Annotated in this window: 43 protein-coding genes (1 of these 43 only partly in view); 15 read left to right on the forward strand and 28 right to left on the reverse strand. The window is 44.2% G+C overall.

Features of this window, described 5'->3' with window-relative positions; genetic code table 11:
* On the forward strand, positions 1-1,520 hold the 3' portion of the coding sequence (locus ASG89_RS16660) for a PQQ-binding-like beta-propeller repeat protein (RefSeq protein ID WP_057311828.1). Its footprint begins 505 nt before the window's first position; the window shows 1,520 of its 2,025 coding nt (coding positions 506-2,025); the start codon falls outside the window, past its left edge; its stop codon occupies positions 1,518-1,520.
* Between the two features lie 189 nt (positions 1,521-1,709).
* Here the strand turns inward: ASG89_RS16660 and ASG89_RS16665 are convergent, their stop codons facing one another.
* A complete protein-coding gene (locus ASG89_RS16665; RefSeq protein ID WP_200963490.1) occupies positions 1,710-2,549 on the reverse strand; it encodes a copper amine oxidase N-terminal domain-containing protein in 840 nt (279 codons plus the stop codon).
* Between the two features lie 203 nt (positions 2,550-2,752).
* Between ASG89_RS16665 and ASG89_RS16670 the strand changes: the two genes are divergently transcribed.
* Positions 2,753-3,865, forward strand: a complete 1,113-nt coding sequence (locus tag ASG89_RS16670) for a DUF5667 domain-containing protein (protein WP_057311830.1) — start codon at positions 2,753-2,755, stop codon at positions 3,863-3,865.
* Positions 3,866-3,984: 119 nt separating this feature from the next.
* On the opposite strand, the gene ASG89_RS16675 is transcribed toward ASG89_RS16670, so the two are convergent.
* The 3 genes from ASG89_RS16675 to ASG89_RS16685 all read right to left on the reverse strand — a co-directional run bounded on the left by ASG89_RS16675 (position 3,985) and on the right by ASG89_RS16685 (position 6,644).
* Positions 3,985-4,638, reverse strand: a complete 654-nt coding sequence (locus ASG89_RS16675; protein ID WP_057311831.1) for a FusB/FusC family EF-G-binding protein — start codon at positions 4,636-4,638, stop codon at positions 3,985-3,987.
* Between the two features lie 472 nt (positions 4,639-5,110).
* On the reverse strand, positions 5,111-5,704 hold the full coding sequence (locus tag ASG89_RS16680; protein WP_057311832.1) for a TetR/AcrR family transcriptional regulator: 594 nt from the start codon (positions 5,702-5,704) through the stop codon (positions 5,111-5,113).
* Positions 5,705-5,732: 28 nt separating this feature from the next.
* Positions 5,733-6,644, reverse strand: coding sequence for an SDR family NAD(P)-dependent oxidoreductase (locus tag ASG89_RS16685; protein ID WP_057311833.1), 912 nt, complete (start codon positions 6,642-6,644; stop codon positions 5,733-5,735).
* A gap of 213 nt (positions 6,645-6,857) precedes the next feature.
* Here ASG89_RS16685 and ASG89_RS16690 point away from each other — a divergent pair, with 213 nt between their 5' ends.
* Complete coding sequence (locus ASG89_RS16690; protein WP_057311834.1) at positions 6,858-7,715, forward strand: hypothetical protein; 858 nt, start codon at positions 6,858-6,860, stop codon at positions 7,713-7,715.
* Positions 7,716-7,807: 92 nt separating this feature from the next.
* Here the strand turns inward: ASG89_RS16690 and ASG89_RS16695 are convergent, their stop codons facing one another.
* From ASG89_RS16695 to fdhA, 3 genes are all read right to left on the reverse strand, one after another.
* The gene (locus tag ASG89_RS16695) at positions 7,808-8,203 is read right to left on the reverse strand and encodes a VOC family protein (RefSeq protein ID WP_057311835.1); all 396 of its coding nucleotides are present in this window, start codon (positions 8,201-8,203) and stop codon (positions 7,808-7,810) included.
* Between the two features lie 171 nt (positions 8,204-8,374).
* The gene (locus tag ASG89_RS16700; RefSeq protein ID WP_057311836.1) at positions 8,375-9,295 is read right to left on the reverse strand and encodes a hypothetical protein; all 921 of its coding nucleotides are present in this window, start codon (positions 9,293-9,295) and stop codon (positions 8,375-8,377) included.
* A gap of 31 nt (positions 9,296-9,326) precedes the next feature.
* On the reverse strand, positions 9,327-10,544 hold the full coding sequence (fdhA, locus tag ASG89_RS16705; RefSeq protein ID WP_057311837.1) for a formaldehyde dehydrogenase, glutathione-independent: 1,218 nt from the start codon (positions 10,542-10,544) through the stop codon (positions 9,327-9,329).
* A 161-nt stretch (positions 10,545-10,705) separates the two neighbouring features.
* On the opposite strand from fdhA, the gene ASG89_RS16710 reads away from it, so the two are divergent.
* On the forward strand, positions 10,706-11,527 hold the full coding sequence (locus tag ASG89_RS16710; RefSeq protein WP_057311838.1) for an AraC family transcriptional regulator: 822 nt from the start codon (positions 10,706-10,708) through the stop codon (positions 11,525-11,527).
* Between the two features lie 112 nt (positions 11,528-11,639).
* Here ASG89_RS16710 and ASG89_RS16715 read toward each other — a convergent pair whose 3' ends face one another.
* On the reverse strand, positions 11,640-13,193 hold the full coding sequence (locus tag ASG89_RS16715; protein ID WP_057311839.1) for a copper amine oxidase N-terminal domain-containing protein: 1,554 nt from the start codon (positions 13,191-13,193) through the stop codon (positions 11,640-11,642).
* A gap of 26 nt (positions 13,194-13,219) precedes the next feature.
* The gene (locus ASG89_RS16720; protein WP_057311840.1) at positions 13,220-13,963 is read right to left on the reverse strand and encodes a superoxide dismutase family protein; all 744 of its coding nucleotides are present in this window, start codon (positions 13,961-13,963) and stop codon (positions 13,220-13,222) included.
* 201 nt (positions 13,964-14,164) lie between these two features.
* Between ASG89_RS16720 and ASG89_RS16725 the strand changes: the two genes are divergently transcribed.
* The 4 genes from ASG89_RS16725 (at position 14,165) to ASG89_RS16740 (ending at position 19,428) form a co-directional block, all read left to right on the forward strand.
* Positions 14,165-14,896, forward strand: a complete 732-nt coding sequence (locus ASG89_RS16725) for a response regulator transcription factor (RefSeq protein ID WP_057311841.1) — start codon at positions 14,165-14,167, stop codon at positions 14,894-14,896.
* Entirely contained in the window at positions 14,893-15,906 is a 1,014-nt protein-coding gene (locus ASG89_RS16730) for a sensor histidine kinase (protein WP_057311842.1), read from the forward strand. The genes ASG89_RS16725 and ASG89_RS16730 overlap by 4 nt, the downstream gene beginning before the upstream one ends.
* Positions 15,907-16,015: 109 nt before the next feature.
* Positions 16,016-16,726 carry an ABC transporter ATP-binding protein gene (locus ASG89_RS16735; RefSeq protein ID WP_057311843.1) on the forward strand — a complete coding sequence of 237 codons (711 nt, stop codon included), beginning with the start codon at positions 16,016-16,018 and terminating at the stop codon, positions 16,724-16,726.
* On the forward strand, positions 16,723-19,428 hold the full coding sequence (locus tag ASG89_RS16740; RefSeq protein ID WP_057311844.1) for an ABC transporter permease: 2,706 nt from the start codon (positions 16,723-16,725) through the stop codon (positions 19,426-19,428). Before ASG89_RS16735 ends, ASG89_RS16740 begins: the two co-directional genes overlap by 4 nt.
* A gap of 81 nt (positions 19,429-19,509) precedes the next feature.
* On the opposite strand, the gene ASG89_RS16745 is transcribed toward ASG89_RS16740, so the two are convergent.
* Positions 19,510-20,673 (reverse strand): styrene monooxygenase/indole monooxygenase family protein, encoded by a 1,164-nt coding sequence (locus ASG89_RS16745; RefSeq protein ID WP_057311845.1) that lies wholly within the window; start codon positions 20,671-20,673, stop codon positions 19,510-19,512.
* Between the two features lie 315 nt (positions 20,674-20,988).
* Here ASG89_RS16745 and ASG89_RS35125 point away from each other — a divergent pair, with 315 nt between their 5' ends.
* The gene (locus ASG89_RS35125) at positions 20,989-22,764 is read left to right on the forward strand and encodes a copper amine oxidase N-terminal domain-containing protein (RefSeq protein ID WP_057311846.1); all 1,776 of its coding nucleotides are present in this window, start codon (positions 20,989-20,991) and stop codon (positions 22,762-22,764) included.
* A 110-nt stretch (positions 22,765-22,874) separates the two neighbouring features.
* Positions 22,875-23,753 carry an SDR family oxidoreductase gene (locus tag ASG89_RS16755; RefSeq protein ID WP_321166513.1) on the forward strand — a complete coding sequence of 293 codons (879 nt, stop codon included), beginning with the start codon at positions 22,875-22,877 and terminating at the stop codon, positions 23,751-23,753.
* Between the two features lie 102 nt (positions 23,754-23,855).
* Here ASG89_RS16755 and ASG89_RS16760 read toward each other — a convergent pair whose 3' ends face one another.
* The 3 genes from ASG89_RS16760 to ASG89_RS16770 form a co-directional block, all read right to left on the reverse strand.
* Positions 23,856-24,362 carry a hypothetical protein gene (locus tag ASG89_RS16760; protein WP_057311848.1) on the reverse strand — a complete coding sequence of 169 codons (507 nt, stop codon included), beginning with the start codon at positions 24,360-24,362 and terminating at the stop codon, positions 23,856-23,858.
* Positions 24,359-24,682: a hypothetical protein gene (locus ASG89_RS37715; RefSeq protein ID WP_157276686.1), complete on the reverse strand. Its 324-nt coding sequence runs from the start codon at positions 24,680-24,682 to the stop codon at positions 24,359-24,361. The genes ASG89_RS16760 and ASG89_RS37715 overlap by 4 nt, the downstream gene beginning before the upstream one ends.
* A gap of 270 nt (positions 24,683-24,952) precedes the next feature.
* Entirely contained in the window at positions 24,953-27,445 is a 2,493-nt protein-coding gene (locus tag ASG89_RS16770; RefSeq protein ID WP_057311850.1) for an EAL domain-containing protein, read from the reverse strand.
* 275 nt (positions 27,446-27,720) lie between these two features.
* On the opposite strand from ASG89_RS16770, the gene ASG89_RS16775 reads away from it, so the two are divergent.
* Both ASG89_RS16775 and map read left to right on the forward strand, forming a co-directional pair.
* Positions 27,721-28,305, forward strand: coding sequence for a TetR/AcrR family transcriptional regulator (locus ASG89_RS16775; protein WP_057311851.1), 585 nt, complete (start codon positions 27,721-27,723; stop codon positions 28,303-28,305).
* A gap of 7 nt (positions 28,306-28,312) precedes the next feature.
* Positions 28,313-29,059, forward strand: coding sequence for a type I methionyl aminopeptidase (gene map, locus ASG89_RS16780; RefSeq protein ID WP_057311852.1), 747 nt, complete (start codon positions 28,313-28,315; stop codon positions 29,057-29,059).
* Between the two features lie 125 nt (positions 29,060-29,184).
* On the opposite strand, the gene ASG89_RS16785 is transcribed toward map, so the two are convergent.
* From ASG89_RS16785 to ppsA, 11 genes are all read right to left on the reverse strand, one after another.
* Positions 29,185-31,488, reverse strand: coding sequence for a helix-turn-helix domain-containing protein (locus ASG89_RS16785; RefSeq protein ID WP_057311853.1), 2,304 nt, complete (start codon positions 31,486-31,488; stop codon positions 29,185-29,187).
* Positions 31,489-31,571: 83 nt separating this feature from the next.
* Entirely contained in the window at positions 31,572-34,304 is a 2,733-nt protein-coding gene (locus ASG89_RS16790; protein WP_057311854.1) for a discoidin domain-containing protein, read from the reverse strand.
* Positions 34,301-38,872: an Ig-like domain-containing protein gene (locus tag ASG89_RS16795; RefSeq protein ID WP_057311855.1), complete on the reverse strand. Its 4,572-nt coding sequence runs from the start codon at positions 38,870-38,872 to the stop codon at positions 34,301-34,303. The genes ASG89_RS16790 and ASG89_RS16795 overlap by 4 nt, the downstream gene beginning before the upstream one ends.
* A 330-nt stretch (positions 38,873-39,202) precedes the next feature.
* Positions 39,203-40,966: a hypothetical protein gene (locus tag ASG89_RS16800; protein WP_057311856.1), complete on the reverse strand. Its 1,764-nt coding sequence runs from the start codon at positions 40,964-40,966 to the stop codon at positions 39,203-39,205.
* 111 nt (positions 40,967-41,077) lie between these two features.
* Entirely contained in the window at positions 41,078-42,676 is a 1,599-nt protein-coding gene (locus ASG89_RS16805; RefSeq protein ID WP_057311884.1) for an extracellular solute-binding protein, read from the reverse strand.
* Between the two features lie 66 nt (positions 42,677-42,742).
* Positions 42,743-43,639, reverse strand: a complete 897-nt coding sequence (locus ASG89_RS16810) for a carbohydrate ABC transporter permease (protein WP_057311857.1) — start codon at positions 43,637-43,639, stop codon at positions 42,743-42,745.
* 1 nt (position 43,640) lies between these two features.
* Positions 43,641-44,618: an ABC transporter permease gene (locus ASG89_RS16815; protein ID WP_057311858.1), complete on the reverse strand. Its 978-nt coding sequence runs from the start codon at positions 44,616-44,618 to the stop codon at positions 43,641-43,643.
* A 238-nt stretch (positions 44,619-44,856) separates the two neighbouring features.
* Positions 44,857-45,351: a hypothetical protein gene (locus tag ASG89_RS16820; RefSeq protein ID WP_057311859.1), complete on the reverse strand. Its 495-nt coding sequence runs from the start codon at positions 45,349-45,351 to the stop codon at positions 44,857-44,859.
* A gap of 44 nt (positions 45,352-45,395) precedes the next feature.
* Positions 45,396-45,875 carry a hypothetical protein gene (locus ASG89_RS16825; protein WP_057311860.1) on the reverse strand — a complete coding sequence of 160 codons (480 nt, stop codon included), beginning with the start codon at positions 45,873-45,875 and terminating at the stop codon, positions 45,396-45,398.
* A 199-nt stretch (positions 45,876-46,074) separates the two neighbouring features.
* Positions 46,075-48,288: a family 78 glycoside hydrolase catalytic domain gene (locus ASG89_RS16830; RefSeq protein ID WP_057311861.1), complete on the reverse strand. Its 2,214-nt coding sequence runs from the start codon at positions 48,286-48,288 to the stop codon at positions 46,075-46,077.
* 122 nt (positions 48,289-48,410) lie between these two features.
* Positions 48,411-51,026: a phosphoenolpyruvate synthase gene (ppsA, locus tag ASG89_RS16835; protein ID WP_057311862.1), complete on the reverse strand. Its 2,616-nt coding sequence runs from the start codon at positions 51,024-51,026 to the stop codon at positions 48,411-48,413.
* Positions 51,027-51,344: 318 nt separating this feature from the next.
* On the opposite strand from ppsA, the gene ASG89_RS16840 reads away from it, so the two are divergent.
* Together ASG89_RS16840 and ASG89_RS16845 are read left to right on the forward strand one after the other, a co-directional pair.
* Positions 51,345-51,683 carry a L,D-transpeptidase gene (locus tag ASG89_RS16840; protein WP_057311863.1) on the forward strand — a complete coding sequence of 113 codons (339 nt, stop codon included), beginning with the start codon at positions 51,345-51,347 and terminating at the stop codon, positions 51,681-51,683.
* 125 nt (positions 51,684-51,808) lie between these two features.
* Entirely contained in the window at positions 51,809-52,510 is a 702-nt protein-coding gene (locus ASG89_RS16845; RefSeq protein ID WP_057311864.1) for a hypothetical protein, read from the forward strand.
* Positions 52,511-52,648: 138 nt separating this feature from the next.
* Here the strand turns inward: ASG89_RS16845 and ASG89_RS16850 are convergent, their stop codons facing one another.
* Together ASG89_RS16850 and ASG89_RS16855 are read right to left on the reverse strand one after the other, a co-directional pair.
* Positions 52,649-53,155 (reverse strand): hypothetical protein, encoded by a 507-nt coding sequence (locus ASG89_RS16850; protein WP_057311865.1) that lies wholly within the window; start codon positions 53,153-53,155, stop codon positions 52,649-52,651.
* 51 nt (positions 53,156-53,206) lie between these two features.
* Positions 53,207-54,499, reverse strand: coding sequence for a hypothetical protein (locus ASG89_RS16855; protein WP_157276687.1), 1,293 nt, complete (start codon positions 54,497-54,499; stop codon positions 53,207-53,209).
* Between ASG89_RS16855 and ASG89_RS16860 the strand changes: the two genes are divergently transcribed.
* Entirely contained in the window at positions 54,476-55,240 is a 765-nt protein-coding gene (locus ASG89_RS16860) for a hypothetical protein (protein ID WP_057311867.1), read from the forward strand. The two genes, ASG89_RS16855 and ASG89_RS16860, sit on opposite strands and share 24 nt — an antisense overlap.
* Positions 55,241-55,474: 234 nt before the next feature.
* Here the strand turns inward: ASG89_RS16860 and ASG89_RS16865 are convergent, their stop codons facing one another.
* The gene (locus ASG89_RS16865) at positions 55,475-56,869 is read right to left on the reverse strand and encodes an extracellular solute-binding protein (RefSeq protein ID WP_057311868.1); all 1,395 of its coding nucleotides are present in this window, start codon (positions 56,867-56,869) and stop codon (positions 55,475-55,477) included.
* Positions 56,870-56,951: 82 nt separating this feature from the next.
* Positions 56,952-57,575 carry a DUF1361 domain-containing protein gene (locus tag ASG89_RS38670; RefSeq protein WP_414813274.1) on the reverse strand — a complete coding sequence of 208 codons (624 nt, stop codon included), beginning with the start codon at positions 57,573-57,575 and terminating at the stop codon, positions 56,952-56,954.
* Positions 57,576-57,671: the final 96 nt, after the last annotated feature.

Raw genomic sequence — 57,671 nt, forward strand, 5'->3', positions numbered from 1 at the left:
CCATTTATGTCGCTTCTAAGGATGGCATTCTACATGCTTTAAATCCTGTGGATGGTACAGAAATCTGGTGGCTCGATATGGAGGTTAAAGCCCAGGCGAAGCTGGTTCTTGGCCCAGATGACACCATTTATGCAACCATGGGCACGAATTCCCTATATGCGATCAAGCCAAATGGGACGAAGAAATGGATATTTCCAACGGGTGGCCTAGCAACATCGACACCTACGATCGGGCTAGATGGCACTATTTATGTCGGCGCTGATGATCATAAGTTATATGCCGTTTCACCAGTTGGAACTAAACAATGGGAATTTGATCAAGGCAGCATCCCCAATGCGCCATCTGTCGGTCAAGACGGAAGCGTTTATTTCGGATCACAAGATGGAAAGCTCAACGCACTTTTACCTAGTGGGACGTTAAAATGGCAATTCGATGCAGGCGGCACGATTACCCCGCCACTTGTCGGGGCTAATGGACTTATTTATACCAATTCTTCTGCAAATAAAGCGATTTACGCCTTAAGCCCGGCCGGCAGCATCCAATGGCAATACAAAATTGCCACAAACGAGATTTTACCATTATTCCTTGGACACGATGGTACCCTCTACGAAGTATCCACTATATTTGCTGATCAGGACGAAATTAAGTCCGAGGGCTTATTAGACATGTTTGTATTGTACATGTACGCGGTCAAAGTTCCTGTAACAGCAGTAACGATGAATAACCCCTCACTCAACCTTCAAACTGGAGAACGTGTCTCACTCAGCGCCGCGATTACACCCAGTTATGCATCCAATTACAAAATAACTTGGAAAAGCAGTAATCCAAACATTGCAACAGTGGACAGCAAAGGGCAAGTCAGTGCACTCATCCCTGGAGCAGTTACAATTACTGCAACGTCTGGAGATGGCTTAACTTCGCAGAGCAAAGTCACTGTCACAGAAGGAACAGTTCCTGCAACGCCTACTACCACAGTAGATACCGATCCTTTTACAGACACGAAAGGACATTGGGCAAGTCCTGAAATTAGCATAGCGTATGAACGTAAAATCGCGAGCGGTTATCCGGACTTCTCATTCAAGCCGAATGCAAGCATTACGCGTTCTGAGTTCACGGTGATGTTAATGAATGGTTTGAAGCCAAATGAAGCAGGTATACCGCTCACTTTTACCGATACGAACTTGGTTGAAGACTGGGCGGTAAATTCTGTCAAACAAGCCGTTCAGCTTGGACTCGTCAGCGGCTATCCCAATGGCTCATTCCGACCGACGGCCAACATTACCCATGCAGAAATGATTTCCATGGTCGTTAAAGCCTTGGGTCTACCCATAATGACAGGTATTCCAACAGGATATGCCGATGATGCCGATATTCCAGATTGGGCTAAGCCAGCGGCAGTCATATCTAGCAAAAACAATCTACTAGGCGGCACCATAGGTAATAACTTCGCCTCATCTATGCTAGCTTCCAGAGGGGAAGCCATTGCAGCCATTGTTCGAATGCTCAAAATAAAGCCATAACGAATAAAACTTCTGCTTCCCTAGCATAGACATTAGAAAATCCTTCGGTTTAATCGAGGCCACTGAAGAACTAGCCTTTCCTTCTAAGTCAGTTACCCAAAAAATCGCAAAGAAGACATCCAACCCCAATTCCTGCGGCGGATGTCTTCTTTTTTGCTTCAAAACGTTAGGTTATTTTCTTATTTTGGATTATTCTTCGTAAATGACGACGGATTGGGTTTCCGCTTCCCATTTAACAGCTGCCTTCAAGGCTTCGCTCACAAAACGAACTGGCACAACGGTACTGCCATCTTCAATCGCCGCTGCAACCTCAAGTGTCTCTTCATTCCCATTGACTGTTGCTGTCTTGCTATCAATAAACAGTTTTACAGTAATACCATCGCGTGTAACGGTAACAGAACGCTCTTCTGCGTTCCAAGTAACCGTTGCTTTTAGAGCCTCGGAAATCGCTCGGAATGGAACTAATGTGTTGCCTTCACGAATAAACGGAGCTACTTCGAAAACAGGCTCTTCACCGTTAACGTATAGTTTCACTCCTTTTTTTCCTAACTTATCGTAAAATTTGCCTAGTTTTTTGTAAGAATCAATATTCTTAATGTTTGCTAAAATAGCTTCCTTTTGTACGTAAACAGCGTCAGTTACGCTGCCATTTTGATCCAATAGATCGGCAACCACCGACAAAGCTGCGTCCTTTTCTTTTATAGCCTCAAGTTCCGCTTTCTTCTCAGCCGAAAGCTGGGTCTCATATTTGGTTAATAGCAAATCTGCAATAACAGCCCCTGCTGGCTTGTCAGCTACGTTGTTGATCGCGTTGAGCAGTCCTTTATATCCATTATGGCCTTGATTGTCATATGTATTGGATGTTACAGTCGCATCCCCATCCGCTTTTACCTTGAGATCCACATTCACTTTACCTACATCAGACTTGCCCTCATTCGAGTGGCTTGTTTCCGATTTGGCCAATGCTGAACCTGCCATTAGACTTGTTGCCAGTACACATGATGCGAGAACCATCCATCTTTTTTTCATCTCTATTATTCCTCCTCTTTAGTAACACTAAGTAATTCGGCATCAATATTGAATTTTGAGAGGGTATATTCTTAAATTAATAAAATAAAATCCATAAACTGAGCAATCCCAAGTTCTTAAATCTACCTGCCCCCTGAAAATAATTATGACTCTCGTATACCTTAGTATCGGCCGACAGATTACATACAAAAGGTGGTACACACATGAAAGTAATGTTCACAAAGGAACCCAAAAAATACAAACTTCTTACAAAGAGCGTCATGCTTAGCATGCTCGTGTTTAGTGTAGGCTCAAGCTATGTATTGGCTTCAGAGATTCCAACACCTACTCCTTCTTCTACTCCCGTTTCTGTGAATGTCACTCAAAGCAAAGTTGACTCTACACAAACTGGAACAGAGACTTTGGGGCTATTGCCTGGCGACTTCTTTTACTTTGTAAAAACCATATACGAAAATATTCAATTAGCCCTTACCGTCAATGACGTAAAGGAGGCAAGACTGCTAACTGCATTTGCCCAAGAGCGATTGGCAGAAGCGAATACCTTATTGGCAAAAGGAAAAACGAACGAGGCTAATCTGTCTCTTCAGAAGTCGCTAGAAACACAACAATCCGCGATTCAAAAAACCGAACAGGCTTCTGGATTGACGACAACCAAACCGTCTGAACCCGCTGCAACTCCGACACCATCGGCGGAGGCTGATGTAGAGGTTGCAATAACAATTACAGCAGACCAGGGTACTGAGCAGTCGTCAGAGTCTGATCAAACGGATACCGAGGATGTGAACGTTCCTACAAAGGAAGTGAAACATCCTGAGCAGGTACTGAAGGTAAAAACAGATCTGCAGCATAACATTCTAGCTTTGGCATCAGCATTGGAAAAAGTGGGTAATCCGAAAGCCCAATCGGCGCTTATGAAAAATATAGAAAAATCATTTGCCCATTTAGATAAAAAGCTATCCAAAATCGAAAAGAAAACGCAACAGGAGCAGACGAATGAGAACGTAACTGCTAAAGTTGAGCAAGAACCAGTTGCTTCGATTGTTCCAACAGCAGTTCCATCTGCAGTACCACCAGTAGTACAATCAGCAGCTCCGTCAACAGTCACAACACAAGTTAGAAACGAGTCTGTATCTATTAAGGAAAAAGAAAAAGAAGATCATACGAAAAAGAATCAAGACAATCAGGAAAAAAATAGATCTAATCAAGAAAAAGAAAATGAAAAAGTAAAAGAAAAAAAGAACAATAACGGAAATGACGGCAAGAAAAAAGAGAACGGTAAAGGTCATGATAAAAATAAGGATAATAATCAAGAATAGTACCGCTACTCGCATTGAACAAGCAAATATAAAAAAACAGCGTATAAACTTATCCAAAGTTTTACGCTGTTTTTTTATTGATTATCAACCTATTTTGGAGCCGGAGCAGCCACTCATTGTTATTTCAAAACTTCATGAATAAATTTCTCAAGCGCGGTGACATCGGTGATGTTCTTGTTGCATTCCTGACTATTCATACACAAGTAATTACCAACTGCCTTGTAATAATCCGGGGAAGAATGAGTCAGTCTCGATTTGGATACCGCGGTAAATAACGCGATCTCTTCTTGCTTATTGCATATAAAGCAAAAGCCTTTTTTGTTCGCTGGGGTAATCTTCCCTTCCATCCCAACGATTTGTCCGTTCAAATCGTACACTATGAAAAATTTACCCGTGGCAATGCTGTTCCATCCGAGGTAGGACAAATACCGATAATCTATAGCCAAATCAGGAATTGGCAGCTTTTTATTTTTGTGAAACAACTTTCGGATCTGTTTTTCCGTAACTTGTGGGAAATTGGTCATATAAGATTCCAATGACTGGAGAAATTGTTCGAAATCCTCTGCGGTCTGCAGTGCAGGAATATTTCTGAACAACTCTTTTGGGATCCCCTCTTCTGAATCCGGAAATAATTCCATTATCTTAAATTCCGTGCTATCTCGTACGGCTTCCACGACCTTGCGGTCGGAAACCGTTTGGTATGTTCGTTGCAAATAGCCGATTTGCTTCTTAATAAAATTATAGTGATGGTTTCTAATGAATAGTTCGTTCATGACGTACTCAGCCCCTTATTATGAATTGAAATTGAAAATAAGGTGCAAAGCCCATTTACTAGAAACGATACATGCTCGGCATGGGCGATGTGATCTCTAATGTTCCCCCACGCAAAGAATCGCCCCAATAATAGGCTTTGCATGAGTTAAGCTAGTCCCGGCAACATGATTTGCCATGGTCTACCACCTCCCGAATACATAACTATTATGATAATACCCTCTATCGATTTTATCAAGGCGGGACACCCTCGATATTAATGGCAATCGAAAAAGCTTTTTCCATTCTGGTACTATAACCCCACTATATCCAACTTCACATCATAATTTCAACGCATCACTTTAATAAACTATCAGACAGTTTGCATGAACAGACAGCCAAAGTCCTGTCCACATGCGAGACAAAGTCGAACGTCACTATTCGCAGATTTGGAATGGCAGATATGTTAGGGGAAGCGAGGAATATGTGGATATACTACTTTGTTAAAATTTTCATTAGCGTTTCGATTTCGTGAACCCAATGAATTCCATCAGATGTTCCATCCTGTAACATAAGTCCTGTAATTATTGAAAAATATAACATTAATAATTTGCGGGGATCGCCCTTGCAAAAGTCCCCAATTCGTTGCCCTTCTATAAATATAGGGATGAGCGAATCCATGAGTGCGTTTGAAGGATACTGTGAAATCATCTGCTTTGCTGCTTCGGGCACTTCATCTGATGCTTGAACCTGCTGGATTATTTTGAATGAGTACGAATTATTTTCATCGAGCATGGCTATTGTCAACTCTCTTATTAAATCAACCGGCGCCGCTTTTGCACTCTCCAAGCTTTTAACAGCAGCATGTGCTTCCTCCATTGCTTCTCGGACAAGTTCAACAAAAAGCTCTTCCTTGGAACTAAAATATCGGTAAGCAAGACCTTGGCTTATACCAGCTTCAGCTGCAATCATGCTCATTTTTGTTCCTATGATTCCTCGACGTGCAAATATTTTAAGCGCCGCTCTTTTAATCTGTTCCCTTCGTTCATCGCGGATTTGATCCAGTTGTGTTTCGTTATAAGGTGCCAAGGATTTTCAATCTCCATTCTTCATGTCATTAAATTATTGCCGTATGTTTAACCTGTTCTATACTAACGTCCCAAAGTCGCTTTGCTGCAGTCATGTCTTGAGCAGCTTCAGACGGGATCTTCAGTTGTTCTTCCAAGTAGTAGCTTCCATTTGGTCCTATAATGGTAGGATAATCGGCAAGCCACACTAGTGTTTCTGCTCCTTTTTCTGGGCTTCGTGAGAATAACTTCATTACAGCCATAGTCATTCGCGCCACAATCCCATTGTTCTGATTAAAATTTGTAGCAACCAGACCTGGATCAAAGCAGAAAGCTGTAACACCAGTACCTGCTAGCTGCCGCCCCAGTTCCGAAGTAAACAAGATGTTGGCAAGCTTGGTTTGAGCATAGCGCAAAGTAGGGCCACCAATCAACTTATTAAATGTACGATACAATTTCTCAGCTCCTAAATCATTGAAATCAAGACCCTTCTTTGCCATCTTATGCCCATGAGAAGCCGTAGTAATGATTCGAGCAGACTGACTTTCCTTTAGTCGATCGAGAAGTAAAGATGTAAGAAGAAAGGGGCCAAGATGATTTACAGCCCAGGTCATCTCCATGCCATCATCGGTCAGTTGTCGGGATTCAAAAAGAGCGCCTGCATTATTGATAAGGACATCTATTCGGGGACATTTGGTCAAAATCTCTGCTGCCGCTTTACGAATGGACTGTTGGGAAGCCATGTCAGCTAAAAACACATCCACTTTGATATCTCTGCTGGTAGAAGCTTGTATCTCAGAAACCACCTCACTCGCTTTAGCCGCGTTACGAGCTATAATACCCAGATGCGCGCCACGAACTGCAAGCTCCTTCGCAGCAGCAAGACCAATACCACTTGTAGCACCAGTGATAATCACATATTTATCTTTTACCGACCATTTGCTGTTCGATGTTTTATCCATAAATTAATTCCACCTTTATAATTTTTTGAATGAATGAATCATTCATTAATAATTTAACCTTTTTCATTCGCCTCGTCAATAGTTATTCATCCACATAATGGAATTAATAATCAACACTCCAGTACCTGAATGAATTATGGTGTGTCGTTAGTGTCTATTTTTAGATAAGTTTGGTTAAAATCTTTAATAAAACCTTGTTTACAAAGGATTACAATGCTGAACTTCGTCCCTTATTTAATCTTAGTCGCGATTAGTATGAGTAGCTTTGTTATTTTGCTCTTTCAAAAGCGGTCCACTTGGCCGTTATTCCTATTACTAGCCTACTCAGGCATGATCTATTTATTTGAGTTTTTTATTTTCGTTTGCTTCAATAGCTATCGCTATATACCACAAGTTGTCAGTATCCCTTATTATGATAATGCGGTTGGAGCTATCATCTCTAATCTCCTCTCGGTGCCTGTAGCCGCCACATATATCACCGTATATAGATTAAGTTGGATATGGATAATTTGCCTTGCGTTTTTATTCGGTGGTATTGAATTATTGTTTCTTCGACTAGGGGTCTACGAACAGTCTTGGTGGAGAACTATATATACGATAGTTGCATTACTCTTCTTCTTTTTGTTGGCTCGAAAATGGCCATCGTGGCTATCAAGAGGTAAACGAGTATTTAAGCTTGTTACTCTTGCAATGTTTGCATGGAGCATAGTCGCCACATTAGTCTTCTTATTCGCTTTGTCAGGCATTCGTATTTTCCATATTGGGTTATTTCAAGATCCCTACCATGATGATATTTTTGTTTCAGCCATTTACTGCTTTATTATTGCAATTATTCTTACCATCGGCGTGAGTGTGCCTCGTCACCCATGGAGTAGCTCAGCATCGCTGTTTATCATCTTTGCTATGCAAATCGTTCTGATACGTATTGGGTTATTGAAAATACTTATTCTGCTTTGGCAATATTGGCTTATAAATGTGTCATGCTACTGCATTATTTTAGGGATTGTTTTGGCTGGAAATCATAAGTTGGAGAAAAAAACCTCACGTCGAATAAGTAGCAATAACAGGTGATCGCAAATGATTTTCTGATCACCAACAAAGCAAAGACCCTGTCTGTTATTTTAGACAAGGTCTTTGCTTTTCCATATGGAAGCCCAATTCCATTACAGCACCTGCGCAATCTCCCACAAATGCCCGTCCGGATCGGCAAAACAGGCCGTCCGTCGCCCCCAGGCGCGCGTTATCGGTCCATTTAATAACTTAACACCACGTACCTCCAGCTCTTCGCATACCCGATCAACATCTGGCACTTGGATCGTGAACTGACACCGTGCTCCATCTCCGCTGCGACCTACCTGTGCTGGCTCAATCAGCTCACTGGCATTCGATTGATTTAACAGATTGATACTCGTATTGCCATAATCGAACACAGCGCAGTTATCATCTTCATATTTGGCCGCAAGCTTGAACGTCTCCTGGTAGAATGCTTTCGACCGATGTAAATTGTCAACAAATAATGTGATTTCAGTAATTTGGTTCACCCAGTTAGTTGTCGCCATTAGCGCTCGACCCCATTTACATTTTTTTTACAATCCTATTTGGATCATACGAATAACCGTTTGCATTGTCAATGCTAATATGGATGTTGTCTGATATCATGGAAATCATCAAAAAATACGAGTCAAGCAGCTAATTAGCGCTCAACTCGTATTCGGAAAGCATTTCTTATGCTAGATCCTACGCAGCTTCGTTACCCGACCATCGGAAATCCATTCTGAAACATATACGTCTCCATGAGAGTCTACGCATACACCATGCGGTGAGCTGAATCGGTTATCACGATAATACGTCTTAGGCAGATTCGGCCAGCCCTGCTGCTTGTACGCCTGCTGATCCTCTCCGAGATGCGCGACCAACGTGTCGTCCGCAGCATTAAACACCGTGATTCGACTGTGAAGATCAGGGAAAAACATATAGTCGTCAGCAAAATAGAAGCTGCAAGGCATGTCCATATCATTTTGAATAAACCGTTTGTGTTTTCCATCCATTGTGAAGACTTGAATCCGGAAATTCCCACGATCTGCGACATACAGCTCGGGGCTATCCCCCGTTAACTTCACCGAAATGCCGTGAGGGCATTTTAAACGACCGGGCTCACTCCCCGTTCCTCCGAAAGAACCGAGATAATCTCCCTTTGCAGAATATTGGTGAATCCAATGCTGGCCATAGCCATCTGTCACATAAATATCGCCATTCGGAGCAACTGCTATATCGGTAGGTTTATATTTCTTCTCTTCATTGTATACCTCTGGTAATACTGGAGGCTCCAACCGTAGGACGATTTCTCCGTCAATGGTTGTCTTCAGCACAGTTGCATGGTTCGTATCCGTGATATATAGATATTCTCCATCAGACTCTGCATGCAAATAAAACCCATGCGCTCCATCACCAATGCCCTCCACGGACCAAGAACGTATAAATTCACCAGATCGATTAAAGATTGCAACGTTATCTTGACCCGTATGTAGTACGTATACGTTATCCTGCTTATCTATAACAATGCCGTGTGTATATCCATACGAAGCGCCTTCTGGGAGCTTGCCCCATCCTGCTACTACTTCAGTCATATATTGATGATTGCCTGTTTTCATACAAACCTCCATAATTTCCACTTTATATAGCTTATTTCTTTACTAAACCGTGTGGATCAATAACAAACTTCTTGGAAGCTCCCCTGTCAAATTCCGTATAAGCAGCTGGCGCTTCATCCAGCGAAATCACAGTTGCATTAACAGCTTTAGCGATTTGAGCTTTGCCGTTTAGGATCGACATCATGAGTTCCCGATGATATTGCATGACAGGCGTCTGCCCTGTCACGAATGTATGAGACTTGGCCCAACCGAGTCCGAAGCGGATTTTTAGTGTACCGATTTTGGCTTCGCTATCAACAGCTCCTGGATCTCCAGTTACATATAATCCTGGAATCCCGAGTCTTCCCCCTGCCCGAGTGACTTGCATAATGGAGTTGAGCACCGTTGCTGGAGCTTCGCCATGAGCATGACCATGTCCGTGAGCTTCGAATCCGACACAATCCACCGCACAGTCGACTTCGGGAACCCCTAGAATTTGATCGATTTGCTCGCCCAAGTCCGGATGTTCTCTCAAGTTAACTGTTTCACATCCGAAGCTTCGCGCCTGTGCCAATCTCTCTGAATTTAAGTCACCTACGATGACCACTGCGGCTCCAAGCAGTTGTGCCGAGTGAGCAGCCGCTAGCCCAACAGGCCCTGCACCCGCAACGTATACCGTCGATCCAGGTCGTACCCCTGCACTGACGGCACCGTGGTATCCTGTTGGGAATATATCCGAAAGCATGGTTAAATCGCGAATTTTCTCAATTGCCTGTTCTTTGTCTGGAAACTTAAGCAACTGGAAATCGGCGTAAGGCACCATGACATATTCAGATTGCCCGCCAACCCATCCTCCCATATCGACGTAACCGTAAGCCGAACCAGGGCGATCCGGATTCACATTCTCGCAGACATTCGTATTCCGCTCCTTGCAGCTTCGGCATCGTCCGCATGCAATATTGAACGGAACGGACACCAAATCTCCCTTTTTAATAAATTCCACATCACGGCCAACTTCGATAACTTCACCTGTAATTTCGTGACCTAGCACCAATCCACTTGGAGCCGTTGTCCTGCCTCTGACCATGTGTTGATCACTGCCACAAATATTCGTAGTTAGTACTTTGAGTATAACGCCATGTTCACATTTGCGTCCGACATTGAGCGGATTAACTCCAGGACCGTCTCTTAAGATTAGATCTGGATAATGAATATCCCGAACCTCCACCTTACCAGGCTCAACATACACGACGGCGCGGTTACCTGCCATTGTTTACACACCTCTCCTAATGGATATTTGTCTTTCTCAATGAACTTGGTCACGCTTACAAACTGCCCTTACATCTTACCTTTTCTATTTACATCAAACATCAAATTTGTTAACCTTTTTGTAGTAAATATTAACTTCATTTTTTGACAAAAGGAGACCTTATGCATCAGAAGGAAGCCATTGATTCTCTGCGCAGCCTGCTTTTAAATCTACAGGTCGACGTAGTCGTTGCCAAAGTTCAGAACGCATGTGATGATTGGAAGCCGAACCAACCGATCCAAAGCTTTAACCGCATGTATTATATTATAGATGGCACTGGATCCATCGAAGTGGACAGAGCAGCTTACCAAGTAAAGCCTGACCAACTCATTCTACTGCCCTGCCACACTGTGCAATCTTTTCCTGATGATAGCGACGCTACTTTTCATAAATATTGGTGCCATTTCACCGCCCGTGTCGGAAGTAGAGATCTCTTTGAATTGTACCGATTCCCGATCTGTATCGAGGCTCCCGACAAGCCAGAGGTCAAGCGTTGGTTCCAGCAAATCGTGGACAGCAACACCGACATGTCGCCAGCTGCCATACTTCATTCCCGGTCTGCTTTACTTAACTTATTGGGTCTCTACTTGCAGCATCCCTGTGAAATGATTGCGAATCCGGCGGCAGCTGCCCAAAAGATGAGCCGTGTTCTCCAATATATTGAACAACATCTGGATCAAAAAATTACAATTGAACAGCTGGCCGGTTTAGCACACTACCATCCGAACTACTTCATCCGTGCCTTCAACACCTTGCTTGGCTGCTCCCCCGTACAGTATATGAACCGTCTAAGAGTGGAAAAGGCTCGTCAACTGCTGGCTTCAGATCAGTCCATCGGCAGCATCGCCCAAGCAGTGGGAATGGAACAGCATAACTTTTCAACGATGTTCAAGAACTACACTGGGTTCGCTCCGCGAGATTTCAGGCGAATGCTTAAGTTTTAGCTGTATATGACATACAGCTTATTAACGCTGACTAACAGAAAAAAAGCAGAAGGAGACGTGAAATACACTCTCGCTCTGCTTTTTTATTTATTTTACGGAAATTAGCCAACGCTTATAGCGTGTAGATGTCTTGCGCATTGTTGCGGAACGCATTCCCTACTAGATAATTGGTTGATACATTCGAACTCTTGATGTAGATGCCGTATTCTTTACTGTTTTCAATAGTTGAGTTCGTTAGGACTGGCCCTAAATCTTCCGGTAACGTGATACCATTGAGCGCATCCTTAATCTCGACAAAATCTAGTCGGAAATCTTTGCCGACATAGGGACCTGCTCCAATGCCATCCCAGCTTCCGGGGCGTTCCAATTCAGAAGTAAAAATAATCGGTTGATCCTTGGTGCCTTTCGCAATTAATCCGCCTCGATCGTAGCTGCCTACCGTCAATCCACTGAGTTTTTCCCAAATGGTAACCGTTCCAGGCACAATCGTTAAAACTGGGCTGGATGGACCATCGACATAGACGGTAATCTTGGCTTGATACGGAATACTTAGTTTGTTCCAAGTCGTATTCGTGTTAATCGTCGTCGACGACATAGAGGCTGCAATCAAAATGACGTCGAGGTCATTCCCCTTGTAATTGCCGTCAGGCAGCTTATTCGTCCCGTATGCGGCTGTAATAATGGGTGCACCGCCGCCGCTCGGGGATGTCTTGGTGCCGGTTATCGTAAGTTTTTTACTCTGTGAGGACAAACGGGTATTTTCTGTTAACTGAATGCCTGCGTAGGCATTATGCATGAATTGCGTATCACTAACGGTAAGCTCAACAGGTGACGTACCTGCCGTAGCGGTAACAGCTCCATTCTCTCCCCCAGCGTACTCGATTCGGGCAAACTCGATGGAGGCACGGCCTTTTACTGTCTGTTCATAGAAATGAATGCCTTTCCAGAAGCCAGGCTGTGCACCTGCCGTATCTGCTGTTAAGATGGCTGGATCTTTCTCCGTTCCTTCTACAACAAGCCCTCCGGGAGCATTGAGACCAACAAAGATACTCGTTCCTTTTTCAAATCTCACGACCGCCCCCGCTTCAATGACAAGATTAGGACTATCGTTACCTTCAACATAGAAATCATCCTTTACAAAATGAGGACTTCCGCAAACTCCCCAGGTCTCACCGCCAGGCTTAATTGTGCCGCTGTGTACTTGGCCTCCAGGAAGATTACAACTGTCATCTGTTGAAACGATTGCCGTATTGGTTATTGAATCGAAATCAACGTCAGCGCCAAGAGCCTCCGAGACAAATCTTAATGGGACATAGGTGCTTCCATTGACTAATAATGGAGGTACATCCAAGGTCGAAGTGCGGTCATCAATCCTTGCTTCAACATGATCGATTTGTAAATGTACAACGGTAGATCCTTTTGTTGCCGTAATGGTTCGCGTAGTAGCCTCCCATTCTAATGTAGCGCTTAATCGCTCAAAGATAGCACGAAGAGGTACCATTGTTCTTCCATCGATTAAATGAGCCTCAACATCTAAATTGCTGCCATTGACTTTCACGGCTACCGATTTTTGTATTTCACCTGATGCGGAAGCCACGCCAGCCCGCATAACACAAACAGCGATCAATAGCACTGCCAACATGCAACGAATTACACTCAATTTCATTGTTAGTCCTCTCTTTCTACTGCTTCTCATTTCGCCAACTCGACAATACTTGCGCCCGCTATCCGATCCCCCGAGTTTCCGGAAGGATCCGTCACTCCATCATCTTCCTTCGCATGGATGATCAGAGATTTTCCCCACACTGCGTTGTCTTTCCCCTTCTCTAATGTAATGCCTTCAAGATGTAAATGAGCGTTGACTATGCCATCCACTGTGACTTCTAGATTTTGCAGATCCCCCATATGATGACCATCGGGGTTATGAAGTCCGTGCTTTTTACTTGATGGATTGTAGTGTCCACCCGCTGTTGTGAAATCGTTGCCTGTGATCGGGTTCTGGTGCAGATGGAGGCCATGCTTGCCTGGCGCTAGCCCTGATGCTTTGACATCAATGTTCACGCCATTCTCACTTTGTGATAATGCCGCATGGCCGATCACGGTTCCTTTTGCGTCTTTGATATCGACGGTTACAGCCCCAATCCATACCGTTTTCGTCGTTTCGTCCCACTGTACAGGCAGATTCAGCATTTCGCTCACTTTACGAACTGGCACGTATGTCGTCCCTTCGTACAAGATCGATTCTGGCACCATCGTACCGTTATTGTTGTACTTACCGTCCTGCGAAGTGCGATCTTCTCCCGCGACGATAAATCGCAGCTTTTCGAATTGGGCAGAGATTTTCTCTGACTGCGCCATGGCAACGCCTGAAAAACATATGGACCCGACTAAAAATGCCCCCATCAAATGGTTCAAACCTAAACGTTTATTTCTCATATACTAGTTTCCTCCATCCATTTAAGTTGCTCAACAGGAATAAATGTTACAGTTTGGATCTGAATTTAATATCAAGACAATGTCAACAAAATACGAAGATCCTGTGTGCACCGAGATAACGATAGAAACTACTCCCTAACCGCAACATTTGCGGATATAATGGGAAATAATACAAAGCTTTAGTGAGAAAGAAGGTATACCATGCAGCAGTTGGAAAGTTCAAACCGCATATTGGTCGTGGATGACGAAGAGCAAATGACAGCCTTCATCGCGACTTACTTAAGAAATGAAGGATATTCCGTTACGGTAGCCCACAGCGGTGTAGAGGTGCTCTCTGCGTTTGAGAAAACCACCTTGAACGGATACGACCTGGTGTTGCTAGATTGGATGATGCCTGGGATGAATGGGTTGGATGTGTGCAAACAGTTGCGTAAATTCTCTGATGTTCCCGTCATATTCCTCACTGCAAAAACAGACGAGATTGACAAGGTACTTGGGCTGGAATTCGGTGCGGATGATTACATTACAAAGCCTTTCTCGGTAAGAGAGTTGGAAGTAAGGATTAGAGTCGTGCTACGCAGAAGGCTCCCGCAGGCGCAGACATCGATAGATGTCGGGGAGGAGCCGCGAATGTTGAAACGAGGCCATTTGTCCATCGACTTTTCAAAACATGCGGTCTATCTCAACAATCAGTCAATTACTTTGACGCCTACAGAATTCAAGCTGCTGTGTACATTGGCAAAGCATCCAGGTCGGGTGTATAGCCGGATGGATCTGCTTGAAATTGCATTAGGCGATGAATATGCCGGCTACGAACGATCTATCGACACGCATATCCGGAATCTGCGCAAAAAAATTGAGAATGATTTTTCAAATCCGAAACTAATTGTCACTGTACATGGGGTTGGCTATAAGTTCGGTGACCCTACATGAAAGTACGCTTGAAGCTTTTCTTTACCTTCTGCGCGTTTGGCATCCTTATTTTTCTATTATCGAATCAAAGCATAACCAGGCTTACACTAGACGAGGTCGGCAGCGAGACAACAATCACGGTCCTTCTGCTTGCTCTCAGCGCGATTGTGGGGTTTTCTTATTTGTTGGCCATTACCTTTTGTAAAAGACTCGAGATTCTGGCGGAACATGCTAAGAACGCAGTCCAGCAACACACCAAGTCGTCGTATAGACCCGAAAGTTGGCAGGATGAAATCGTGACGATAACCCATACCTTCAATGTGCTTAAGGAGCAATTGAGCGAAGGTGAAAGCATTCGCAATCAACTCGTTGCCGATATTGCACATGAGCTACGCACTCCTCTCGCTATTTTACGTGGGCATCTGGAGACGATTGTAGAAGGAGCCGTGGAATTTGACCGAGCACACCTGATTCCCCTGTTAGACGAAACGAAACGGATGTCCCGCATGATTCAGGACATGCAGGATTTGAATCTGGCCGAGGCTGGCAAGCTGTCTCTGGACCGCACATGGTCTCTTTTTGGCTCTACGCTCGAAGAGATTGTATCGATTTTAGAAATTGCCGCGGAGGCGAAATCGATCGCACTGCACCTCGTGTGTGAAGGTGACGGTGAACTATACATGGATGTTTCGCGGATCAAACAAGTCTTCATCAACCTGATCGGCAATGCCGTCCGTTATACGCCTGAAGGAGGACGGATCGATGTTCAATATACGTTTCATGATGGACAAATCATTGTGACTGTGTCGGACAACGGACCGGGAATCCCGCCCGAAAGCTTGCCGTACATCTTCAAGCGCTTCTATCGCGTCGAGCACTCACGAAACCGGATGTCCGGCGGAACAGGCATTGGACTAGCGATCGCCAAAGAATTCATCGAAGTCCATGGCGGTACGATACACGTCGAGAGCGAAATGGGCATTGGGACGTCCTTCACCGTCACACTGCCTGTTTTCCCTCCCAATACGTAATTCCAATTAGAAGAACTACGCATTTTCTACACATTTTTTCGCTAAAAATTCGATATTTCTCGAGTACACTAGATCGAAAAGCTGCATGGCTTAGATTGGAGTGAATGCGATGAACGCTTTGCAGCCCCATCTGCAAGTTAAAGAGTTATGGAAGATCTACCCATACAGCGACAATAAGGTGGAAGCATTGAAAGGAATCTCCTTCGATGTATCGAAAGGTGAAATGATTGCCATTATGGGACCTTCCGGTTGCGGAAAAACGACTCTGCTTAATTGTGTTTCGGGACTGGATACCATCAATCAGGGCAACATTCTGATCGATGGGGTCGCTCAGAATGAAATGAATAGCAAAAGCCGTGACGCTTACCGGGCGAAGCATATGGGCTTTATTTTCCAAGCTTACAATTTAATCCCCGTCCTGACGGCTGTAGAGAATGTCGAACTGCCATTACTTGGCATGGGTATGAAGCCTAAACTGGCACGTGAAAAAGCGCTTGAAGCCTTAGCTAGGGTAGGACTTCGCGACCGTTCAAGCCACAGTCCTTCGGAAATGTCAGGCGGGCAGCAGCAGAGGGTTGCCATTGCTCGAGCCATCGTCAATCAACCGTTAATAGTCTGGGCGGATGAACCGACTGGGGCTCTCGATTCAAAAACAACCGTCATGGTCATGGATCTCATTGCTCACTTGAATCGAACAGAAGGGATTACGTTCATCATTGTCACTCACAATCCAGATGTGGCCAATTACGCCAATAGAACCATTTACATGGACAGTGGTCATATTATACAGAACCGGGTAAATCGCGGGAGGAGCTTATGACAATTGTTGTTCCTGTCTTACTTGCGATTGGAGCCGGATTGACCTCTTATATGATATGGCTCCTCTTGCGTTATCCACATATACGCCGAATGGCCTGGCGAAACATGCTAAAGCAGCGACGCTCGACACTGTTGACGGTCTTTGGATTAGCCATAAGTACATCCTTCATCTCGATGACACTTATCACGAACACAGCCTTAACCAACGGGATGCAAATAGAATTGGAGCAATTCTATGGCAACATCGCTTACGATATCCCTTCCCGAAATCAAGCAGCTACCGACTATGCCTATTCTTACTTCGACGCCCAGACCATACAAGATATCCGTCAACATAGCGCAGAAGTATCTCTCCCCATCTTGTCCCTTCCTGCTACCTACTTGACGAAGAACGATAAGGGAACGATCGAGAAACTATCCCCATATATAAATACAATTGGTGTTGACGCTGCAGAAGCTGTGCGTTTCGACCCATCCTTAGCTACTTCACTTGGCGGCGGGCTTCAGCAGAATGACGTACTTTTATCATCGCATGCCGCTGAAAGCTTGGGGGCTAAGACGGGTGACACCGTATACGCTATTGACAACACGAACCGTGAAATCAAGCTATCGGTAACCGCCGTGGTTCCAGAACACGGATTAACGGGTTATCGCGGTATGTTCCGCGGAAAAGCTACAGCCATTGTAAATTTAGATACTGCCCGACTCTTAGAAGGTATCGATGGTACTTACTACACCAATCTTCTGCTCAAAGAACAGCCTGTTGTATGGGGAGCTGTGCCTGTTCGCGAAAAGTTTGAGACAGAACGTAAATATGCCATCGAGTTCATCACCATTATCATTGGCATCGTTAGCTTAAATGCCATTCTCATCGGAATCGTCCTTATTACGAATATATTCCGGTTAATTGCTGAGGAACGCAGAAGTGAAATGGGCATCCTACGGACCGTCGGCTTTAGCAAGGCTGATGTGGGTCGATTGATGATGCTCGAAGGGCTTTTATGCGGATTTGGTTCCAGCCTATTAGGTGTCTCTTTGGGCTTGGCGCTGGCTAATCTCTTGTTGCTTCGAATCACAATTTCTTTCGAAGACTTGTTACTAATGAGTTTAAAGGCCCATCAGCATATAGATCCAAGCGTAGCCTTAACTGGATTGTGCATTAGCATGCTTTTTGTCTATATTTGTGTCAAACTCATTGCTAGGCAAACCATTAATCTGTCAGTAGTCGAAGCCATAAGGCCTGTTCAGCCTAACCTGAAATCGGATAATAAACAGGGTATCTTGAATAAATGGATGTTCATTACATCCACTCTTTTCCTGGTATTCTGCATAGCTTTGATTGCAGTGCCAGATATCCGAATGCAATGGATAACCGATAACAAGCTGTTCCTAGTCATTGCGATGCTCTTTCTTTCCCTCCCAATCCTTGTGTGGGTTTTCGTACAGTTATTGCCTTTGATCGAAAAAGGACTTAGCTATCTATGCCGCAATCAGGCTGCACCCACGCTTATGATGCGGCTTGCCTTGCGCAATATGAATACGAACCCTCTTCGAACAGGCTTGCTCCTTTTCATGTTCGCTGTTGTTTCCTGCTTTATCAGCTTTTCCATTCTCTATAGCGATTCGATGAGTAAATTCATAGGCGTTTCCAAGCCGATCGAATATACGGGCGGACATGATTTAGTCGCTCGGGACTGGCGGCGCTTGGATACCGCGTCCGTAATCCAGCATATGGAGACATCGAAGGAGTACGCTCAGATCAAGCCATTCCAACTATCCGCTGTGCAGCAACTGTTTTGGAAAGGAGTTCAAGGTCAGGAAGGTCCGGTTGAAATCAAAATCAATGGCATCGACCGCAGCTTTGCTGAATCGAATGACATTCCTTTACGGGCCAGGGACGGCCGGTACGCAACGGATCGGGAAGCTTGGCGTTCTCTGGCCGACCGTGATGATGCTGTCATTGTTGCGGAGAACACCTTGAAATACACGAGTGGAAATACGAACCGTATAGGTGAACCATTTCCTATTGTTGTAGGGGAGCACACCGTCACCAAAACAATTGTAGCCATTGCTGGCGAGAGCGGTTACCAAGCCGAGTCTTACGGAATCTGGGTTAATAAAAACGTGCTTTCTCAGTTAGCTAAAAGCGAACGGGACATTCACAGTACCGTCTTTATCAAGCTAGGGTTACCTACAGACCACGATGCAACCCAGAAGATCAGTCGGCTGCTCGCCCTGCAAAATATTTCCCCCGTTAAAGACATTGTAAAATCTGAGAATAGCTATTACGTAACCATGATCTTTATTGGAAATCTGTTGCGAAGCTTTAATATTGCGGCACTCGGTATCGGATTGCTCGGTCTTATCGTTGTCATGTACCGCCTTGTTCACCAGAGAAGCCGATATATTGGCATGCTGCGGACAATTGGCATCAGCCCGAAAACTGTAGTACTCAGTCTGTTACTAGAAGGTTTCTTCATTGGAAGCTTTGGACTTTCCCTTGGATTTACAGTAGGAACTGCCGTTAGTTATTTCACTTTCTACACATTGTTCGATCTTGAGTCACTCCCCTATTCACTTCCCCTTATGAGGATTCTGGCTTACTTTGGTGTTGCTCTTGCAATTACAGTTACTCTCTCCTATTTACCTGCTCGCAAGGCGCTGCAGATCTCTCCAACGGAGGCGACGCGCACGCTTAGTTGAAATGAAAAACGCTGACCCTTATGGAGTCAGCGTTTTTCATACTAGAGAACGATAAATTTTCTAAGCCCAGCCAACATCATGTTAAGACACCCCAAAAAAAGCGTTGTATGCCTTAAGCGGATTAGTAAACAAATTGACGAATTTATCGGCCATTTCTTGATTATGCGAAGCCTTGCCGATCAACCCTGCAAAGTTCTCCGATGGAGGACCCATCATCGCATTGGTCCAATCCGAAACTTTGGTCACGTATTCCTTGGTCAAATCCCAATAGTGTTCACCGATTTCTAGATCCCATTTCCTATTAGCATTGTCCGAAAGAACATGATAAAGTACGTTTGCACAAAACGAAGCCGTATTGGCCCCTTGGCCTGTGACCGGGTCATTTAGCACCACACTGTCCCCACAGCCTAACACGAGGGTTCCATCCATCATCGTATAAGGAATGAAAACTTCTGGTTGAATCGCCATTCGTGTATACGCTAACGGATCGACAGGGCGAAAGTCATGGAGGCTAACCCTATCGTAGATATGTGGGAAGTTAGCCTTCAGGATACCAAGCATCTCTTTATTGAAAATGTCAGGATTCGTGCTCCCTATCACGGCATCCAGATTACTTCCCGGTACGGCTTCTAGCAATAAAGTCATCGTGGTGGTTTCAAACAACTCCCCTTGACCTGGAACAATGTTAAAACTCATTTTGTGCTCATCCTCTATGGCTATACCGAGGAACATGCCGGCCGTGATGATTCTTTGCGGGGAAGTCGGCGTGTAAAGCAATTCTTCATATTTTGGAAACGAAGCAAGCGGTCCCCTCTTTCCGGTGCAATCGATAATAAGATCATATTCATTCGCTAGTTTTGACAAATCGTTGTCATCCAAGCGAACCTTTCGAATATCTGCTCCTCTCGCTTTTAGATCGTCGATTAATACAGACAAATACAAGCGTTGATCCTGACTGACAGCCCTACATGCCAGATTTCCTTGGAAGAGCCTTTGTCCATTGATCAGCAGCTCAATCCGATTGATTTCATTGACAGCTCCATAGTCAGGAACACCGAATCGTTTCTCGTTTTCCAATAAGTTCCCGAAATGAATCTGTGTCGATAAAATGCGCCCATTTCTGATCTCCTCCGAATCCTTAGTCATCATAATTGTAAAATCAAACTGACGGCTACTTTGGAAAGCATACGCCAATGTCAAACCCGCGACTCCAGCGCCAATAATGGCAATCTTCTTTGTACTCATTCCACATTCCTCCTCGGCAACTTTCAACTCGTATTGAAATCATACCGAAAGAATTAGAAGATCTATCGGAGTTGGTTTTAAGATTTCTTATCAACTTCTTCGCATTATTGTAACGTCAATCCATCTGGAAAGGGAGATCGAAATAGTTATTTTTACTTTGTATTCCCAAACTTTTTCACATACCTTTTCCCAATCCATTCCCGAACAGCTCCCAAAACTATCCCAAACTTCTCCCAGTGATGGCTCTAGGAAAGTGAATTGCAGGGATTGTAAGATGATGTCATAAACAAGTTCAAGTGTGGGAGGAACGTTATTATGACAAAAAAAAGTAAAACAATCATTCACACCTCTGCGATAAGCTCAGTGCTGGCTGGTGTAATCGCGTTTGGAGGAATTGCTGCAGCTTTTGGTGAAACTGTGCCAACGGGAGTTGAGATTAAAGAATTCAGTTTGCTGGACACTGCTGCGGATATAGTTGGCGCTGCAGATTTTACACCAGAGGGAAATAAGGACGGTCACTTTAAGCTGCTGCTGAACCTTGCGAATAAAACTGTGATTAACTCTGTAGTACTACGATCAACCGATGAATACGGAAAAGATAATTATCAAGGCGTTTGGCGAACTAACCGCGTCACGACAGGTTGGCTATTAGGGATTGTGCAGGATAAAACCGTGGTTACACCAAGCCGTACTACACATGAAAGTGAAATCATCAACCCAGGATTTCGCAAAGATGTGAATGAGCCTGTTGGCGAGTTTGAAGGCAACCTAACGTTTGATTTGTACGCCAGTAACAACGGCACAATCAAAGAAACGCAATCTTATGTGCTTGAGATTGAGACCCCAAAAGGTACGTTCGTTACGAAACCAATTAAATATAAAAAGCCAATGACGAGTGGCGAAACACCATCCATTCCAACGCCATCACCTACCACAACACCAATTCCTAGCCCGTCCCCTTCTACTCCGCCGATACCTGCTCCAACTCAAGGTCCGACGATAAACGTTTGGCTGTTGGGTCAAGAGCTCCAATTTGATGATGCCAAACCGATTATCAAAGATGGGACTACGTTAGTTCCATTTCGTAAACTATTTGAATCTCTTGGTTTTTCAGTGAATTGGGCCGATAACGGAACTACACAAAAGGCGATTGGGACGAAAGATGGTCTAACGATCGAACTCACGATGAACAGTTCCTCTGCCAAAGTGAACGGTAAAGATATCAGCTTGAGTATTCCAGCGCAAATTATTGACAATCACACCATGGTACCTCTCCGATTTGTTGCGGAGAACAGCGGTTATCAAGTCACTTATGCAAGCGAAGGAACTACCGCAACGATTCGAATCGGAGATTCTAAAGACACTGGTTCAACACTCGAACCAACACCTGCACCAGTACCAAGTCCTGTACCAGCACAAATTCCGGATTTCCCAACAGAAACCGCTGAGCCATATATAGCTAAAGGATATGTGCGCGACATGCAGGGTGATCTCCTGCCTGACATCGTTGTGTATGCCGATAACACATTGTTGTACGACAGCAATATCATTGGTGTCACCGATGAGAATGGTTATTATGAAATTGAACTGCCACAACTTGCGACTTCCTGGTCGATGTCTGCTGACATCACTAAATCTTATAACGGCAAGGATTTTAAATTCCATTTGAAATCGGATAAAGAAGTTCCATTAACGGGAAGCAAAGGCGGGGTTCGGAATTTTACTTGGACGGATTTTAACGGACAAATTTATATTTATCCATTTTTTTCAACTTCTGATGACTCAATGCCAGAATTTGATTTGAGCGATCTGGAAATGACACTCACACCAATTGGTCCGCTCCTGGACGGCAGCACGGGAAAAACGATTATTAAACGTGGAGGGCCAGTTATTGGCGGCGGAGGAATTGATGAAATTCCGGTCGGAAAGTACACGGCAACGGCTCGATGGATGCCCGAAGGATACGCTCCGATACCTCTGCCAATTAGTAATGGCGGTGACTATGCCAATTCTGTCGAAGTCGAATTTCGTGAGCCAAACGGCGTAAACTCGTCCAAATATTTAAGCGAACTTGAAGTTAAGATTCCATAACCAAAGAATAAGAACCATTTACGTCACGCACCCATTTCGGCTTATAGAATAATTTAATAGTAATTAACGCCAGAATGGAGAGAAACCCAGTGTATACCCATGATCCTCGAGTGACAAAATGCGAAGAAGTTCCGATCGAGTTTCCGCCTCAGTACCAGCCCGGACAGCCTGGCTTGGAATATATGATGCTGCCAAGACCCGTTTCGGAGCTGCCGGGCACGGCTGGATCGGGTAAGCTGCAGAATAAGGTTGCGATCATTACCGGGGGGGACAGCGGAATCGGTCGGGCGGTCGCCTATTTATTTGCCCGAGAAGGCGCGGATATCGCTGTAGTATACCTTAATGAACATGCTGATGCTTCAGAGACTCAGGAGAGAATCCAGCAATTAGGCCGCCGTTGCTTGACGATTGCTGGGGATATCGGAGATGAACAATTCTGCAGAGAGGCAGTAGAGATTACCCTATCCAGATTCGGACGGGTTGATATCTTAATCAATAATGCGGCTGAAATGATTTATGAAGAGGACATGACTAACCTGACATCGGAGCAACTGTTACGGATATTCCAGACGAATGTATTCTCCTGTTTTTATTTTACGAAAGCTGTACTTCCTCACTTACAGCCCGGCAGTGCAATCATCAATACGAGCTCTCTCGCAGCGGACAAAGGCTATCCGGCAATGGCTAGTTACTCCGCCACTAAGGGTGCCGTTAGCGCATTAACCCGATCTTTTGCGGTTTCTCTTGCTGATCGGGGCATCCGGGTCAATGCCGTAGCCCCTGGTCGAACATGGACCCCTCTTATCCCTTCAACATTCCCGCCTGAATTTTACATGTTTTACGGGTCTATAGAAAATTCGGGACCGATCAAAAGAACAGCACAGCCATACGAAATTGCTCCTATTTATTTGTACCTGGCATCGGAAGAATCCCGTTTTGTAATCGGTCAGACGATTCATGTGAACGGCGGAGAGTATTTGGGCTTGTGATGATTGGGTTCTAGGTGCTCATCGATGAGCACTCCATACATTGCAGCAATCGGTAGTAGTAATTCGTAAACATAAAAAGTCCACGGTAGTTTCCGTGGCTATTTATGTTTTCTTTCGCAAGGTGTAATCATTTTCAATAAAATGGTAAATCCTCAGTAAAATTAAAGCAGAAATCGGATATAGCGGGATTGAATAATACAACTTCCAACCGGTGTAGACAAAGAAACCATTCAGCACATGCAGCCATTCAAAGAAAACCGCAAACACTGTACATCCAGCTAGAAAAAGGACAAGTCGCTTTCGATTCTTTTTTTCACGAAGATGCCATTTATCATATAAAAACAAAAGAACAAAAGAAAACGGAGGATACAAGAAAACGTGAGCAAATGTTGCAATAGGCTCGTATGTTACATTATCGCCGCAGTAATAAAGCTCAAATGGTGTTGCCGCTAGTTCATAATCAATAGAGGCAACAAATACAACATTAAACGTCCAAATAATGAGGATGGTGATAGCGTCAAAATGCTTTCGTACCCTATAAAACATCGTCATCGCTATAACCGAGCAAATCATAACGAACCATTCGTTCCAATCAACATGAAAATTCATGGTTTATGGTATCCTTTATAAAATTTACTGTGAAAAACTTTCATGATTATCAACATCAACATCAAATAACCTAACCAAAATACGCCAGACCCTAATAAATATGGATTCGTATGATTAAAAACACCTAACCAATCGGAAACCCATTCTAAACCAAGCAAAAATACCGAATACTTGATGATCACCCCTGTTTTTTTTATTTTGGATGCAGCGGCGGAAATTTCATTTAAATAAAACAATGTAACTAGTGGATACAGTACTAGGCGTATTAACACATGCGAAAACTCAAACATAATGGATTGCGGTATTACGACATTTTTCATGTTCATAGTAAAAATAGCTGAGCGGATTTGAATCAACAAAGAAGCTACGCACCAATAGAAAATTATCTCTAACCAATGCAGATGTTTTTGTTGATATTTCATAAAGTAAACATATACGAACAAACTAACGAAGCAATACAATAAAAAAACCATAGGAGCTCCCTTCCTGGGAATCTTATGGTTTTATTGTTTACTAATTTTCATTTCCTATAACCTTTTTATGGATAAGATTTCAAAGAGGCTGCTACACTATTCTTGCCCATTCCTGCATCATGTAATATTGTTTTCTCTCAGCAGCTCGGTAAATGCCTCAACATGCAGAGGACGACTGAAATAGTAGCCTTGAATCTCATCGCATTGCAGCTCCTTCAACAGAGCATATTGTTCAGCGGTCTCTACTCCCTCAGCCACAACATTCATTTGCAGCTCATTAGCTAAAGTCAAAATGCATTGAATAATGCTCCGATTCACTGAATCTGTAAGGATTTCTTCTACAAAAGATCTGTCTATTTTCAGTGTATCCAAGGTTAGCTGCTTCAATAAATATAAAGAAGAATATCCGGTTCCAAAGTCGTCTAAGGAGACCTTGATGTTCCTTTTTTTCAATTCGGTCAGCAGCTGAGTCACTTCGATTTCATTACTGATGAAGGAACTTTCTGTAATTTCAATTTCCAACTGCCCCGCGGCTATTCCCGTTTCTTCAATAATGTTATCTATGGATTCCAAAATGTTTGGCTTTATTAATTGTTTCACGGAAAAGTTGACCGATGTTGTAATGGGTTTAAAGCCTTGATCTAGCCAAATTTTATTTTGCTTGCAAGCTTCACGTAATACCCATTCGCCAATTGGAACAATAAGTCCGGTTTCTTCTGCAATCGGTATGAACTCCGTTGGAGATATCAGACCCCATTCGGGATGCTTCCATCTAATCAAAGCTTCTACCCCAACAATCTCCGTTGTTTGGGTATCGACGCGAGGCATGTACATAAGGAAAAACTCCTTCTTATCCAGCGCTTTTCGGAGATCGTTGCTTAAATTAAAATGCTTGAAGGATTGTACATTTAAAGAAGACGAGTAATATTGAGTCTGGTCTCTCCCTTGAGACTTGGCCACATACAAGGCCGTATCTGCATTTTTGAATAAAGTCTCCACCGTACTTCCATCCTCAGGTGACATGCTGATACCTATACTGATTGTGACATGGAGTTCGTATCCCTCTATTACAAAATCTTCCTTCGTTAATTGTGTCAGCTTGTCCACAAGCCGGCTAATTTCATTCTGATGGTTCACTTCAGACAAAACGATGCAAAACTCGTCACCACCAAGACGATAAACAGTTTGACCGACCAGTAAACATTCCTGCAGTCTCCAGGCAAAGTGCTTTAATAATACATCACCAATGGAATGTCCAAGTGTATCATTGACATATTTAAACCGATCCAAATCGATTAACATGACAGCAACCTTTTTGTTGGTAATTCGACTGCTTTTCAAGCGTTCATCTAATTGTTCCTCGAACATCCTCCGATTAGGAAGCGTCGTTAAATAATCATGATAAGCTAAGAATTGATTTAGCTCCTCTGTTTGCTTTCGTTCCGTTACATCTAGAACGGTGCCGATTGTCGCCAGCTTGCCTTGATGGAGAACTTTCTTATAATGAACTTCGATAATTACGATGGATTCATCCAGCCTAATGCCTCTGTGGCAAAAATTTTGTATAGATTCACCTTCAGCCAGGTGTGATATTTCATCTATCACTTTTTGCTGATCTTCAGGGTGTATTAGGCTCAGTACCTTCAGACCTGTTATCGTATCATATCCCATCATCTTATTTAAGTGTGGATTCGAATAGATGAAGATTCCCTCGACGGCAATAAATACACCAACAATTGACTGTTCAACCAAGCTTCGATAATTGGTCTCTGCATCTATTAATGAGCGCTCCATTACTTTTTGAGCTGTTATATTTTTGGCTATTCCGTAAACCCCTACTAATTCATCATTAATTATGATGGGGATATTGGTAACGTTAAATTCAAGAATGGATCCATCTTTATGAATGCCTGTCGTTTCATAATTTTGTGGAAGGCGAGTTCGTATGGTTTCCATAAAGAAATGATTTGTCTTTTCTCTAGAAGTCGATTCTACCAAATTATCAAAATTCTCATGCAAAATCTCCTCTTCCCTAAAACCAAATGTTTCAAGCAGAGCGGGATTACAGGATAAGAAATTTCCTTGAAGGTCAAACGAAAATACCGAATCCGGATTATTTATAAAAAGGGATTTATAGTATTGCTCTTCCTCAACTAAGCTTAGCTGAAGCTTCTTATGTACAGTAATATCTTGAACGAAACCAATGATTCGGGTTAACTCATTAAGCTCATTCAATAAAAACTCGGTAACTTGAACCACGTTACGTATTTCTCCATCAGGATGGACAATTCGAAATTCAATTTCGTACCCAGCTTTTTCATCAAGAGCCACGTTGAACCTTTCAAATGTTCGCGCACGGTCATCAGGATGTATAAGTGTAAAAAATTGATCTAAGCTCATAGAAAAGTCATCTTCTATTCCATGTATAAGAAATAATTGATTGGACCATGTAGTAGCATCCATTTGAAAGTCATATTCCCAATATCCTACATTGGATATTTTTTGAATCAACTCAAAATCTTCAAATCTTCTTTTCATTTGGTCAATTAATTGTTCGGTGTTCTTAATATTTTGAAATTGATCTTTATAAATTCTGTAATTTTTGGACATCTGTGGCCACACTCCACACTTTGTTTGACATAACCTTAAGCTGTACCGGTTATTATACCTTGATCATGTTAGAGAAGTATGAGGAAATTTGTGGCAGGCATAGAGAATGAAAAATAAATATCTACATTATCAAACAAATTCAATTAGTTTCTTAACAATTCCTGAAATCTCTCCAATTTTTGATATTCCATCAGATAATTTGCAAATCCCCGCCACATGCGTTACAATTTTTACATTGACAAATTTGCAGGTCTATAGAGGAGATTCACGCGCCTATGTGCCCCCGTACTAAAGAACAAAATGAGCTCATCCGTGTACAGCGCAGAGAACAGATCCTGGATGCCACCGCACGCGCCTATTTCCGTACGGGTGGCAGCTTTGATATTCGCGACGTCGCCCGCGAGGCCGAGCTCGGTTACGGTACGGTGTACCATTATTACCCCAACCGGCATTTATTGATAGAAGATGTGCTGGGCAGCGGCTTCGAGCGATGCGAGCAAGCCCAGGCAGAATGGATCGATATCCACGGCGACAGCCTAGATGACAGGCAAGTGTTAGCATATTGCAAGGTGCTGCTCCTGCAGTGGCAGTCGGACGTCCGTGCATATCTCGTCTACAAGATGGCGGCAGAGCATTATGCAGGCTTGCCTGAGAAGGATCGGCATGCCGCCAAGAGACGATTCATGGAACAGCTGTACATTCCGCTCCAGTCGATCACCCAACGCGAAGACGACAGCGTCGACCATATGCTTGCCGTGCTGGTCGGCTGTTGTGGTCTGTACTATTATGCGGGCATTACCGAGTTGGACGTCGATCGAATCGCCCAACTCGCATTGCAAGCCATTACGAAGGAGTCCTGATACGAATATGGTCATCTTAAAAAGCAAGCATGAAATCGAGGCAATCCGTAAGGCATGCCAAGTGGTGGCCGAATGCCATCGCACGATCGCACCGCTCATCCAACCGGGCATTACGACGAACGAGATTGAGCGAATCTTCGAGGACATTATCTTGAAGCACGGCGCCAAGCCCTACACGAAGGGCTACAAGGGTTATCAATACGCGACCTGTGCCTCCGTCAACGACGTAATCGCGCATGGCTTCCCTAGCGATAAGCCGCTTAAGGAAGGCGACATCGTGACGATTGACACGGTCGCGGAGCTCGACGGATGGCTCGGCGATTCGGCCTGGAGCTATGCGGTCGGGAAGATCTCGCCGATGGCCGAGAAGCTGATGCGCATCACGAAGGAATGCCTTGATCTTGGCATCGCGCAGGCGCAGCCCGGCAATCGGCTCGGCGACGTGACCAGCGCAATCCAGCGGCATGCCGAATCGAAAGGCTTCGGCGTCGTGCGTGACCTTCTTGCGCATGGCATCGGCCGAGACCTGCACGAGGAGCCGAATTATATGCATGTCGGCAAGCCAGGCAAAGGCCTCCGCATCAAGGAAGGCATGGTGTTCACGATCGAGCCCATGATCACCGAAGGCACCTACTACATGACAATCGACGCGGACGGCTGGACCGCGCGGACGCTGGACCGCAAGCTCGCCGCCCAGTACGAGCATACGATCGCCATCACGGCAGAAGGTCCAGTGATCTTGACCGCGCAATAAAACAATTAGAAGCCGACCAACAGATGGTCGACTTCTTTTTTCTAATTCGGTATAGAATTTTTCTTCATCCGATACTTCAATCGAGTCAGATGGCAGATGGCAGGTGATACCCGTTTATTTGCAACTTATGACGAAACGGGCTTCAACATATGTTCCCGATATTCGGTTGGAGTTACGCCTGTATATTTTTTGAAAGTGCGCAGGAAGCTTCTCGTATTGGCATATCCAACCGCTCCCGAAACGTCATTTACTTTAATCGACTTATCTTTCAAAAGCTCCATGGCAGCTTTAATGCGAATCTCGATCATGTAATCGATAAAATTGCTTTCCGTGTGATCCTTAAACAGTTTGCTGATGTAAGGCGGAGTGAGATGAAACATTTCAGCCAACCGGTCTAAGGACAGATCATATTCCTGATAATGCTCTCGAATATAGTCCAGCATTCGCTCGATCGTCTCATTCTTCCCTCGTTGATTGCGCTTTTCTTCAATTTGTGCAGCCAAGCCTTCGAGCGTATCACCCACTAGCCGCTCTGCATCCTTCCAGTTCTCACATTTCCCGATTCGGTCATAGAAGTTGCTTAGCGGCCCCATCGATATCTCCGGCTCAATCCCAATAGATTTAACAGTTTGCAGTGACTTCATCACAAGGTCATAACATAGCTGCCTAATCAGCTCTGGAGGAAGATTGCTCTCCACTGCTTCACGGAATGTCTCCGATAAGTAGGTGAGCATCTTGACGCGATCTATTTGCCTCATGGCTTCCATTACCGGATCGATCATCCGACTGAGCTTATAATAATCTTGTCTGTCTGGCGGCTGTAAGTCGTCTACCGAGATAACCGAATGCTTACCGAAGATCATTTTATAATGAAGTGCCTTCTGAGATTCATCAAAGGAATTCGGGATTTCCTTCATCTCCATGCGGCATTTACCGACTCCGACTGTTACCGTTAAACCAAACTGTCTTTTCATGATATCAAGAATCAGTTCAAGTATGACTAATGTTCTCAAATGATTTTGCTCTGCATCGCCTTCCGCGAAGCTGAGAAGGACAGCCGCCTGGCCGCCTCCTAGATCGATTGCTAAACCTGCATGCTCAGTACGAATCAGTTCCTCTGCGACATTACAAAACATATAGGTGTACAACGTTTCGTCGCGAGGGGCAAGCTGTTCACCTTCCTTGCCAATCTCAGCCGTACAAACAATAAAGCGCTCAGAATACATGTGAATCCCCAAAAATTCCAAATGATGATACATCGCATGGAAATCGGAACGATTACCATTCAATACATCCATCATAATCTTCCACTTAAGCATCGGCTTTGAATCCCTGACATGCTGCTCCAAATGCTCGCGGTCCGTTACCATTTCATCGAATATATGCTCCAGGTTTCTGAGTCCTATACTCTCTTCGCCATGCCCTCTACGCTTGTTCAACCCAGACAGCTTACCCGCCAAACGGTCCAGTGGCTTAAAGGTCCAACGGTTCACATAAAATAATGCGGCCAATGCTAAAAAGAACATCAAGACGGCAAATGTGAGCAGTAGATTCCGTGTAACCTTGATCGGCTCAAATACGGCAGACTCGGGCACTATGCTGACAAATTTCCAACCTGTATACCCGCTAGTCCGGTAAAAGACAGACTCCTTAATTCCATCCAACTTCATATTGAGCGCTCCGCTGCCTGGATCCATTAATATCGTCTGTATATACGGCAGCGACTTCATATTGCGGTAAAGCTGACTCTTATCGTCATGCGTTACGACATTCCCTTCCGCATCCAGGATGAAAAATTGACCACCGTGGCCGTCCTCATAGATCGTTTGTATCATCTGAAACAACTGTGCCTCTTTGATGCTAATAGCCATGAGACCTTTCCTGAAGCCAGGACTGCTGAGGCTAGGAAAACTGCGGACCAAAGTAATCACATCTTGGGTCTCATGGCCATCCCATACCTTCTGAGTCGATAGCCACTTGAAATATTCAGGCATATTGAGGTACTGAGCCAACCAATTGAATTCTGACGATGCTTGCTTTAAATAGGTTTCCTCTGTCATTAAGTCGCCACTGATATGTGAGTACGCAAATACAGAAGAATAATTGGGATTATTCCAAATAAATTCCTTCAACCTGTTAGTCAATGTATAGTAGATGCTGTATCTGTGTCCGTCATCACTGTAGCTGTTATTCATAAAATAAACAAATTCCAGCCCTTCGGCCATGGAGAGCAGATCTTTCTCCGTCTGGCGAAAGGCTGCCTCTACCTTGGAATCAACCTGCTTCAGCAATGCAAGATTAGCATCCTCCAAGTCCTTCTGAAGCCTGCCCACAGTCCCGGCGTAGGACAACCAGAAGGTCAGAGTGATGATGAAGAGGAATACAATACCATATAAGATCATGGCTTTTCCGGAAATGCTGGTTCTCATGGTGGACCTCCGTTCGGTCGCATTGTTTTGTTCCTATTGTACCATTAACACGACTGTTCGAGAGGGAAAATATGGACTTCTTATCAGTTGATGGAATTTATAGTTACCCCGGCAAGGGAGTAGATAAATACTGGCGCTCCGGTCAGTGGCACGCTTACAACTCCTGATACTGCTTCCAGATATTTGTAACTTCCATCAATGCCAACAATGGTTACACCTGGATCAGAAGTCGCTATTTGTGCTGTTCGGGATGGGCTGCTTGCCGTCTTCCAGCTCGCATCCCATAAAGATGTGATGTACTTGTTCTTATTCTCATCCCAGAATTGATACCCATAATAAGGATTGGCCACATTGGATACAACACCCAAATATGTCGATTCCTTAAGTACTCTAATCAAGGTGTAGTAACCGTAGTAGCTCTCTTTTGGTTTACCGTTCCAGTCGATCAGTCCAAGGTTATGCTCCAAATTGTTGGTTTCCGTACCGTCATCGGCAAAATCATACCAGTGCATCGTCCGGATTCCGTTTGCGATGGCATGCATGTAAGCTCTAGCCAAATAATTTCTTTGGGTGGATCGATCCACCGTTTTCAGGTAGCTTCCTCCTGTATAAGTACTCCAGCCTAGCTCGGTAACGACGATTGGCTTTTCGCCATCACCATGGCTCGCCATGACTGTTTTTAATTCCTGAAATGATTGGAGCAGCTTTTCAGGTGCGCCTTGCTCCAGCCCTGGAACAGCAGGATACTCATATTTAACATAAGGATGGACATCCATGACGTCGAAATATGTTTTCACCAAGGCGCCGTTCTGCCCATCTGAATTATACAGGGCGTCCAGCCAGTTCAAGCCCTCATCCGCTTTTAAACGATCCAAGCCGGCGAGAGCAGGCTCTACAAGCAAGCTCTTGCTGCTGACTGCTTTCAAGCTGTCATGGTTTGCCTTGAGTGCAGCTGCTACAGCGGCCGGATCTCTTTTAGCAAGATCAGGTTCATTGTACGTTGAGAATGTATAGGCACCCCCATTATTATCCGACTGAACATAACCCGGTCCATGATAAAAGTAGTGGAAATTTAGTCCACTTTTGCCATACAACGTCTTCATTGCACTGCTGTGATCCCACCATCTGTTCTTGTTGATTCCGCCAAGGTCTCGTAGAAGTCGGAGTTTCGTCATCAGGAACACATCCTCCGTCTCGCCATGGTGCACATAGTTTCCTCCCCCATAAGGGGCATCGTTAATGGCAAATATATCTCCAACCTTCTCCCCTCCAAGAACGGATGGCGTGGTAATTGTCACCGTCTCAACATCTTTCCTCTCTCCACCAGTTGAATGAAAAGGAGTTATAGCTACATAATAGGTGGTTTCCGGCTTCAGTGCGAAATAGGATAAGTATTTACCGACCTGTTCAAGTGACTTGGCCTCAGCCGTGAATTTCGGCGTTAGCCCTGCTGTACTTGAGAAAGATGAGGTCTCTAGATATACGCCGTATTTGGTCACATTGTTGACGACGCTATTGTAGCTGGACCAATCCAGAACTAGTGTGCTGTAATTTTTAAGTTCCGAAGTAAACTCAACTTGATCAGGTGTCGACTTTTTTGGAAGCGTAGAGTCGTACAACTTCCAGCCCCAGATTGCCACCTCTCCGACTGTAAGGATCTCCGAATTATTCGCATTATGCATAATGATTTTGACATATTTCGCATGTTTACCTGGAACGCCGTAGCTTGGTGTATTCACGATCACGTTCGCTGTTCGGCTGTTCGCATTAGGTGTATAACCGAGAGACGTATAGTTCACCCCGTCAGTACTAACAAGTACCTCATAACCATCCATGAATTTATTACCGCCTGATGCCAATGTCCACACATCGATTTTCCCGATTTGATACACATCGTTTAAGTTGAAAACAACAGCACCAAACTTCCCTTTCGAACCCCAGATCGAGTTGGTTGTAGAAGCAGCGTCGGATTCTTTGCTGGAACCGTCGATTAAGTCTGGTGCTCCTCCTACCGTGTCATTCTTAGAGCCATCGTTATCGTATTTGATTAAATCCCCATCTGTAACGAACGGTTGATCGGTCAACCACTCATAGGATGCGCCTGTCGCAATTTTGGGAAGAGACGTATTATACAAATAGTTGGAAGTTCTCAAATAGTTATTGCTCAAGATGGCCATCGGCTCTAGGGTATCGCCATAAACAGCTGCTTCCCCCAACCTCATGACTTCCTTGGCCGGGTCATTATGCATAATGATCTTGATATATTGGGCATAAACAGCAGGCTTTACGGCAAGTGTAACGTGGGCATATCCGGAGCCTATCGTATTCACATTGTCTGCAGCTCCCACACGGTTGTAGGTCACTCCGTCGAAGCTGGCATACACCTCAATATTCTTCATTCGACTGTTATTATCCATTTCGGCCCATACCTTCACCGTTGAAACCTTATAAACGGATTTCAAGTCGTATAGTAGCGTCCCGAAAACAGCGGTGCCTTCCGCGCTCCCCGTTGTATTGCTTGTGCTGTCGTCAGGACCATTATTACCATCGGTCATATCCGGTTCTGTGGTGTCATCTGAAGCTATCAGTGCCGGATCCGTCGCATGGCTCCCTTCTGTCAACCATGTATAGGTTGCTCCCGTAGCAATAGCCGCTGTTCCCTCAGGAAAAAGTGCTCCTCCTATCACATTTCCGCTTAGTACCTTTTCACCAGTTGCTGCTTTAACATTATGATTTTTCAGCGGGATAAGAACGGAAAGCACACCGAGCAGAATGGCAAATGCAACTAGAGAACCGCTCTTTTTCATAAATCTCATGGCAAAGCTCCTCTCTGGAATGTATCGTACAGGACCGGAATAGCTTCGTCGGAATCTGTTGCAGAAGGTATGTCATCACCTTTTGAAAGTGCCTTGACGGTTACTATACTGCTCGCTGTATAACTGCCATCATCTGTCGTTACGGTTATCGTCGCCGTACCAGCTGACAATCCAGTAATCGTTGCATGCTGCTTGTTGACCTCTTGAGCAACACTTACAACCGCCGGGTTGCTCGAAGTGAAGCGGACCGTCTTGTTGCTAGAATTGCTTGGTTGGACCTTTGCGTTCAGCGAGATCTTTTGATCCTGTTTCAAATTTACGGTCGAGCGGTTCATGGTAACCCCTGTTACTTGCACCTTACCGTCTGTTACTGGTCCCTTGATGATCACCGTACTATTCGCCGTATAATTACCATCGTCTGTCGTTACGGTAATTGTTGCCGTACCAGCTGAATTGCCGGTTACGGTTGCTTGCAGACCGTATACCTCCTGCACAACGCTTGCTACGGCTGGATTACTCGAAGTAAAGTGCACCTGTTTATTGGTTGAGTTACCAGGAAGGAGTGTCGCATTCAGGACGGTCGTTTCTCCCACATTTATGGATGCTGTCATTTGGTCCAGCGTAACTCCTGTTACCCGGATTTCAGGCGCAGCGATTTCGGTGAGTATTAAATCTTCAAACAATTGCGTATTTTTGCTGGAACCAATCCCGCTCATGTATTCAAGCCAACCGCGTCGGGTAGTACCGTCATTCTCATTAATCAACATAGAAAACCCGAAAATGTCTTTGTCCTGTGGGGATTGGCCTTCAGGCAGCAGCTCTGACCACGGAATCGCGAGCTCATAGGTGGTGGCGTTGCCGCTGCGAGTGACCGCGCCTTGCACAGTCGTCATCTCACCTGTCGGTTTACCGTTAGCTGACAACCATCTCCAGACCATCGGGCCTTGTTCTCCAAGCGCGATTCCGAATTCGTTGTTTTCCGCGCTGCCGCTGCCGTTAACTCTTCCTGTATCAATGGAGAACTGTATGCTATCCCCCTGCCACATGTCGCCGCCAGTTCCTTTTTGAACATGAATATTATCTTGAACTTCCATACCGAAATAGAGATGATTGCGGTCCCACTTCAAATAGCCCTTACCACTTAAATCCTGCTCTCCGCCCCAATTGGCAATGTTTTTATTTTGATCTGATCGGTTGATGATGATGGGCATACCATTATGCCAGCTTGCCTCTATCAGCGTGCCATCTATAGTCGGAACCGTCTGGTCGTTCACCGCTGCAAGAAAGTTAAATGGTCTCTCCACGAGCTTCGTAAATCCGCTCTCCAACTCCACCTTTAGCTTTATCTTGGCCCTTGCTTGTTCTGGAAGCTCAGTGATCGGAATCGTTATTTTCTTGATTTCTCCGGGTAAGAGCCCATTGAAAGCTATTGGACTGCTTTGACCTAAGACCAAATAAACAGCTTCGGTAACGCTTATCGTGCCGCTAAGCTCTTTGTCCTCCGTCGCATTCTCCACATAAATTGCCGCATGCCATCGATCCCATTGCCCGGGTACTGCAATCTCAGGCACCATGCGGACTTTGATGGTTTCCAGCACATTGGCTTTTAATTTCACAGATGAGATCAGCGAATTGCCTGAAACCACTTGGATCGTAAGCTCTTGGAGCTTCTCTTCCGCGTTGAGCGGAACAGGAATAGTAATCGGAATCGCTGTCGTTCCGGCCGTAAAATCCACGTCACCTTCCAACTTCCATTCATCGGATGGCCCGATTAATTCCAACCTTCCGTCCAACTCCACACCCATGCCAAATCTGTTGATCGCGGTATGGATAACCTCTCCACGTCTTATATCTACTGAAGGTTTCTTTAACACAAAGGAATCATCAATGGATGAAATTTCCAGACTCGAACTGGAGTAAATAAACACAGGAGCACCATTAATCGTTAAGCTTGCGCTGCCTTCGCTGACCGGCAAATAGGTATAACTTCCGTCTATACCCACAACGGTAAGCCCTGCGTCCTTCGTTTTGAATGTCGCTGTTTTGGTAGATTCATCCGCCGCCCAGAGCGAAGTGATGTACTGGTTCTTTCCTTCATGCCAATATTCATATCCATAGTAGGGATGTTCGACGCCCGGCTTAACGCCAATATATTTGGCATCTTTCAGTACCTTGGACATCGTATAGTAAGCATAATAGCTTGGTTTCGGAATGCCGTTCCAGTCGATGAGTCCCAGATTATGTTCTAGATTAGTCGTATCGAGTCCGTCATCCTGAAAATCATACCAGTGCATTCTCTTTATCCCACCAGCGATCGCATGCATATAGGCTCTAGCCAAATAGTCGCGCTGTGTGATTGGATTCACTGGACGTAGATAACTGCTGCCGGAATAGGTGCTCCATCCTAGCTCCGTGAAGATAATTGGCTTCTCTTGATCGCCATATTTGGCTTTAAGTGATTGGATGTCTTCAATTTTCTTTATCAGCATTTCTGGTGCACCTGGAATAAGTCCAGGTAAGCTGCCTTCATGGTTTTTTACGTAGGGGTGAACATCAAGCACGTCAAAATAGCTCTTCACTAAAGCGCCATTAAGCCCGTCTGATTGGTATAAGTTCTCCAGCCAAGTCATACTTGACGGTTCAGTTCCGCCAAGAGCAGGCTCGACAAGTAAATTTCGACTATCCACTGCTTTCAGGTTCTCGTGGTTTTGTTTAAACTGTAAGGCCAGTGCCGAAGGATTAGTCCCCTTTAAGTCAGGCTCATTAACCGTGGAGAAGGACCAAGTTCCTTGCTTATTTTCCATCGGAACATCTTGAGGACCATGGTAAAACGTATGGAACCCAACCCCGTATTTATTGGAAAACGCTTTGACCCAAGAATCATGAACCCACCAACGGTTGAAGTTAATCCCTTCGATGCCTCTTGTCAGAATAAGCTTGCGAATGATGTTCTCATCCTCTTTACTCCCGTGCTGAACATAGTTTCCTCCGCCATAGGGGGTATCGTTAATAGCGAATATGTCCCCGACCTTCTCCCCGCCAAGTACGCTTGGTGTGGTAATTGTGACCGTGCTGACATCTTTGCGTTCGCCTGTGGCTGTGCTCGTCGGAGTTATCGCAATGTAATAAGTCGTCTCTGGCTCTAGAGAAGAAATAAGCAGAAATTTACCCTTCTGTTCGACAGATCCGTTATCGGCTGTCACGTGAGCAGAAAGCTGGTTTGTAGATGTAAAATCACTCTTCCTAATGTATATGTTGTATTTGTTGACCTTGTTAATTACGGCATTATACGCAGACCAATCCAGATACAACGTGTTGTAATTTTTCACATAGGTCGTGAATGCCACCTGATCCGGGGTGTCTTTCTTAGCAAGCGTTGCATCATATAGCTTCCAGCCCCGAATTGCGATCTCCCCCGCAATCAGTCGATCGGAGTCATTAGCATTATGCATAATGATTCTTACATATTTCGCATGCTTACCGGGGATGCCGTAGGAAGAGGTATTGACCATAGCACTTTCATATCGGCTGTTAGGATTGGCTGTGTATCCACTGGAGAAATAGTTGACGTTATCGACGCTTAACAGCACCTCATAGCCGTCCATGAAGTTACCGCTGTCTGCTTTGGACCACACATCGATATTCCCGATCTGATACATATCATTTAATGTAAAAGTTACTGTACCGTATTTCCCTTGTGAGCCCACAGCCATACTGGCTACCGTATCAGCTGTTTCCTCTGTACTAGAACCATCAATTAAATCAGGCAAACCGCTGACGCTTCCATCATTCTTCGCACCGGCTTCATTGTCGCTCGTTATTAAACCAGATTGGGTCACAAACGGCTGTTCAGTGCTCCATTTATAGGTTGCCTTTGTATCCAGCTTTGGCATGCCTACGGCATAATAACCGCCAGCTTTTAACTGGTTATTGCTTAGAATCGCCGGTGTTTCCGCAGCGTCACCCCATATCGCCACTTCTCCAATGCTCATCTTGAGCTTCGCCGGATTTTTGTGCAGGATGACCTTCACATATCTAGCATACGGGACAGGCTTGATGTTGCTGGACACCGGAACAATGCCTTCATCATCACCGTATGAGCTTTCGGTAAGCGCAACGCGGTTATAATTCACACCATCGATACTTGCATAAATTTCAACCTGCTTTAAACCGCTTGCTTCCGAGAATTCAGACCAAACCTGCAGGGCGGATACGCGGTATACGGCTCGCAGGTCATAGACCAGCGTTCCGTGAGCTGCTCCTGATTGGCTGTAGGTTGAAGTGACAACGCTTACAGAACCGTCAGTCATGTGAGCCGCATCGCCTAGATCTGTAGCGTAAAGTCCGGTATCTGTCGCATTACTCCCTTCCTGCTGCCATGTATATGCAGCTCCAGTATCCATGACCGGTGTATTGTCGGGAAACAACTGGCCTAATGTATTACCACTCAGTATCTTTGGCACTTCCGACTCTGCCGCATGCGTGATAGGAGCGACAGTCGATATCATGCCTATGGTTTGCATAAACAATAAGATTGCTAAGAACAGGGGACATACTTTTTTTAGCATCAGAGAACTCCCTTCTCCCTATTGAATAGTCTTCTTAGATCATCACTTTTTTGCATGCAACGAAGTCACACGTTCTCCTACCGTCACCCCTTTCTTAGGTTCTATCGGTTGGTGAGAATAACCTTATCAAATGCAGTTGAAATCACAATAGACAGTTTTTGTCGGACGTGGCATTTCTTTCGATCCAACGCGCAGAGAGTGCAATTCAACACCGTATTTCATACATGTCTTAAAAGATGTAACTTGATTCATCAATTGGTCACTTCTAAGAAAGGAAAAAAGGAAGGAGACAGCCATTCATTTGGCGAGCTTCTTCCTTTTTGTCGTTCCCTAATTCGGATGTTGGTCATTTGGCTTCAAGGAAATCGACAACTGTTGCTGTGAGCCATCTGCACGATTGTCAACACCTCTTGCTGTCACTTGCTCTGCTTCTTCTTCAAGGAGAATCAGAGGCACGTCATTAACCGAGTCACCTATCGCTAACATGAATATAAATGCAGCTTTGTCCATCGCTTGGAAGTCTATGATTTGCCGCTCTCCTGCGTAAATAACCAGATCTAGTCCATATGTATCTCCCTGTTTTCTCCATTCCCAGTCCCAACCTGCGGTTGTGGAAGATACGTTGATATCGCCGCTGTGCTCTTGGTTCTCTTCTGCACCTTCAAAGGAAGCGTATAAGCTTTCGAAACGTAAAGGCAGTCCGTTGATCTGCACTAGCGCTACAGCGCCTTTTTGCTCAATGTTCATACGCTCTAAGCAACCACCAAATTCCATTCGAATTCGGAAATCAGTCGCTTCTATACGGCCTTGAATACGATCCAAATTTGGGTGTGTATCCCCGCCGTTCGTCAGAAAGTTTATACCTAAGAGCAGATGGCTGCGGCTGGCTGCAACACTGAGAACAGCTGAGCAATAATCATATCCATCATGTAAGCAACGCATTTGCAAATATGTAGGCTGCCCGCCATTATCGAAATAAGCGACCATCCCTCTTGTTTGATTCCACATGATCTCTTTCGTGAAAACTCCGATCGCGTACTTCGGCGTTATGTAAGTTTCCGCCCATTTTACGAATCCAGTCTCCTCATTGCGATAATAAGGCTCCCTAAGTTCACGTTCCTCTACTCGTGTAAATTGATCAATGTATGGTTTCGGACATTGAATTTCACTGCCAAACCACTCCGCATCATATTCCAAATCGTCAGAGGCAAAGAAAACCAGTTTATTATCTGTTGCTACTTGCAGGAAGGATTTGGCTTTATTCGTCAGTAATGTACTGTAGCTGCGACTATGAGGACCAGCCCATTGCTGGGAGAACGGATGGTAATGCTCCACCACCATTCGCCAGACCATATCTAACAATTCGCCGGCTATGTCCTTTGCACGTGGATGGAGGGCATACTTGCGAATTTTAGACAGCTCCACAATAGCAATGATAGAGTAAGCAGGACTGTTGAATTCTTGAAATGTCCCTAATTTTACCGTATACTGCTGCAGCTTCACCAGTCGTTCCAGCCCATAATCTGCATAATCCTTCCGATTATACAGCTCACCAGCAATCAAGGTCACAAATGCCCCCATGATCGCAATATTCGTATAGTGCGGTCCAACATTCCGTTTAATGATCGCGTCACATGCGATGCTAATCGATTCTCGCATCTGTTCTTTCAGCGCTTCGGGCAACTTATGACCGTGACGAAGTACTGCAAGAAGCAGTTCCTTGCCGCAAAAATCCGCCCAATTCCAATCCGGAGGTGCCATTTGTGTAAGCGGCTCTTCATAGAACCAAGGCCATATCCCATAGGTATCATTTAGAGGATTGCGATCCTGCAAGGATAACAGACGGCCAATAATATCATACGCCCTTTGTTCATATGCCGGCATTTCCGTATTTAGCAAGCCAACCGCATAGAGGAGTGATGGATAAGTCGGATGAGTCGTCGGGTGATCCTTAGCCGTTAGCGTAGTATGATACCCAGGGCTATGAAAAGGACGACGAATCATACAAAACTGAGAATCATACTCGCTTTCTTTGGCCGTGATGGCCTTTATCAGAAGTGCTTTGTGATCAAGAATAGTCTCATTTACGCGCAAGTTGAACAATCCTTTCCATTCGGTTTGTAGAACAACGACGGGAAGGTCTGCCTACTTATAAAGCATGCAGCCTTCCCGGAGATTCATTTATACCTATTTGACGTGCACTGATTATTTCAAGAACTCTTTGTTCTTCTCATACCACTCTTGTGCAAGTTTCTCCACATTATCTCCGCCGAGACGCTTCCACTCTTTACGAGCCTCATCCAATGCAGCCTCTGGGGTTGATGCACTGCCTCCGGTTACGGCTTTCACCTCGATTTGCGTAGCAATCGGATGGAACGTGGCGATCAGTTGGCTTACTTCCGGAATATCCGGGCTAAAAGCTATGTCTCTACGGTATTTGTTTTTGAGTGCCACATCTAGTGACTGTGTTTTCAATTTGGCATATTCCTGTGAAAGAGGATCCTGAGCAGCCATGATCGGGAACCAGTCGGATTTCAGGCTAAAATCGGTTACAATCGCATACTCAGATGCATAAGACACTTCCTTACGGGATTTGTCAGCATCAATGACTTGCGGGATCTTGCTGTCTATTAGTTTGAAATGGACATTTTCCTCTCCATATTTCATCGCCATGTCCCCTTTATCCATCATCCAATCGAGGAATTTAACAGCGGATTCGATTTTATCCTCTTTCATCTTGCTGTTAAAGGCGACCAAAATATTGGCCGGAAGCTCTTGGTATAGTCCAGTTTTCCCATATTTACTAGCCACCGGCTCTAGAGGAACCATCTTGGCATCGGGTACATTTTTCTTAAGATCCATATACTCGTTTTGCATATTCCATGAACTAAAATAAATACCTGCTTTGCCTGTCGTCCACATTTGACGAGCGCGTTGGAAGTTGCTATCCGTGATATACTCCTTATCTAGCAAACCTTGATCGAATAATGTTTTCTGATAGGCAATGGAATCCTTGTAACGATCCAACGTCCTGCCAAACTTAAGCTTGCCCTCTTCCAAATACCATTGATTCTCATTCACGGAAAAGAGTGATCTAATGATTTGCACTCCGTTCCCATTAAACACAATAGGCACTGTATCTGCTTTACCATTACCGTCTGGATCTGCTTCCTTAAACTTCTTGGCCACCTCGATCAATTCTTCCGTTGTCGTTGGCGTTTTTAAGCCCAACTTATCCAACCAATCTTGACGAATCCACATCCCATGATTGGCAATTCCTTCTATGCTTCGGCTGCTAGTGACTGCATACATTTTGCCGTTAATCGTCGAAGCTGATTTGAGCTCAGGATGCTCCTGCAAATACTTTTTCATAGTCGTGCTATACTTTTCGATATAACTATCTATAGGTTGAATAGCCCCTTGGTTAGCCAATTGCGCAATATAGTTGCGGTCATATTCCCAAATGAGATCAGGTGCGCTCCCGGAAGCAACCAGCGTACTCAGCTTTTGTTGAGCCTGTGCACGGGGGACTGGGATCCAACTTACCTTAGCCGGCGAATTCTCATTTATCCACTTTGTCCAACGGTTGTTTTCGTAACTGCCCTCTTCTGAGGCTACTGTTCCACGATCAAAAGCAGAAATGCTGATTTCTTTCTTCGGGCCGGCCGCTGTTGCCGCAGGAGCTGCACTTCCTTGGGGTTTTGCTGAACTGCCCCCGTCTGTCGTCGAATTGGCGCTGCAAGCAGCTAGTACTGCTAAAGACATACTTGCTGCAAGAACTGGTTTCCACGTATGTTTAGTCATTTTCAATGGTTCCATCCCCCTAATAAATATTGTGTGGTATATATCAAGGACTATTGTCCCAAGATATCAGCCTTTGACTGATCCAATCAAGACACCTTTGACAAAATGCTTCTGCAAGAACGGATACACGATCAGAATTGGCGTGACTGCAATGACAATCGCCGCCGCTTTAATCCCTTCGGGCGTAAGCGTCATCTCCGCAACGCCCTCGCTGCCGGATGCATGATCAAGGAGATTCTGATCAACCTGTAAAATCATTTGATAGAGCTTTAGCGTTAAGGTTTGCTTGGTTGTTTTGGTAACGTAGAGCAATACATTGAAGTATGAATTCCACCAGCCTACCGCATAAAAGAGTGAGATCGCCGCTATGATCGGTTTGCATAATGGTAATATGATTTGAATCAAAATCCGCCAATCTCCAGCGCCGTCGATAGAAGCTGATTCCTCCACTTCTTCCGGCAAACCCTCCATGAATGTTTTCATCACAAACATGTTGTACGTACTGATTAATGAGGGAAGCCATAACGCCCAATAGGTATCCATAAGTCCTAATGATTTAACTAGTATAAAATTCGGGATTACACCCGAGACGAACAGCATAGTGAAGGTGATGAAAATAAGCAGCCCATTTCGCCCCATTAGTCTTCGTCTGGAAAGTGGGTACGCAGCCAATAAAGTAAGTGTCATATTGAGCAGTGTGCCGATTATAGTTACCAGCACCGTATTCCACATCGCAACAAAGAGCTGCCCATCCTGGAAAAGGCGCTTATATGCCTCTGTATTGAATTCGACCGGCAATAATGATACTTCGCCCGCTGTAATAGCTCTACTGCTGCTGAAAGAAGATACAACCTCATACCAGAATGGATATAAAGCAATTAACGAAAGAAAGCCAAGTATCACATAATTAGCAGACGTCCCTAGACGGGATAAAAGGGTTTGCTTTCTGTATAAACTTTGCATCCTACCATAACCCCCGTTCTCCGAACGCTCGAGTCAATCTGTTTACGCCTACGACCAATATCAATCCAACTGCGGATTGGAACAGTCCTAAAGCCGTCGTATAGCTGTAATTCATATTCTGTAAACCGACTCGGTACACGTATGTACTAATGACATCGGCAACATCCAAGACAGACATATTCTGAAGGACCAGTGTCTGCTCAAGCCCCACATCCATCATGTGCCCCATACGGAGTACAAGTAAAATAGCTATTGTGCTGCGAATACCCGGTAAGGTAATATGCCAAATCTGACGCAGCTTCGATGCGCCGTCCATCTTGGCTGCCTCGTATAGCTGCGGATCAATGGATGTTATTGCAGCCAGATATAGAATCGTGCCCCAGCCCGCTTCCCGCCATATGCCTGATAACGTGTAAGCAACAGGCCACCAGCTAGAGCTGGCCATGAAATAAATAGGCTCGATGCCAAGTACCTTCGTCAGCAACATATTAACAACACCCGTGCTTGGTGAAAGCATAGCAATGAAGATGCCTCCAAGAACAACCCATGAAATGAAATGAGGCAAGTAGAGCAGATTCTGAACGGTCCGTTTGTACCATTCCTTGCGTACCTCATTAAGCAGAATTGCGAGTAGTATGGGTACCGGAAATCCAAAAACGAGGCTGTACACGTTGAGCAGCAACGTATTTCTTAATACTCTCCAGAAATCAATGCTTTGGAACAAGCTTGTGAAGTGTTTTAACCCTACCCACTCGCTGCCGAAGATGCCGTCGGCGAATCGGTAATCCTTGAATGCAATAATCTCGCCAGCCATCGGAGCATATTTAAACAATAGATAGAACCCGATGACAGGAAGCAGCATCAGATACAAATGTTTATCCCGTATCAACCGGCCACGGAATGTCGACGAAATCGGCTTGGTTGGAATTGGCTTCCGTTGGCTTATCTTCTTATTTAATAGCGTCCCTCTTTCCTCCATGTTGTGTTCACCCTTTCCAAATGTGAGCCTGCTGTTGTGCTGGCGTTATCATCGTATCCTGCCATGGAATTCTTGCAAATAGACACGTTTTGCTCTGCTGTCTTTTCTTAATAATTGCATGTCACCTTACTTAAACTAGGTTCATTTTTCTAAGGTGACAGGCCTGTTAACACAAAAAGGCTGCACGTAGCAGCCTTATAAAGTGAGTTATTCAACTAATGTTCACGATTGGAAAGTGTTAGTTCAGCAATTTTCTTGTCTTCTGTTCAAAATCCTTCCAACTTGATCCGTACCCCAGATTCATCCCCCATCCCGATGAGCGCAACTTCTCAGCTAACTTGATGAAATCATCTCGTTCCTTATCGCTTAATACAGCATTTGGAAAACCAGTGTCTTCTTTATAATCACTCAAATAATCTTGTAGTTCCCTGAGCAAATTCTCATTATCTTTATTTAAGGCACCTGAACGATTACCAATTTCAATAATTAAACCTATGCCCTCCATCACATCCTCTAGTTTCTCAGTGACATAACTTTGATTACCCCAGCCAGTCTCCATTTGATAGGTTATGGAGCCTTCCAGCTGTATAAAGTTACTTTGAATACCCCTAAATGCAATCTGTTCCATAGTTTGTCTATCGCTTTCATTCTTGTTATTCAAGAAAAAGGCCAATAGAAAATTACCTAGTATGGATATTGCAAAAATAATGTTGAGCCATTTATTATTCTTCATTTTTGTCCTTTCCAAGAGCATTTCAATTAAGATACGTGTAGCACTTATAGCTTTTCCATAAAAGCTAACACATGTTTTTTCACCTGATCTTGTTCTTCCTGTGTCATATTGTTTAATTTTAAATTCTTTGCACTTCCAGGGGCTATAAGGATTGTAGAGGGTTCCTGAAGCGTTTCTTTAGACGTATTTCCTTCTTCAGTGAGCAACAGCTTAGATTTGTTTGCATAGGAATGGATTAATTCTGTGTGTATAAACTTACCTTCCATATCATAAAAATCCTCAATGGATTTAATATCCGATTTCATATGGGTTTTCCCTTCCTCAATAGTGGTTATTGCATTCACTATTTTGTAACCCGTTTGTTCAAAGAATCCTTTATCATTTTGATTATTATCAAGTGTTTCTATTGCAAAAACCTCAATGGTTTCATATTTCTCTGTTTGACCACATGCACTTATAAGCAGAAAAGTGAAGATGAACACACAAATCTTCACTACAATTATCAATTTTTTGTTGAAGATCATTCCTTCACTCCCACCTCTTAATTCTTAAAATATGTGACTTAAGTATATCCTTATTATTACTGGTTATAAATGGAATTTTATGACTTAAATATGACGTTTTGTTATGGAGCAAATCAATTCTTCGGTATTCGTCCATTTCAATCGAAACAAAACAAAACCGACTGACAATTAATCGTCAGCCGGCTAGAAAGGTTTGACCTCACTTATTTACAATTTGTTGGCTCTGGCCCCTTCTGACTGAGATGCCTTGCGGGAAGCTTTCGGTCCATTCACCGTTCTCATACCGGAGTTGAATTGTACCTGTTGGCACATTCAACTGAAGCGAAAATGACGTCCAGCTAGCTGGAAGCTTCGGACAGAATGAAATTTCTTGCCACCCTGGCTTCGCAGGTTTTAGGCCGATAATATCCTCAATCAGCACGGGAACCGGCCCGCTTGCCCACGGATGGCATAAGCTCGTGTTCCATTTCTGATCTTTCCCCCATGCTTCAAAGCAGGTCGTTGCTCCTTCTTTAATCATATTCCCCCAGGAATGCTCATCGTCGGCTGATAGCAAGTCATAGATCAACTCATGCTCTTCGACTTCTGCTAGAGCTTTCATCACAAAGAAGGAGAAATAAACTCCGCATGCGAACCGCTTAGTCCGAATCATATCAACAATAGCTCGGACAGAATCCTTTGGTGCGATATGGAACAATAGAGGGAGTACATTGGCATGCAGGGCATGATGTGTGCTCAGCTCCGAATCTTTAAACAAGGATTGCTTCTCATCATAGAAAGCATTTAAGAAGCTCTTTTTTAATTTTGGCAGCCGATTCTCATAGGCAACACCAAGTATTTCCCGCATCTCGTTTACGATGCTTACACAACCGATATATAGGGCATTAATGACATTATGGCAGCCTGGACCGACTGGCCTGCTCAGTTCAAAATCATAGTTGTCACGTAAGTTTTGCGGCCAATCAACCAGATTCCATTTGTCCGTGACATTTTCAAGCAATCCGTCCTCACGCTCAAATTTCTTGAAATGCTGCAGCAAGCCTTCCGCATAGGGGTACATCTCTTGAATGAAGTCCTTATCCCCGCTGTATCGATAATATGTCATGACTTGCATCGGCCACTGCAAAGAGAAATCAGCTATTTCCTGCATGAAATGTCCCGGTACTACGGCCATTATCCCCCCACAGACGAAAGAGCTACGAGCAAATTGCTCAATTGCTTTCCGAAATAATCTTAAATCACCACTTAGCAGCATATGGGAGTGGCCAATGATTGTATTGTCACCTAGATATTGACCCTTCTCTCGGCTAGGACAATCCACGAAATTTTCCTGAGAACCGTATCGGACACCATTTTTGCAAATGTTAAAAATTTGATTCATCAATTCATCCGAGCTGTGAAGTATACAGCTTTGCTCATCTAAAGGATAATGCCTGACTACTGCGTGGAACGACTCAGGTCTCAGCGCTTCCTCTGGTCCTTGCACTTCCACATAGCGGAATGCTTTGTAATCATACGTTTCGAAGTCGACTACATCACCGGATAATATCCACTGATCATGATACAGGCAATTGCAGCGCATTTCGAAACGAACTGCTTGATCACCAAGCATCAGTTCCTCCCCTGACATAATATGTACAAGTTCTCCCGCGTTTCCTTGGGCACTCATGGCGAATTGGCCTGTCAGCTCACTTCCGAAGTCGATCAAATAGTGACCGGGTGCAAGCCGTTCGACGCGCGAAGGCTCTTGATTATAGACGGCAAGCAGCGGAGTTGGCTGCTGAACAAATGTATAATCGGTATGCTCCACAGCTTCAGCGTATTCCCAATCTGAATCGTCGTAGCTAACTTCAGTCCATCCCCGCATCGATTCCCTTGCATCCAAATGCTCTGTGAATTGCGTGTCATAGCCGAACTTCACACCTGGCTGATTATCATGAACTCGTTTCGCTTTCCAGTTACGATCCGTCTTTATTTGCAAATTCTCACCTGCCCAGAGCTCGGCTATGAGACCTTGCCGGTAGTCGGCGCTGTTATAAGCCCGATTCAACATCCCCTGATAGTAGACATGAATGGCAATTGCATTTTTTCCAACCTTCAGTAACGGACGTATATCAATACGATTGTAATAGTAATGCTTCGCATCACTCTGTGCGGGCCCTTGAGCGACGAACTCCCCATTGATATACAGCTTATAATAATCATCTGCCGTCAGATGTAGCCAAATCTCTTCCTCTTCCAATACCTTATCATCCAAAATAAACGCATTTCTTACATACCAATGGTGATGCTGTAAATCCGGACGATGAGGTTCGACTACACCTTCTTGAAGTTCTTTATGGTAGAGATAAGATTTTTCCAAATGTACAAAAGGACGATCTGTCAGCCAATTTGCCTGCCACTCTTGTGTCAACCTAATCCGCTCCTCTTCATGTAGGTAGAACCATCTTACTTAATAATCTACAACTTCAATATTCGTGAGATCACAGTAAGTATCCTTTATAAGGGAGCAGATTTAAAAGTGATTCTCACTATTCACAATATTTCAATATACCCTTCAGTTCCATGCACACGAATTCGTTGTCCATCTTTGATCAGTTTGGTCGCATTGTCAACCCCGACAACAGCCGGCAACCCATATTCACGCGCGATAACGGCGCCATGAGTCATCAGTCCGCCAACTTCTGTAATTAGTCCTTTAATCGATACAAACAAAGGTGTCCAGCCGGGGTCAGTAAAGGAGGTAACTAAGATGTCCCCATCTTCTAGATTAGCCTCTTCCATGTTTAAAATGACACGCGCGCGTCCTTCAATCACACCTGAGGAAACGGGCAGACCTACTAGAGCTCCTGTAGGGAGATCGTCTCGATTGTACGTACTCGAAATGATTTCACCGTCAGACGTAATAACACGCGGCGGAGTTAGTTTTTCATATACGTTGTACTCGTCTTTTCGTTTACGGATGATCTGGTAATCCAATTTATTCGTGCGTACGACATCGTGAAATTCTTCAAAAGTGAGATAGTATGCATCTTCTTTTTCAACAATAATACCCGCTAGTACGAGTTGTTCGGCTTCCTTTAGCAATGCTTGTTTATATAGGAAGTAACGATTAATCATGCCGTATTTGGGATATTCCCGATAACCAATGAAATTACGGATTAGGCTAATCACTCGCTTTGTCTCTGCTGCTTTTCGTTCACCATCCGGCAATTGTTGCAATCGTTCTACTAACTCTTGTTCTTTGGCTAAAGCTTCTTGTCGTCCTTGCTCAAATTTACGCGTGCTTGCGTGGGGCTCAAAGTTTTTGATGTTACCCATAATCATCGGAACAAGTGTAAGAGGTTTTTCACTCCAACGCGATTTCGTCATATCGATTTCACCAGCGCATCTCATGCCGTATTTATCGAGATAGGTCTGGATAGCGTCTAACGTCTCCTGTCCCCCGTTAAACTGAACAAGTTCCTGCAAGAAGTTATTATCTTTAACATGCTGTAAGAAATCAATAACCTCTGGATAAGGGCGAATCACATCTGCAACATCCATTAGTGCCAGACCCATTTCCGACGTAATATTGTTTGCTACAGATAGAGAAAGCGTATCGGCTACGTTTTTTTCACCCAACCACTCGTTCATTTTTTCATTGATCCATGAGGAAGCATTCATAGCTGTCATAAATACTGCAGAGCTTTGCGGGTCAAATAAAATTTTTTTTAATTCTTGGATATCTTCTAAAATAAAATCAAATACATCGGTGCCTGATTTCGCTTTAATGTCTTGTTTTAGCGTTTCTATAGATGCTTGATTTCGCTTAATCAAATCTGAAGCGATTGTCTGGTCATTCTCAATAAGTGATTGAAATTCCCAAGAGGATTGATCTTCATTGTTTTTACTGGGACTAGGTATTTGTTTACCATCATCTGGTAGCAATTTGATAAAATCTTCCCGCTCTACGATAGTCATGAGTGCATCTTTAATGAGCGGATCAGATTTACCCAAGGTATCAATGATCGTTTTCCTAGTGGGTGAAGCTAGCATCTGTGTCACATCAACAAACAACCTTCCACCAGCTCTACGCATAGGCGCACGAGTCGTTAGCAAATAAAAAGATAAGCCCAAAGGTTTAATCGGATCTGTCATCATTTGTTGATGTCCAACGGATAAATAGACGTGATTTTCTTGGTCATTCGCTTCAGGGATAGGGAATAACGTTGTGATTGGACGACTCTGTACAATATAGAATGTATCATTAGCCAAACACCATTCAATATCTTGAGGGTAACCGAAATTGGCTTCGATTTGTCTTCCGATATGGGCTAATTGTAAAATGTGTTGTTCAGTAAGTGTTTGCGCATTTTGCTGATCAGGATCCAGCTGCTGGATCTCTGTTCCGCCTTCTTTTCGTCCATAAATAGCTAGTTTCTTGGTTGCTATCCGCTTATCGATGATTTCCCCGGCCTGAACTTTATAATTATCCGCAGATACCAAACCAGAGACTAACGCTTCTCCAAGTCCGAAGCTGGCATCGATGGATAGCAACTTTCGGTTCGACGTCATTGGATCAGCGGTAAATAATATCCCCGAAGCCTCTGGGAAAATCATCCGTTGAACAATCACTGCCAGATATACTTGACTGTGGTTGATTCCATTTTGCATACGATAAATGACCGCGCGATCCGTAAATAAAGAAGCCCAGCATTTGCTGATATGCTGCAAGATGGCATCGAGGCCATGGATATTTAAATAGGTGTCTTGTTGACCGGCAAAAGAGGCATGCGGTAAATCTTCTGCAGTCGCACTAGAACGAACAGCATACGCATGTTCTTCACCGAACTGGGAGAGATAGTGAGTAACTGCTTTCACGACATCGGAAGGAATTTCTGCATCCATAATAATTTGTCGAATCTGTCTGCTGATTTCAGCTATTTGATCTCGATCATCTGCTTTTAGGGTGGTTAGTCGATCCAACAAGGCATGATAGAATTCGTTTTGTTCAATGGCCCTTTGATAACCTACTGTTGTGATAGTGAATCCTTCCGGGACTTCTATGCCTTCCATTTTTGATAATTCCCCTAAGTTCAGCCCTTTTCCACCTACGAGTAAAAGCTGTGTCTTTTCTATTTCCTGAAACCTGAGAACCAAAGAACTCATTCAAATCTCTCCCAACTATGATATGATAAAAAACATTTGACAACTGTTTCATTGGCATGCTACAATTAGGATGTAAGATGTACTATTTATGTTTTTAAGAAAAAGTAAATTCGTAAATCGATTATATCATCGTGTTTATTAATATGCAATATGAAAGAACCTGATTAAGTAATCAGGTTCTTTTTTTCATCCCTGCTCTTCTATACAGCCCTTCGTTAGCGTGGCAGAGGCAGCCGATTTTGTCGGCTGCCTCTTTTTTGTCTTGTATTAACTTCCGAAACTTGGCATGCATAGAATAGTGCTTAGGAGGCGAAGCAAATGCCAAACTATCGAATTATCGTCGATTTATCCGACCGTAATCTGTATTTACTTGATGGAAATACGGTTACCAGGTCATTCCCTGTAGGAATCGGCAAAATGGTTACGAAGACACCCAAAGGCGAATATACGATCATAAATAAACAAGCTAACCCTGGAGGTCCATTCGGAGCCTTCTGGATGGGCCTATCTAAACCCCATTACGGCATCCACGGAACAAATGATCCTTCTTCGATCGGAAGGGAAGTTAGTCACGGTTGTATCCGAATGTATAACGAGGATGTTCTGCAGCTCTCGCAACTCGTCCCCATTCATACTCGAGTTACGATTCGGCCATAAGGAGATCCATGTCATTTTATTCCAATAATTTTATAGATTCATCTAGAATAATTTAAGGTAGGCAATGCTACTTTTCTTATACTTAATGTAAGATCGATTCATTAAGTCATGAGGAGGAAGCAAGTATGCAAGATCAGCAAATAAATCTCGATTTGGCGCTTGTCAAAACGTATGCACCTCAGCTGTTATTTGATCGCTTGGAGCCATTTTTTCCAGTTCGCGTTGGGGTAACGATATTCGAACAAGACGGTCCATCCCTTTCCTTTCGTCGCATGATCAGCTTCGAGTCGGATGCCAGGATTGAAAAGGTCATTGAATATGCCATCTATTGGGATTATGATATCGAGCATTTGTACGAGCTGGAACATGTGTGGATTTATGTTGGGCGCGATGGCAGTGTTGTCAATTGTGAGTGCAGCTTCCATGGCAAATATTTCAAAGGGTTACTTAAGGATCGCAGCAATGTATCTGATAATAATCCAACCCAGGTAAAACTTTACGCTCAACCCGGAAAACATGCTTTTTCCCCACTTCTCGCTATGCTAGAACTCGTCCCGAATTTACATACATGCACCTATGAGACAGCGGGCAGCGCAGGTTTATTAGTCCCAGACATGTTACGGGATAAGATGACTACGGATAAGGAAACGAATCTGTTGGTAGAACGCTATCTGCAGACATTTCGTTTTCGACCAACGATGGAATTTATCGAATATGCGTGGGACGAATCGGTTTTCGTGTCGTTGGCGGAGCTTCTGCTAGAAATTCCACAACGTGTTAATCATGAATTAAATGAAATGAAGAAGTACTTTGGCATCCACGAGTAGTCTAATTCAGATGGACGAGAGCTCCTCCAATTACGCAAAACGTTTACTCCCCCATCAGAATAAATGTTATACGATTTCAAGGCCATGGATGATTTACTTCCCTGGCCTTCTTTTCATCTTCATTACTTTTATGGCTGGTTATTTATCGAATTTGTACAAATTGGTTTCGTACTTGACGTAATAAAGATAACCATTTGCATCCGCAGTCAGCAGTGATACACCGGTAGAGACCAACATAACTGCATCCTTAGTCGCCGAACTGGCATCAATCGCATACAATTTGCCACCGATACTCACGTAGACATTGCCGTCTTTGCCGACAACCATCTTCCCACCTTGCCAGCTCACACTGCCGCTTGAAGTGAATTTGTTCGCATAAATCGTTGTATGAGCGGCATCCGGATTATTCGGATCAAAAATGAATAAGTCAGCTGTCAGATTGCGAGATGGATCCGTGGATGAGTTCCCTTCAGCGATTCCCCATATATTGCCATCCGGACCGACGAAAAGATCAGAAATAACCTTCCTTCCTGAGACTGGAACATACTGTGGAACCGGAAGTGAATTCGTGCTGGTCGTTTGCCATGTGAACACTTTCCCTTCCGTTACACTAGGATTTGCTGTACTGCCGATTCCCCCATACACGGATGAGCCTCCATAGACTTTATTATTTTTGTAGGCCAACGCTATAATACTTTAATCTTCAACGATGTCGGGCACGGTCGTGATTCTCGTAGAAGTCGACAAGTCGTACACCGTGAAGGAGCCGCTTAGTTTACCAGAGCTCGCGACAGTACCCACATAAAGTCGATTCAATGCCGTATCGGCCAACATACCGAAGGGTCGGTCCTGGAAATTAGGCGAGCCCGCAATATCCTGAAAAAGAAGTGACGGATTCGTGATATCATTCCACGATGAATTTGTGTCGTATTTTTTTATCCATGCACCAGGGTAGATGCCGAGATATAGATTAGTGCCAATCGTCGTCATGTTCTCTGCCTGACCCGCGCCTCTATTCCGTGTTAACAGTCCCGTGTCCGGCTGATAAACGCTTAATCCTCCACGCAGATAGCCGCTTGTATAAATGCGATTGCCCGGCCCCTTCACGAGTGAGCGGATCTTCGTCGGCGAATCTGGAATAGTAAATGATGTGGAAGAGTCAATTGTTGGGGTTGCTGCAAGCTTGTATTTCAGAATTTTACCCGAGGAAAGTGCCCCATACAGATACGTATTGCCAGCGTCAGTTAGAAAGGTATAACCTGCTGCTTTCCCTCCTACATCACCAAGGTCCGATTGTGTCTTCGCAGACATATCGTAGACGTACAAATGAGTTCCTTTGGTATAGTACACCTTATCATCCGTAGGATGTTTCCTCGATACGCCGATCGAATCCACATTGCCAAGCGATGCATCGACACCGCCGGTTGCAGAATTGATGACGATCAGAGGCTCGCTCGACAATTTGGCGAACAGCTTCGAATCCGTCCCATTTGGAATGTAATCGAGCCCCAGGACATACGTACTCCCATAGCCGCTGGGAGATATCGTGGATTGTGTGCCAGTTGTTGGATCAAATCGAATGATTGTGGCATTAGAAGTCGGTCCCATCCCCATGAATACTTCTGTATCACTCGCATAGGCGATTGATCTAACATGGGCCAAACCGCTGACAATTGCTTGGTTACTGTTTAAAACGGTAACACCACTCGTCGGATTGTAACGGAATGCTTTGCCATCTGTGGCTGTACCCCCGTAAACATTCCCACTGCTCCCCGCTGTCACATCCCAAATGACGTTCATGCTAGAATCCAATGTCGTTTTCAACAAGGAACTACCTGTGATGATTTTGGCACCACCGGACATGCTAACCGTCCCTGGCACATAGCGATAAAGAGCCCTCTTGTTGGCCGTTCCGAAATAAACGGATTGATCTGACGCAACCGTCATCCCCCAGACGGCTTCTATTTGTTCAAGATTTTGGTCATCCACGAGTTCGCCTGTTCGCGCATCGTAGACCACGAACTTGGATGGATAGCCGCTGGATCCGACGATAGCACAGGTCAACCGCTTAGCGGTGGCGTCGTCAGTTATTATGACGGTGGCTGGAAAGAATTTGGCGTCACCGACACTTCTGGTTCCATCAGCAAGCCCTTAATAAACAAAAACTATACCTTCGCCATTATTTATGAAGGCACGCGCAATGAGTTGACACAAAACACAGGCACAAACCCCAACATTACGTTTCAGACTGTTAACGTCAATGTTCAGTTTACGAATAGTCAAGGTCTCCCACACGGAGAAGGAACCGTATCCTATTATGGCGGCGGTTGGCGGACGTTCGGCTCAATTAGCGCTGGTGCAGCTAACAAAGAATTGTTGGCCGGCTCTTATACATTTGCAATTACCTATGATGGAGCAATCAATGAGAAAGTTCAAAATGTTGGAACAGATCCCCTGCTTGTATTCCACACAGTTCCTGTTAAGGTAACCTTGAAGAATAGCCTTGGCAACCCGCTAAGCGGCGGAAGTATCAGTTATTACGTGGGAAGCTGGAAGTCCTTAGGTGTGACGAATAGCGCAGGTGAAGCCGGCAAAGAACTACTGGCAACTACGTATACCTTCTCAATGAATTATGAAGGTACTTTGAACCAGAAGGTGCAGCATGTGGGGGCAGATCCCACCGTTTCTTTCCAAACTATACGTGTTACCGCACAATTAAGAGATGCATAAGGTAATCCGCTGGACGGTACTCTCTCGTATTACGGGGGAAGCTGGCGAACTTTTGGAGCAACAACCAGCGGCGAAGCCAGTAAAGAATTGTTAGCTGGGACGTATACCCTAAGCGCAATTACTGGAGGAATGCGGAAGGAAATCATCGCTAACACGGTCACAGACCCAACGGTCGTTATTTTATTTTAATGTCAAAAGGGTAGCGGACCCCATGATCCCCTACCCTTATTTATTTTATCCTAATTCGTCTACCTGCAGTGCATCTTTCAACCGTTGAAAAACGGTTTCAAAATCATCAAGTCTCGCCCAGTATAGCTTGAATATGCGCCTCATCGTTTCCAACTCTCGGAAGGTGACATTCATGTCTGAATAGAGGCGGAATGTCGGGATGATGTCCCGATACATCATAAACCTGCTAGGACGAGTCATCTCCTCTCGCCCACTCCATTCTGCGAATGCTTTAGCACTCGGGAGGCTAAGCGTATTCCTGCGTATATGAAGCTGTGTTTCGTCCGATAAAAGAAAATTAATTAGCGCTTGTGCCGCTTGTTTATGATTGCTGTTCTTGTTGAGCGCAAGTCCGATCATAACCAATTGCGTTCTTGCTTCTTCGGAATAAGGAAGCGGCGCGATGTCGTAATCAAACCCAGCTTTACGCAAATGATTAAGACTGTAATAACTCGTGACAATCATGGAAGCTTTTTGCTGCATAAAGTACATTTCGCAATCAGAATCCTGTTCGGACAAGTAGGAACTTTCCGGATTTAATCCCTCAAACAATTGCAGGCTTAATCGCATCGATTCCCGAAATGGTTCGTTGTCCAGTATGAGCTTACCGTGTTCATCTCGTTCAAAAACGACCTTATTTTGCAGTAGGAAGAGCGGCCATCGATTGATGGATTGCAAATGAAAAAAAAGTCCGAACCTTTCATTTTTTTGCGACAAGACACTCGCTGTGCGCTGTACATCATCCCAACTCCAGCTGCTGTCCGGCTCAGGCAGATTGGCTTCTCTAAAATGATCTTTGTTGTAGCACAATATAATCGGCGAAAACGTGAATGGCTGCACATACAGACTACCAGCGCTCGTAAATGGCCTCAGTAGAAAACTATAAACGCCTTCTTTGGCTTGAAGCGGTTCCAATATTTCCTCTACGGTTCCCGTATCTGTAAACACCTCGTAGTTCTGCAAGTTTAGCGTAAGCACATCTAGCGCATCTCTCTCCATCACCTCTTGCATATTCTGTGAGAAATATGAATTCGAAAGTGGAATCATGTGAATTTCAATATGCGGATTGTGTTGTTTAAACGTATCGACTAGCTGTAAAAGATTGGCTTCCATCGCAAGGGTTGGGTAATACCCGAACTTTAACGTCAGCTTTTCGTATAACCCAGCCCCTACTACGCGTGTGCCGACTCGTGGCACTTTTTCAATCATTTCTTGAGCGAGTAATTGATTCAAACCTTTGCGTATCGAGTTTTTACTCAGGTTATACTGCTCAGCAAGCGTTAATTCGGATGGCAAGTAGTCACCGGGCTGCAGTTTACCGGTTACGATGTTATGACGCAGGGATGCAATCATCTCTTCCAATCGCGTTCGAAAAGTGGATCGGCTAGGTTTACCCATCATGAAACGTAGAACCTCCGGTTTGTTCTTTATTGGTATGTATCTGGGTTATATTATATCGTATAGATCAGGATTAGTTTATCTACTACTTCCTAACTTTAGTTATGATATAGAACAAGACATAACTAATGATCAGAACCATAAACATGAATTTACAAAAAGAGAAAATATGATGAAGCTTACTTGTATCCGTTAGCAAGATAACTAATTCTTTCAGAATGTAACCTGGTCGCGTTATAACGTCCCAACTATTCCATCGAATGAATCTGCCAATGTATATTCCAAAACTACTTAGTAGGAGAACGAGAATTGCAAAAATCCAACTAACCATAACACCAAATGAAATTCTCAACAAATTCTGTACGGAGAAAAGCGAATATGATCCCAATAATAGCCCTAGCATTGCAATAGTAAATATAGTAAATAAATGCTGCCAAAACACGATATCCGTCCAAAATCGCTTAGTTGGATCAAAGCTGTACCGCACGAATACATGAAGTAAATCTGTCACGAGGTATGGAGCATTGGGAAAGAAGAATAACCAAGAAGCACCAACAAATATGATTAGAAATGCACGGATTTTCTTACGAGTATAACTAAATAATAGATCTAAAATTAGGGCAATTCCAACAGGTACCCATGCCAGAAATGTATCCCAAAAAATAAATAAATACGGTCTATTTCCTGATGGAGTTTGAATGTTATACACACTTATCAAACTAATCAAAGTAGCAACACACAGGACAATAATAAGATAAATCTTTCCTGGGTAATTCAGAGATTTTAGTTTTTCCAAGATTAGTCT

Source organism: Paenibacillus sp. Soil766 (genome assembly GCF_001428105.1).
Classification (GTDB): Bacteria; Bacillota; Bacilli; order Paenibacillales; family NBRC-103111; genus Paenibacillus_E.

Bases quoted from the DNA above. Each gene is read 5' to 3' on its own strand.
- ASG89_RS16690 (WP_057311834.1), top strand. From the start codon at position 6,858: ATGCTGAACTTCGTCCCTTATTTAATCTTAGTCGCGATTAGTATGAGT.
- ASG89_RS16790 (WP_057311854.1), bottom strand. From the start codon at position 34,304: ATGAGATTTATGAAAAAGAGCGGTTCTCTAGTTGCATTTGCCATTCTG.
- ASG89_RS16840 (WP_057311863.1), top strand. From the start codon at position 51,345: ATGCCAAACTATCGAATTATCGTCGATTTATCCGACCGTAATCTGTAT.
- ASG89_RS16865 (WP_057311868.1), bottom strand. From the start codon at position 56,869: ATGATGGGTAAACCTAGCCGATCCACTTTTCGAACGCGATTGGAAGAG.
- map (WP_057311852.1), top strand. From the start codon at position 28,313: ATGGTCATCTTAAAAAGCAAGCATGAAATCGAGGCAATCCGTAAGGCA.
- ASG89_RS16770 (WP_057311850.1), bottom strand. From the start codon at position 27,445: ATGTCCAAAAATTACAGAATTTATAAAGATCAATTTCAAAATATTAAG.
- ASG89_RS16685 (WP_057311833.1), bottom strand. From the start codon at position 6,644: ATGGATAAAACATCGAACAGCAAATGGTCGGTAAAAGATAAATATGTG.
- ASG89_RS16845 (WP_057311864.1), top strand. From the start codon at position 51,809: ATGCAAGATCAGCAAATAAATCTCGATTTGGCGCTTGTCAAAACGTAT.
- ASG89_RS16670 (WP_057311830.1), top strand. From the start codon at position 2,753: ATGAAAGTAATGTTCACAAAGGAACCCAAAAAATACAAACTTCTTACA.
- ASG89_RS16735 (WP_057311843.1), top strand. From the start codon at position 16,016: ATGAACGCTTTGCAGCCCCATCTGCAAGTTAAAGAGTTATGGAAGATC.
- ASG89_RS16710 (WP_057311838.1), top strand. From the start codon at position 10,706: ATGCATCAGAAGGAAGCCATTGATTCTCTGCGCAGCCTGCTTTTAAAT.
- ASG89_RS37715 (WP_157276686.1), bottom strand. From the start codon at position 24,682: ATGAAAAATGTCGTAATACCGCAATCCATTATGTTTGAGTTTTCGCAT.
- ASG89_RS16675 (WP_057311831.1), bottom strand. From the start codon at position 4,638: ATGAACGAACTATTCATTAGAAACCATCACTATAATTTTATTAAGAAG.
- ASG89_RS16760 (WP_057311848.1), bottom strand. From the start codon at position 24,362: ATGAATTTTCATGTTGATTGGAACGAATGGTTCGTTATGATTTGCTCG.
- ASG89_RS16740 (WP_057311844.1), top strand. From the start codon at position 16,723: ATGACAATTGTTGTTCCTGTCTTACTTGCGATTGGAGCCGGATTGACC.
- ASG89_RS16825 (WP_057311860.1), bottom strand. From the start codon at position 45,875: ATGATCTTCAACAAAAAATTGATAATTGTAGTGAAGATTTGTGTGTTC.
- ASG89_RS16820 (WP_057311859.1), bottom strand. From the start codon at position 45,351: ATGAAGAATAATAAATGGCTCAACATTATTTTTGCAATATCCATACTA.
- ASG89_RS16700 (WP_057311836.1), bottom strand. From the start codon at position 9,295: ATGAAAACAGGCAATCATCAATATATGACTGAAGTAGTAGCAGGATGG.
- ASG89_RS35125 (WP_057311846.1), top strand. From the start codon at position 20,989: ATGACAAAAAAAAGTAAAACAATCATTCACACCTCTGCGATAAGCTCA.
- ASG89_RS16720 (WP_057311840.1), bottom strand. From the start codon at position 13,963: ATGAGAAATAAACGTTTAGGTTTGAACCATTTGATGGGGGCATTTTTA.
- ASG89_RS16715 (WP_057311839.1), bottom strand. From the start codon at position 13,193: ATGAAATTGAGTGTAATTCGTTGCATGTTGGCAGTGCTATTGATCGCT.
- ppsA (WP_057311862.1), bottom strand. From the start codon at position 51,026: ATGAGTTCTTTGGTTCTCAGGTTTCAGGAAATAGAAAAGACACAGCTT.
- ASG89_RS16815 (WP_057311858.1), bottom strand. From the start codon at position 44,618: ATGGAGGAAAGAGGGACGCTATTAAATAAGAAGATAAGCCAACGGAAG.
- fdhA (WP_057311837.1), bottom strand. From the start codon at position 10,544: ATGGCAGGTAACCGCGCCGTCGTGTATGTTGAGCCTGGTAAGGTGGAG.
- ASG89_RS16795 (WP_057311855.1), bottom strand. From the start codon at position 38,872: ATGCTAAAAAAAGTATGTCCCCTGTTCTTAGCAATCTTATTGTTTATG.
- ASG89_RS16805 (WP_057311884.1), bottom strand. From the start codon at position 42,676: ATGACTAAACATACGTGGAAACCAGTTCTTGCAGCAAGTATGTCTTTA.
- ASG89_RS16695 (WP_057311835.1), bottom strand. From the start codon at position 8,203: ATGGCGACAACTAACTGGGTGAACCAAATTACTGAAATCACATTATTT.
- ASG89_RS16745 (WP_057311845.1), bottom strand. From the start codon at position 20,673: ATGAGTACAAAGAAGATTGCCATTATTGGCGCTGGAGTCGCGGGTTTG.
- ASG89_RS16730 (WP_057311842.1), top strand. From the start codon at position 14,893: ATGAAAGTACGCTTGAAGCTTTTCTTTACCTTCTGCGCGTTTGGCATC.
- ASG89_RS16785 (WP_057311853.1), bottom strand. From the start codon at position 31,488: ATGAGAACCAGCATTTCCGGAAAAGCCATGATCTTATATGGTATTGTA.
- ASG89_RS16665 (WP_200963490.1), bottom strand. From the start codon at position 2,549: ATGAAAAAAAGATGGATGGTTCTCGCATCATGTGTACTGGCAACAAGT.
- ASG89_RS16775 (WP_057311851.1), top strand. From the start codon at position 27,721: ATGTGCCCCCGTACTAAAGAACAAAATGAGCTCATCCGTGTACAGCGC.
- ASG89_RS16725 (WP_057311841.1), top strand. From the start codon at position 14,165: ATGCAGCAGTTGGAAAGTTCAAACCGCATATTGGTCGTGGATGACGAA.
- ASG89_RS16810 (WP_057311857.1), bottom strand. From the start codon at position 43,639: ATGCAAAGTTTATACAGAAAGCAAACCCTTTTATCCCGTCTAGGGACG.